General features: G+C 62.1%; 56 protein-coding genes and 1 riboswitch (1 of these 57 running past the window's edge). Of the genes, 30 read left to right on the top strand and 26 right to left on the bottom strand.

From position 1 onward, the window contains the following. Window positions 1–854 precede the first annotated feature (854 nt). From NKH01_RS05715 to NKH01_RS05685, 7 genes are all read left to right on the top strand, one after another. Window positions 855–2,399, top strand: coding sequence for a Fic family protein (locus NKH01_RS05715; protein WP_353019404.1), 1,545 nt, complete (start codon window positions 855–857; stop codon window positions 2,397–2,399). Window positions 2,400–2,581: 182 nt separating this feature from the next. Next, window positions 2,582–2,698: riboswitch (TPP riboswitch) on the top strand. Between the two features lie 104 nt (window positions 2,699–2,802). Beyond that, window positions 2,803–4,638 carry a phosphomethylpyrimidine synthase ThiC gene (gene thiC, locus NKH01_RS05710; RefSeq protein WP_353019403.1) on the top strand — a complete coding sequence of 612 codons (1,836 nt, stop codon included), beginning with the start codon at window positions 2,803–2,805 and terminating at the stop codon, window positions 4,636–4,638. Continuing rightward, a complete protein-coding gene (thiO, locus tag NKH01_RS05705) occupies window positions 4,635–5,636 on the top strand; it encodes a glycine oxidase ThiO (RefSeq protein WP_353019402.1) in 1,002 nt (333 codons plus the stop codon). Before thiC ends, thiO begins: the two co-directional genes overlap by 4 nt. Then, a complete protein-coding gene (gene thiS / locus NKH01_RS05700) occupies window positions 5,605–5,802 on the top strand; it encodes a sulfur carrier protein ThiS (RefSeq protein WP_126104944.1) in 198 nt (65 codons plus the stop codon). The genes thiO and thiS overlap by 32 nt, the downstream gene beginning before the upstream one ends. Window positions 5,803–5,805: 3 nt before the next feature. Beyond that, window positions 5,806–6,579: a thiazole synthase gene (locus tag NKH01_RS05695; RefSeq protein ID WP_352547675.1), complete on the top strand. Its 774-nt coding sequence runs from the start codon at window positions 5,806–5,808 to the stop codon at window positions 6,577–6,579. Further along, the gene (locus tag NKH01_RS05690; RefSeq protein ID WP_352547674.1) at window positions 6,576–7,181 is read left to right on the top strand and encodes a thiamine phosphate synthase; all 606 of its coding nucleotides are present in this window, start codon (window positions 6,576–6,578) and stop codon (window positions 7,179–7,181) included. The genes NKH01_RS05695 and NKH01_RS05690 overlap by 4 nt, the downstream gene beginning before the upstream one ends. Then, window positions 7,172–7,933, top strand: a complete 762-nt coding sequence (locus NKH01_RS05685) for a hydroxymethylpyrimidine/phosphomethylpyrimidine kinase (protein ID WP_353019821.1) — start codon at window positions 7,172–7,174, stop codon at window positions 7,931–7,933. Before NKH01_RS05690 ends, NKH01_RS05685 begins: the two co-directional genes overlap by 10 nt. Window positions 7,934–8,250: 317 nt before the next feature. Here NKH01_RS05685 and NKH01_RS05675 read toward each other — a convergent pair whose 3' ends face one another. Both NKH01_RS05675 and NKH01_RS05670 read right to left on the bottom strand, forming a co-directional pair. Next, a complete protein-coding gene (locus tag NKH01_RS05675) occupies window positions 8,251–8,505 on the bottom strand; it encodes a hypothetical protein (RefSeq protein WP_352547670.1) in 255 nt (84 codons plus the stop codon). A 1,084-nt stretch (window positions 8,506–9,589) separates the two neighbouring features. Next, window positions 9,590–10,861, bottom strand: coding sequence for a tyrosine-type recombinase/integrase (locus tag NKH01_RS05670; RefSeq protein WP_353019400.1), 1,272 nt, complete (start codon window positions 10,859–10,861; stop codon window positions 9,590–9,592). Window positions 10,862–11,823: 962 nt separating this feature from the next. Here NKH01_RS05670 and NKH01_RS05665 point away from each other — a divergent pair. The 4 genes from NKH01_RS05665 (at window position 11,824) to NKH01_RS05650 (ending at window position 15,613) form a co-directional block, all read left to right on the top strand. Further along, window positions 11,824–12,141 carry a hypothetical protein gene (locus tag NKH01_RS05665; RefSeq protein ID WP_353019398.1) on the top strand — a complete coding sequence of 106 codons (318 nt, stop codon included), beginning with the start codon at window positions 11,824–11,826 and terminating at the stop codon, window positions 12,139–12,141. Next, window positions 12,141–13,187 (top strand): DUF7146 domain-containing protein, encoded by a 1,047-nt coding sequence (locus NKH01_RS05660; RefSeq protein ID WP_352639240.1) that lies wholly within the window; start codon window positions 12,141–12,143, stop codon window positions 13,185–13,187. Before NKH01_RS05665 ends, NKH01_RS05660 begins: the two co-directional genes overlap by 1 nt. Window positions 13,188–13,497: 310 nt before the next feature. After that, complete coding sequence (locus tag NKH01_RS05655; RefSeq protein WP_353019396.1) at window positions 13,498–14,433, top strand: DUF2493 domain-containing protein; 936 nt, start codon at window positions 13,498–13,500, stop codon at window positions 14,431–14,433. An 850-nt stretch (window positions 14,434–15,283) separates the two neighbouring features. Continuing rightward, the gene (locus tag NKH01_RS05650) at window positions 15,284–15,613 is read left to right on the top strand and encodes a DUF736 domain-containing protein (RefSeq protein WP_353019394.1); all 330 of its coding nucleotides are present in this window, start codon (window positions 15,284–15,286) and stop codon (window positions 15,611–15,613) included. Window positions 15,614–15,732: 119 nt separating this feature from the next. On the opposite strand, the gene NKH01_RS05645 is transcribed toward NKH01_RS05650, so the two are convergent. Then, a complete protein-coding gene (locus NKH01_RS05645; RefSeq protein WP_352547663.1) occupies window positions 15,733–15,960 on the bottom strand; it encodes a helix-turn-helix domain-containing protein in 228 nt (75 codons plus the stop codon). A gap of 78 nt (window positions 15,961–16,038) precedes the next feature. Here NKH01_RS05645 and NKH01_RS05640 point away from each other — a divergent pair, with 78 nt between their 5' ends. From NKH01_RS05640 to NKH01_RS05605, 8 genes are all read left to right on the top strand, one after another. Beyond that, complete coding sequence (locus NKH01_RS05640) at window positions 16,039–16,317, top strand: DNA -binding domain-containing protein (protein WP_352547661.1); 279 nt, start codon at window positions 16,039–16,041, stop codon at window positions 16,315–16,317. A 124-nt stretch (window positions 16,318–16,441) separates the two neighbouring features. Then, window positions 16,442–16,666 carry a transcriptional regulator domain-containing protein gene (locus NKH01_RS05635; RefSeq protein ID WP_352547659.1) on the top strand — a complete coding sequence of 75 codons (225 nt, stop codon included), beginning with the start codon at window positions 16,442–16,444 and terminating at the stop codon, window positions 16,664–16,666. After that, window positions 16,623–17,249, top strand: coding sequence for a DUF2285 domain-containing protein (locus NKH01_RS05630; RefSeq protein WP_352547657.1), 627 nt, complete (start codon window positions 16,623–16,625; stop codon window positions 17,247–17,249). The genes NKH01_RS05635 and NKH01_RS05630 overlap by 44 nt, the downstream gene beginning before the upstream one ends. 114 nt (window positions 17,250–17,363) lie before the next feature. Next, window positions 17,364–17,654, top strand: a complete 291-nt coding sequence (locus NKH01_RS05625; RefSeq protein WP_352639202.1) for a helix-turn-helix transcriptional regulator — start codon at window positions 17,364–17,366, stop codon at window positions 17,652–17,654. 442 nt (window positions 17,655–18,096) lie between these two features. Further along, window positions 18,097–18,690: a S26 family signal peptidase gene (locus NKH01_RS05620; RefSeq protein WP_353005948.1), complete on the top strand. Its 594-nt coding sequence runs from the start codon at window positions 18,097–18,099 to the stop codon at window positions 18,688–18,690. Window positions 18,691–18,703: 13 nt separating this feature from the next. Beyond that, window positions 18,704–19,030 (top strand): DUF736 domain-containing protein, encoded by a 327-nt coding sequence (locus NKH01_RS05615; protein ID WP_352547652.1) that lies wholly within the window; start codon window positions 18,704–18,706, stop codon window positions 19,028–19,030. A 274-nt stretch (window positions 19,031–19,304) separates the two neighbouring features. Next, entirely contained in the window at window positions 19,305–20,081 is a 777-nt protein-coding gene (locus tag NKH01_RS05610; RefSeq protein ID WP_352547650.1) for a lytic transglycosylase domain-containing protein, read from the top strand. Window positions 20,082–20,324: 243 nt separating this feature from the next. After that, window positions 20,325–22,064 carry a relaxase/mobilization nuclease domain-containing protein gene (locus tag NKH01_RS05605; RefSeq protein WP_353019392.1) on the top strand — a complete coding sequence of 580 codons (1,740 nt, stop codon included), beginning with the start codon at window positions 20,325–20,327 and terminating at the stop codon, window positions 22,062–22,064. A 125-nt stretch (window positions 22,065–22,189) separates the two neighbouring features. On the opposite strand, the gene NKH01_RS05600 is transcribed toward NKH01_RS05605, so the two are convergent. The 10 genes from NKH01_RS05600 to NKH01_RS05555 all read right to left on the bottom strand — a co-directional run bounded on the left by NKH01_RS05600 (window position 22,190) and on the right by NKH01_RS05555 (window position 34,190). Beyond that, window positions 22,190–23,239: an L-idonate 5-dehydrogenase gene (locus NKH01_RS05600; protein WP_353019390.1), complete on the bottom strand. Its 1,050-nt coding sequence runs from the start codon at window positions 23,237–23,239 to the stop codon at window positions 22,190–22,192. After that, window positions 23,236–24,642 carry a TRAP transporter large permease gene (locus tag NKH01_RS05595; protein WP_353019388.1) on the bottom strand — a complete coding sequence of 469 codons (1,407 nt, stop codon included), beginning with the start codon at window positions 24,640–24,642 and terminating at the stop codon, window positions 23,236–23,238. The genes NKH01_RS05600 and NKH01_RS05595 overlap by 4 nt, the downstream gene beginning before the upstream one ends. Before the next feature lie 3 nt (window positions 24,643–24,645). Further along, on the bottom strand, window positions 24,646–25,218 hold the full coding sequence (locus NKH01_RS05590; protein WP_353019386.1) for a TRAP transporter small permease: 573 nt from the start codon (window positions 25,216–25,218) through the stop codon (window positions 24,646–24,648). 145 nt (window positions 25,219–25,363) lie between these two features. Next, the gene (locus NKH01_RS05585; protein ID WP_473553546.1) at window positions 25,364–26,338 is read right to left on the bottom strand and encodes a sialic acid TRAP transporter substrate-binding protein SiaP; all 975 of its coding nucleotides are present in this window, start codon (window positions 26,336–26,338) and stop codon (window positions 25,364–25,366) included. A gap of 51 nt (window positions 26,339–26,389) precedes the next feature. Continuing rightward, window positions 26,390–27,109, bottom strand: coding sequence for a FadR/GntR family transcriptional regulator (locus NKH01_RS05580; RefSeq protein WP_353019384.1), 720 nt, complete (start codon window positions 27,107–27,109; stop codon window positions 26,390–26,392). A 148-nt stretch (window positions 27,110–27,257) separates the two neighbouring features. Continuing rightward, window positions 27,258–28,220, bottom strand: coding sequence for a DMT family transporter (locus NKH01_RS05575; RefSeq protein WP_352918589.1), 963 nt, complete (start codon window positions 28,218–28,220; stop codon window positions 27,258–27,260). A 31-nt stretch (window positions 28,221–28,251) separates the two neighbouring features. Then, window positions 28,252–30,852: a TRAP transporter permease gene (locus tag NKH01_RS05570; protein ID WP_353019382.1), complete on the bottom strand. Its 2,601-nt coding sequence runs from the start codon at window positions 30,850–30,852 to the stop codon at window positions 28,252–28,254. A 56-nt stretch (window positions 30,853–30,908) separates the two neighbouring features. Then, entirely contained in the window at window positions 30,909–31,862 is a 954-nt protein-coding gene (locus tag NKH01_RS05565; protein ID WP_051409598.1) for a TAXI family TRAP transporter solute-binding subunit, read from the bottom strand. Between the two features lie 94 nt (window positions 31,863–31,956). Beyond that, the gene (locus tag NKH01_RS05560) at window positions 31,957–33,288 is read right to left on the bottom strand and encodes an aspartate aminotransferase family protein (RefSeq protein ID WP_023717035.1); all 1,332 of its coding nucleotides are present in this window, start codon (window positions 33,286–33,288) and stop codon (window positions 31,957–31,959) included. Then, window positions 33,285–34,190, bottom strand: a complete 906-nt coding sequence (locus tag NKH01_RS05555) for a MurR/RpiR family transcriptional regulator (protein ID WP_352589091.1) — start codon at window positions 34,188–34,190, stop codon at window positions 33,285–33,287. Before NKH01_RS05555 ends, NKH01_RS05560 begins: the two co-directional genes overlap by 4 nt. Window positions 34,191–34,286: 96 nt before the next feature. Between NKH01_RS05555 and NKH01_RS05550 the strand changes: the two genes are divergently transcribed. Then, window positions 34,287–35,135 (top strand): beta-keto acid cleavage family enzyme, encoded by an 849-nt coding sequence (locus NKH01_RS05550; protein ID WP_353019378.1) that lies wholly within the window; start codon window positions 34,287–34,289, stop codon window positions 35,133–35,135. 162 nt (window positions 35,136–35,297) lie between these two features. Next, window positions 35,298–35,690 (top strand): GFA family protein, encoded by a 393-nt coding sequence (locus NKH01_RS05545; RefSeq protein WP_353019376.1) that lies wholly within the window; start codon window positions 35,298–35,300, stop codon window positions 35,688–35,690. A gap of 31 nt (window positions 35,691–35,721) precedes the next feature. Here the strand turns inward: NKH01_RS05545 and NKH01_RS05540 are convergent, their stop codons facing one another. Then, window positions 35,722–37,230, bottom strand: coding sequence for a winged helix-turn-helix domain-containing tetratricopeptide repeat protein (locus NKH01_RS05540; protein ID WP_353019820.1), 1,509 nt, complete (start codon window positions 37,228–37,230; stop codon window positions 35,722–35,724). A gap of 148 nt (window positions 37,231–37,378) precedes the next feature. Between NKH01_RS05540 and NKH01_RS05535 the strand changes: the two genes are divergently transcribed. After that, window positions 37,379–37,621 carry a DUF1127 domain-containing protein gene (locus NKH01_RS05535; protein ID WP_023717030.1) on the top strand — a complete coding sequence of 81 codons (243 nt, stop codon included), beginning with the start codon at window positions 37,379–37,381 and terminating at the stop codon, window positions 37,619–37,621. 81 nt (window positions 37,622–37,702) lie between these two features. Here the strand turns inward: NKH01_RS05535 and NKH01_RS05530 are convergent, their stop codons facing one another. Together NKH01_RS05530 and NKH01_RS05525 are read right to left on the bottom strand one after the other, a co-directional pair. Next, window positions 37,703–38,035 (bottom strand): DoxX family protein, encoded by a 333-nt coding sequence (locus NKH01_RS05530; protein ID WP_023717029.1) that lies wholly within the window; start codon window positions 38,033–38,035, stop codon window positions 37,703–37,705. A gap of 29 nt (window positions 38,036–38,064) precedes the next feature. Beyond that, entirely contained in the window at window positions 38,065–38,427 is a 363-nt protein-coding gene (locus tag NKH01_RS05525) for a VOC family protein (protein ID WP_353019818.1), read from the bottom strand. A gap of 210 nt (window positions 38,428–38,637) precedes the next feature. Here NKH01_RS05525 and NKH01_RS05520 point away from each other — a divergent pair, with 210 nt between their 5' ends. Further along, window positions 38,638–39,489 carry an AraC family transcriptional regulator gene (locus NKH01_RS05520; RefSeq protein ID WP_352958680.1) on the top strand — a complete coding sequence of 284 codons (852 nt, stop codon included), beginning with the start codon at window positions 38,638–38,640 and terminating at the stop codon, window positions 39,487–39,489. 108 nt (window positions 39,490–39,597) lie between these two features. Continuing rightward, the gene (locus NKH01_RS05515; RefSeq protein WP_023717026.1) at window positions 39,598–40,029 is read left to right on the top strand and encodes a VOC family protein; all 432 of its coding nucleotides are present in this window, start codon (window positions 39,598–39,600) and stop codon (window positions 40,027–40,029) included. A gap of 127 nt (window positions 40,030–40,156) precedes the next feature. Here the strand turns inward: NKH01_RS05515 and NKH01_RS05510 are convergent, their stop codons facing one another. The 5 genes from NKH01_RS05510 to ehuB are packed head-to-tail and all read right to left on the bottom strand — an operon-like array spanning window position 40,157 to window position 43,981. Beyond that, on the bottom strand, window positions 40,157–40,900 hold the full coding sequence (locus NKH01_RS05510; protein ID WP_023717025.1) for a GntR family transcriptional regulator: 744 nt from the start codon (window positions 40,898–40,900) through the stop codon (window positions 40,157–40,159). After that, window positions 40,897–41,676 carry an ectoine/hydroxyectoine ABC transporter ATP-binding protein EhuA gene (ehuA, locus tag NKH01_RS05505; RefSeq protein ID WP_023717024.1) on the bottom strand — a complete coding sequence of 260 codons (780 nt, stop codon included), beginning with the start codon at window positions 41,674–41,676 and terminating at the stop codon, window positions 40,897–40,899. Before ehuA ends, NKH01_RS05510 begins: the two co-directional genes overlap by 4 nt. Further along, the gene (ehuD, locus tag NKH01_RS05500) at window positions 41,673–42,332 is read right to left on the bottom strand and encodes an ectoine/hydroxyectoine ABC transporter permease subunit EhuD (protein WP_352547624.1); all 660 of its coding nucleotides are present in this window, start codon (window positions 42,330–42,332) and stop codon (window positions 41,673–41,675) included. The genes ehuA and ehuD overlap by 4 nt, the downstream gene beginning before the upstream one ends. Further along, window positions 42,329–43,057 carry an ectoine/hydroxyectoine ABC transporter permease subunit EhuC gene (gene ehuC / locus NKH01_RS05495; protein ID WP_352788277.1) on the bottom strand — a complete coding sequence of 243 codons (729 nt, stop codon included), beginning with the start codon at window positions 43,055–43,057 and terminating at the stop codon, window positions 42,329–42,331. The genes ehuD and ehuC overlap by 4 nt, the downstream gene beginning before the upstream one ends. A 54-nt stretch (window positions 43,058–43,111) precedes the next feature. Continuing rightward, window positions 43,112–43,981 (bottom strand): ectoine/hydroxyectoine ABC transporter substrate-binding protein EhuB, encoded by an 870-nt coding sequence (ehuB, locus tag NKH01_RS05490; protein ID WP_352813447.1) that lies wholly within the window; start codon window positions 43,979–43,981, stop codon window positions 43,112–43,114. Between the two features lie 240 nt (window positions 43,982–44,221). Between ehuB and NKH01_RS05485 the strand changes: the two genes are divergently transcribed. The 6 genes from NKH01_RS05485 (at window position 44,222) to NKH01_RS05460 (ending at window position 51,644) form a co-directional block, all read left to right on the top strand. Further along, complete coding sequence (locus NKH01_RS05485; protein WP_023717020.1) at window positions 44,222–45,412, top strand: M24 family metallopeptidase; 1,191 nt, start codon at window positions 44,222–44,224, stop codon at window positions 45,410–45,412. 74 nt (window positions 45,413–45,486) lie between these two features. Beyond that, window positions 45,487–46,635 (top strand): M24 family metallopeptidase, encoded by a 1,149-nt coding sequence (locus tag NKH01_RS05480; RefSeq protein ID WP_353019371.1) that lies wholly within the window; start codon window positions 45,487–45,489, stop codon window positions 46,633–46,635. A 10-nt stretch (window positions 46,636–46,645) separates the two neighbouring features. Then, window positions 46,646–47,902 (top strand): sarcosine oxidase subunit beta family protein, encoded by a 1,257-nt coding sequence (locus NKH01_RS05475; protein ID WP_353019369.1) that lies wholly within the window; start codon window positions 46,646–46,648, stop codon window positions 47,900–47,902. Between the two features lie 13 nt (window positions 47,903–47,915). Then, window positions 47,916–48,197 carry a sarcosine oxidase subunit delta gene (locus tag NKH01_RS05470; RefSeq protein ID WP_023717017.1) on the top strand — a complete coding sequence of 94 codons (282 nt, stop codon included), beginning with the start codon at window positions 47,916–47,918 and terminating at the stop codon, window positions 48,195–48,197. Then, window positions 48,194–51,148 (top strand): sarcosine oxidase subunit alpha family protein, encoded by a 2,955-nt coding sequence (locus NKH01_RS05465; protein ID WP_353019366.1) that lies wholly within the window; start codon window positions 48,194–48,196, stop codon window positions 51,146–51,148. Before NKH01_RS05470 ends, NKH01_RS05465 begins: the two co-directional genes overlap by 4 nt. Continuing rightward, a complete protein-coding gene (locus NKH01_RS05460; RefSeq protein WP_353019364.1) occupies window positions 51,141–51,644 on the top strand; it encodes a sarcosine oxidase subunit gamma family protein in 504 nt (167 codons plus the stop codon). Before NKH01_RS05465 ends, NKH01_RS05460 begins: the two co-directional genes overlap by 8 nt. 66 nt (window positions 51,645–51,710) lie before the next feature. Here the strand turns inward: NKH01_RS05460 and NKH01_RS05455 are convergent, their stop codons facing one another. From NKH01_RS05455 to NKH01_RS05435, 5 genes are all read right to left on the bottom strand, one after another. Continuing rightward, window positions 51,711–52,175: a cupin domain-containing protein gene (locus NKH01_RS05455; protein WP_353019361.1), complete on the bottom strand. Its 465-nt coding sequence runs from the start codon at window positions 52,173–52,175 to the stop codon at window positions 51,711–51,713. 214 nt (window positions 52,176–52,389) lie between these two features. Continuing rightward, window positions 52,390–53,265 carry an aldose 1-epimerase gene (locus tag NKH01_RS05450; protein WP_353019359.1) on the bottom strand — a complete coding sequence of 292 codons (876 nt, stop codon included), beginning with the start codon at window positions 53,263–53,265 and terminating at the stop codon, window positions 52,390–52,392. A 5-nt stretch (window positions 53,266–53,270) separates the two neighbouring features. Then, window positions 53,271–54,059: a FadR/GntR family transcriptional regulator gene (locus NKH01_RS05445; RefSeq protein ID WP_353019357.1), complete on the bottom strand. Its 789-nt coding sequence runs from the start codon at window positions 54,057–54,059 to the stop codon at window positions 53,271–53,273. 2 nt (window positions 54,060–54,061) lie between these two features. Next, window positions 54,062–54,913, bottom strand: a complete 852-nt coding sequence (locus NKH01_RS05440; protein ID WP_352828106.1) for an ABC transporter permease — start codon at window positions 54,911–54,913, stop codon at window positions 54,062–54,064. Between the two features lie 146 nt (window positions 54,914–55,059). After that, window positions 55,060–56,046, bottom strand: partial view of a sugar ABC transporter ATP-binding protein gene (locus tag NKH01_RS05435; RefSeq protein WP_353019354.1) — the 3' portion only. 534 nt of this gene lie beyond the right edge of the window; the window shows 987 of its 1,521 coding nt (coding positions 535–1,521); the start codon falls outside the window, past its right edge; the stop codon is at window positions 55,060–55,062.

Here is a 56,046-nt window from a genome sequence, read left to right as displayed (position 1 = left end):
CTCGCTGGTCGTCAAGGCCCAGCGGCCACTAGCTGACAGTCCCCCGCAGCCAAGCCGCTGGGCCCTCGACGTGGGGAACGAGCATTGGAGACGATGTCGCGCTTTCCGTTACAGCCCGAAGGCGGGTGACAGATGACCGTGTCAGCCTCTCCACCCCGAGCTACGATTTCACGCATTCGATCAGGCACAGCTCTCTCGGGCTAGCGCGCCAAGCATGAGTTAGCTCCCGAATGAGCAGGTGCCACCCAGTTCAGCTTCGGCCCTTGCGCGCGCAAAGTATTGGGCGAGATCGATCGGCAGTCCGGTCGGCAAATTGGGGCAGCGATGGCGAGAATGAATGCCAGGAACTTCCCTTCGGTGCCGCTTCGTCGATCTGTTTGCCGAGAAGGCGCGCGCGCTGCGTGCCGTCCCCCATACCGCAGAGAACTCACTTCAGGTCACACACACACGACGCCACCGAGATCCTGCATCAGTTTTCTACTCCGACGCCGCCACGTCACCAAGATCAGTCGCGAGCGTGATCGCGGCTATCAAATCGGGATCGCGCGCCGGAGCGCTCTATGAGTGAGCCCCGAACGGCGCGGTTCTCTTCGAGCAATCCGGCTCGACGTAAGGCGGGCCATCCGTGCCGGCCTCGTGACTAAGAGACGGGCGAATGGCGGTTCCTGGACTCACCTTTTTGTCTGAAGTCGCTTCCTTTAGCCGGTGGCGGAGTTCTTGCTTCATGACTCCAGCACCGTTTAGAATCGGTTTTCGGAAAATTTGTCTTGTGGCATCAATTTTCATGGAATAGGATCATTTTTCATAGGTGTTGGCCCAACTGAACCAAAATTCGATGAAAGGATTCGCTTTTCATGCCTACGGTGCAAGAGCACCAATTTTCAGGTCCTGTTACCGTTTTTCAGGAAATCCGCCTTCCTGAAACGGCGACCCCGGCCGGGTACAGCGCCCTGATCGGAGCCTACAGGCTCGCCGTGCCCTTGCCCCGTAGGTTGTTCGCCACGGGCGAGCATCATCGCATTACCGAACGGGATGGCTGGCGGATCATGACCCCCCGCCACGCCCCAAATCCTACCCTCGAAGGCCACCTGACCTTTGCGCTCAAGTACGAGGGACTGGACCTTGCCGTCCTCAAGCGGCTGTTCCAAGTGACCGGTCCCGCGCCGATCGAGGCGCTGGTCCGTGAAAGCCCGACCGGCAGTTATGCCCGCCGCATCTGGTTTTTATATGAATGGCTGAGGGGCGCGCGTATCGATCTGCCGGACGCGGCGGCCGGACGATACATTCCGGTTGTCGATCCCGAGCTGCAGTGGCCCGGACCCGACAAGACCGCTTCGCGCTACCGCGTAAGGGACAATCTCCCCGGCACGCGTGAGTTCTGCCCTCTGGTGTTCCGCACCAAGATTCTCGAAAAATTCATCGGCCTTGAACTACCGCGGCGCGCGGAGGCAATCGTAGCGGACGTGCCGCGCGACCTTCTTGCTCGGACCGCCGCCTTTCTTTTGCTCAAAGACTCGCGATCAAGCTATGCGATCGAGGGCGAGCACCCGCCGCAAGATCGCATCCAGCGCTGGGGCCGCGCCATCGGCGAAGCCGGCCGCTGGCCGATCGATCGCGATGAGCTGCTGCGTCTGCAAAGAATTGTACTTGGCGACGCCCGTTTCGTAAGACTTGGCTTCCGAAAAGAAGGAGGTTTCGTCGGTGAGCATGACCGAGACAACGGCACGCCCTTGCCCGATCACATCAGCGCTCGGCCCGAGGACCTGCCGCGGCTAATCGATGGAATGGCGGCGTTCGATCAGGGCCCCGCGCAAAACCTTGATGCAGTCGTAGCCGCCGCAATCCTCGCCTTCGGCTTTGTCTACATTCACCCGTTCGAGGACGGAAACGGCCGCATTCACCGCTACCTAATCCACCACGTCCTTGCCATGCGCGGCTTCAATCCGCCGGGAGTGGTCTTTCCCGTCTCGGCCGCGATCCTGGACCAGATCAACGAGTACAGGGGCGTGCTCGAGAGCTATTCGCAGCGCCTTCTGCCGTTGGTGGAATGGGAACCGACGCCGCAATTCAACGTCCGGGTGCTGAATGACACCGGTGATTTCTACCGGTTCTTCGATGCAACCCCGCACGCCGAATTCCTCTATGCCTGCGTTCAGCGGACGATCGAACGGGACCTTCCCGAGGAAACCGCATTTCTGCAGCGCTACGATCAGTTCCGGCAGCAGGTGGACGCCTTTATTGACATGCCCGAGCGGTTGACCGATCTGCTCTTCCGTTTTCTTCACCAGAATGATGGACATCTATCGAACCGCGCGCGCGAAAAGGAATTCGCCACGCTGACCAGTGACGAGGCAGGAAGAATCGAGGCGATCTACGCGCAAACCTTTGGTGCCCATTGAAGGTGTGATCATCAGGATCGATTTTTAGTCCGACGGTTTGGGATTCCCTTGTCCCTGCCTTCATCTCCGAGGCTTGACTTGTCGCCGAGACATGCACGATTTTTTCCGCACGGTCTGACCGGCCGCCGATCAGCCGCGGCCAGAACGCGCTTGACAAACCGGAGCCGTCCCGTCCAACCTCACGCATTCACCAGGGGAGTCCCGGCAAGGGGCTGAGATACTGCTGGCATTCGCGGCGCAGTGACCCGTTGAACCTGATCCAGTTCATACTGGCGTAGGGACGGTGCAAGCGCTTTGCGGGAGTTTACGCCCGAGGTCCTGTTTCGGCAGGTCGACAGAAGCGTCTTTTCATCCTCCCGGCACAGAACTGGGTCTCCAATGCAACGAGCAAAGGAGCCTCAAGATGAATGCCCTCACCCCCGCCGTCTCGACGGGACCGCTGCCCGCCTCACGAAAAATCCACAAGCCCGGTGCCATCCACCCGCAGATCAGGGTGCCGATGCGCGAAATCTCCGTCCATCCGACGGCCGGCGAACCGCCCGTCACCGTCTACGATCCGTCCGGCCCCTATACGGACCCGACTGTCGAAACCAGCATCGAAAAAGGCCTAGCCCGGCTTCGCCATGAATGGATTGCAGCACGCGGCGACGTTGAAGCCTATGACGGCCGCCATGTCCGGCCGGAAGACAATGGAGTTGCGGCGGGCGAGCGCCTGACACCGGAATTTCCCATTCGCAACCGGCCACTCAGGGCCAAGGCACGCAAGGCGGTGACCCAGCTTGGCTATGCGCGCGCCGGCATCATCACCCCCGAGATGGAGTTCGTCGCCATCCGCGAGAACCTCGGCCGTCAGATGTCGCGCGGCAAGCTGCAGCGCGACGGCGAAGCCTTCGGCGCGGCCATCCCCGATTTCGTAACGCCGGAGTTCGTGCGGGACGAGGTGGCGCGCGGACGGGCAATCATTCCCGCCAACATTAATCATCCCGAGAGCGAGCCGATGATCATCGGCCGCAATTTCCTGGTCAAGATCAACGCCAATATCGGCAATTCAGCGGTCACCTCCTCGATGGCCGAGGAAGTGGAAAAGATGGTGTGGGCGATCCGCTGGGGCGCCGACACGGTGATGGACCTGTCGACCGGTCGCAACATCCACAACATCCGCGAATGGATCGTGCGCAATGCGCCGGTGCCGATCGGCACGGTGCCGCTCTATCAGGCGCTGGAGAAGGTGGGCGGCATCGCCGAGGATCTGAGCTGGGAGGTCTATCGAGACACGCTGATCGAACAGGCCGAACAAGGCGTCGACTATTTCACCATCCACGCCGGCGTGCGGCTCCACTATATTCCGATGACTGTTGACCGGGTCACGGGCATCGTCTCGCGCGGTGGCTCGATCATGGCCAAATGGTGCCTGCACCATCACAGGGAGAGCTTTCTTTACGAGCATTTCGCGGAGATATGCGACATCTGCCGGGCCTATGACGTGTCCTTCTCGCTCGGTGACGGCCTTCGTCCCGGCTCCATCGCCGATGCCAATGATGCGGCGCAATTCGCCGAACTGGAAACGCTGGGCGAGCTGACGCAGATCGCCTGGGCGAAGGATTGCCAGGTGATGATCGAGGGGCCCGGCCACGTGCCGATGCACAAGATCAAGCAGAACATGGACAAGCAGCTCGCCGTTTGCGGCGAGGCGCCGTTCTATACGCTTGGACCGCTGACGACCGACATCGCGCCGGGCTACGACCACATCACCTCCGGCATCGGTGCTGCCATAATCGGTTGGTTCGGCACCGCCATGCTCTGCTATGTCACGCCGAAGGAACATCTCGGCCTTCCCGATCGCAACGACGTCAAGACCGGCGTGATCACCTACAAGATCGCGGCGCATGCCGCCGACCTGGCGAAGGGCCATCCGGCAGCGAAAGCCAGAGATGATGCCCTTTCCCGCGCGCGCTTCGAGTTCCGCTGGGAGGACCAGTTCAATCTGTCGCTCGACCCGGAAACCGCGCGGTCCTTCCACGACCAGACCTTGCCCAAGGAAGCGCATAAGGTGGCGCATTTCTGCTCGATGTGCGGGCCGAAATTCTGCTCCATGCGTATCTCCCACGACATCCGCGCCGAGGCACAGAAAGAAGGCATGGCGGCGATGGCGGCGAAATACCGTGAAGGCGGCGATCTCTACATGCCAGCTGACGAGACCGGCGCACCGCTCGTGCCGGAGGCGCACGAGCGACCATGAGGATGCTGGTAAAAGGGGCCGGCGTCGCCGGCCTCACCGCGGCCTTCGAACTCGCCGTCCGCGGCGCGACGGTCACAGTCGCCGAGACAAGACATGCCCTCGGCGGCAATGCGTCGTGGTTCGCCGGCGGCATGCTGGCGCCATGGTGCGAGTGTGAAAGCGCGGAGCAGCCGGTGCTGGATCTCGGACGTGACGCCGCCGACTGGTGGGATGCGGTACTGCCGGGTCAGGTGACACGGGCCGGAACACTGGTCGTGGCCGCGCCGCGTGATGCCGGTGAGCTTGACCGGTTCGCCAGTCGCACGTCAGGGCATCGGCGTGTCGATGAAGACGAAATTGCGCTCCTGGAACCCGACCTCGTCGGCCGCTTCCGGCGCGGATTGCTCTTCCCCGATGAGGCTCATCTCGACCCGCGTCAGGCGATGGCAGCACTTCATGACAAGCTTGCAGCCATGGGTGTCGAATTCCGCTTCGGCGCCGATGCCCGGCACATTTCCGGCTTCGATCGTCAGATCGATTGCACGGGGATGGCGGCAGAAGACGACGGGCTGCGCGGCGTTCGCGGCGAGATGCTGATCCTGCGCACGCCGGACATTTCGCTGTCACGCCCGGTCCGGCTGCTTCATCCGCGCTTTCCGCTCTACGTGGTACCGCGTACCGATCACCGTTTCATGGTTGGCGCGACGATGATCGAAAGCCAGTCCACAGAACCGGTCACGGCGCGTTCGATGATGGAGTTGCTCAGCGCCGCCTGCGCGCTCCATCCGGCATTCGGCGAGGCCGAGATCGTTGAGGCTGGTGTCGGCGTTCGTCCGGCCTTTCTAGACAACCTGCCGCGCATCGAAACAAGCGGAAACACCGTCGCGATCAACGGCCTCTATCGCCATGGCTTTCTGCTCGCCCCAGCCATGGCCCGCCAGGCGGCCGAACTGTTTTTTAATCAGGACAGAACCAAGGAGCTTGCTCATGAAACTGATGGTCAACGGCGAGGCGCATGAGGTTGCCGCCACCACGCTGGCTGAGCTGCTTGCCGCGCTCGACTATGAGGGCGACTGGCTCGCCACCGCCGTCAACAGCGACCTCGTGCACAAAGCCAACCGGGCAGAATTCCGTTTAAGCGACGGCGACCGAATCGAAATCTTGTCGCCTATGCAGGGAGGTTAGAGCATGTTCGACTTTCTCGGGACGACGCTTCCTTCCCGCCTGCTTCTCGGCACGGCACAATATCCTTCGCCCGCCATCCTTGCCGATGCGGTCCAGGCATCGGGCACGTCGGTGGTGACCGTGTCCCTGCGGCGTGAGATGGCGGGCGGCAGGGCTGGCGAAAAATTCTGGTCGCTGATCCGCTCGCATGGCACAAGAATCCTGCCCAACACGGCCGGCTGCCACTCGGTCAAGGAAGCGGTCACAACCGCGAAAATGGCGCGTGAGGTGTTCGGGACGACCTGGATCAAACTCGAGGTGATCGGCAACGACGACACTCTGCAACCTGATGTGTTCGGCCTGGTCGAAGCCGCCCGCATCCTGTGCGAGGACGGCTTTTCGGTGTTCCCCTATACGACCGACGACCTTGTCGTCGCCGAGCGGCTGCTGGAGGCGGGCTGCAAGGTCCTAATGCCGTGGTGCGCACCGATCGGTTCCGCCCTCGGACCGATCAACATAACGGCGCTGTGCTCGATGCGCAGTCATTTCCCCGAAGTCCCACTGATTGTGGATGCAGGCCTCGGGCGCCCATCGCACGCGGCAACGGTCATGGAACTCGGCTTTGACGCCGTGCTCCTGAATACCGCAGTCGCCAAGGCGGGCGATCCGGTCGGCATGGCGCGCGCATTCGGCAAGGCGGTCGAAGCCGGCCGTGAAGCCTTTCGTTCCGGAATGCTCGAACCGCGCGAGGTCGCGGTGCCGTCGACGCCGACATTCGGCAGGGCGGTTTTTTCATGAAGCTCGATCCCTTCTACCTGATCGTCGACAGCGCCGCCTGGATCGAAAGGTTGGCGCCGCTCGGCGTCAAGCTGGTTCAGCTTCGCATCAAAAGCATGAATGAGACCGGGTTGCGCGCCGAGATCCGGAAGTCGAAGGCCTTGTGTGCCCAACACAAAAGCCAGCTCATCGTCAACGATCATTGGCGCCTGGCAATCGAGGAGGGTTGCGACTTCGTGCATCTCGGCCAGGAGGATCTGCAAACCGCCGACCTCTCCAGGATACGGTCAGCCGGTGTCAGGCTCGGGTTGAGCACGCATGATCATGTCGAGCTGGAAACGGCCATGTTTGCCGAGCCCGACTATGTTGCGCTCGGTCCGATCTATCCCACCATCTTGAAGAAGATGAAGTGGGCGCCGCAAGGACTAGAGCGGATCGGCGAGTGGAACCGTCGGGTGGCGCCGATCCCATTAGTCACTATCGGCGGCCTCAACCTTGACCGCCTCGACGGCGTCTTTGAAGCCGGCGCCAACAGCGCCGCAGTGGTCACCGACATCACGTTGAGCTCCGATCCCGAAGCACGCACGCGAGAATGGATCGAAAAGACGGACCGATGGCGATGAGACGAGAACCGCATGTGCTTGTCGTTGGCGGATCAGATTCCAGCGGGGGTGCTGGAATAGCACGCGATATCGAAACGATCGCTTCCATTGGCGTACGCACCTGTCTGGCCGTGACAGCGCTAACGGTGCAAACGCACGACGCCGTGATGGAAATTCATCGTTCGCCACCAAGCCTGGTGGCCGATCAGATGCGCGTCGCGCTGCAGGCCAACGAAGTGGCGGCAATCAAGATCGGCATGTTGGCGAGTGCCGATATCATTGTTGCCGTTGCCACTGTGCTGCGCAAATGCCCGCAAGTGCCGGCAGTATTCGACCCTGTGCTGGCCTCCACCTCAGGCCGGGCGCTCCTAGAAGCAGACGCTATCGCTGTCATGAAGCGCGATCTGATGCCGCTTTGCTGCCTTGTCACGCCTAACCTTCCTGAATTGGCGCTCCTTATTGGCTCAGAACTGGCAATGGATGAGGACGGTGCGCTCCTACAGGGACAAAGACTGCTGGCCGCCGGCCCTCAGGCCTTGCTGATCAAGGGAGGCCACGCATCAGGACCTCGATCAACCGATATTCTGTTGCATTCCGATCAAGAACCAATCCGCTTCGACGCACCGCGCCTTGCCGGATCAATGCGCGGGACGGGTTGCATTCTGGCCAGCGCGATTGCGGCCCATCTGGCGAAGGCGAAGTCGCTCGAAGACAGCGTGCGCGAAGGCAAGCGGCTTGTCTTCGATACGTTTCAGAAGAATGGAGCAGAATGAACCCGGTTAAGCGGTACAAGCAGCTTTGGCTGCTGTTACGCTGCATCCTGAGCGTCTTGCTCGCTGGCGCAAACTATCCGATGAAACATCGCAACAACACGACAGGTCAACCCGAGCTCGTGGCAGTAATTTCACCAGGGATCGCGCCAAAATGCGTTAAACGACAAGGCTTGAGCTCTAAATCGGCTGGCCGTGCTCTTCGCTCCTCCCGGAAGGTGATGATCTCGCCGCCTTAATAGAGTCGGGACGGAACCGAGTAGACGGCCATATTGGAACAGTCGTCTGGCCCTCTGCATAACCTTCAGATGCGTCTTTGATCATTGCTTGAGGAACGCGCCCGTGTAGGTCTGGCCGGCAAGCGTAACGGTTCCGGCCAGTGCTCCGTCGGGGGCCATGACAAAACTGACGTCCGCGCCATTCGGTAGGCGCTCAAGCTTCAACGTGCTCCCTACAATTCTTCCAGCGCCGGCGGCCTCTCCCGGATAGTTGTCGCCCAGATTTCCCCACGCATAGGTGACCGTCACCTTCCCATTGGAAGAAACCGTTTGAACAGCGAGTTTGGCGTCATACATCCCCTCCAATCGACCGGCCCATAGTCCGGAAAAAGCAGCGTACTTCGGTGGAACGCCCTTGCCAGGTGGAGTGACCGCTCCGGATTGGTCATTGATTGCCGAGCCAGAAGGAACAGCGGCAGGAACCAAGGCAGGTTCTGGAGGAATGATACCAGGTTCTGACGCACGTTCGCGAGTGGCGGGTTGCGGCGTTTCAGGAGCCGATTGGCACGCGCTTAAGGCAAGCGCCGCGAAGCCAAGCACTGCGTTGCGCGTTCGGCGTGCCATCTTCTGGTGCCCTGCCATTTTTGAGTCTAGCGCAGGCCGACCTTATCACGCGTTTTCACAATATGTGTCCATGAAAGGTATGGCGTTCACGCCAGCGGCTCGTCGAAGAACCCGCCGCGGCGGTCGTGAGTGAATGCCTCCCTTGGTCGCCCAAGTAGCCGCCTGGAGCGCCAGTCGCCCGCACCCGATGATTCTTCCAGTGGGTCGAACGGGAGGATCAGCAGTTGACCTTGTTGGAGGCTCCAGATCAGATTGTGAGCCAGTTGCGACTGTATCCTGAACCTTCGAACAAACGAGTACACGCTGGACGACGGATCGAACAAGCTGCTGAATGAACCGCTCTAAATGAAATCGACAGGCCTTGACCGACGACAGCTTGAGCTTTGGCGAGGATAGACGGTTCAGCGAATTCTCACGCCTCGGCGATGCGCGCGCATCCCGGCAGGAACCGAAGCGTGATGGTCTCACCGAAGCGGGGCACCTCACGCCGTTCAGCGCTCAGCAGCAAGGCGAAATCACTCGCCGTGATGCCCTCTCTGATGGACGGCAGGTCAAACGCGCTCGGATAACATCGGGGATCCGCATGCCACCGTCAAGCCAAGCATCACGACCTTTGCCTCTAATCCTCCGACACTCAATGTCGCTTTCGGGACCCGGCAAACCGATCCACGGCACGGCTGGGAGCACGCGCCCCGGGAGCCGGAGTAGACCTTTTAGCGGGTGCGGATGGCAGTTTTGAACGTGCGATCCCATCGTCCCGAACGATGTGGATTTACCAGCAAGCCGCTATGTTTTTGGGCTCCTTCGCCACGTTCGCTCACGACTGGTCACGTTTCCTTTCGCCGTCTCTGTGGGAAACCTGTGGGATGAGCACACCGCGTTCGTGTCTTGCGATTTGAGTTATACTGGGAACGGTTTGCGGCGACTTGGAGAAAACCGGCTTCTTCGTGATCTTCTCGGCGGCGTCTGCCAAGAAATTAGGATGATGATGACCGTAAGTTTCGATCAGGACATCCACCGTAATGCCAAGAAAGCCCGCAGCCTGCCACATATCGGTGCCGGCCTGCATCAACCAAGTCGCCGCGGTGTGGCGGAACACGTGCGGAGTGACGTCGGGCCTCAGGCCGGCGATTTCGCGCGCCGTCTTGAAGCTCTTGTCTATCGACTGCACCGGCTTTCCATTCCATTCCACGACAAAATCCTGCGATATCTTGCGACCGATGTTCGCACTTTTGCCGCGCGATTTGGTCTCGATGTGGAGATCAGTGCGCGCCCAGCGCCGGAGGTGCGCCAGCAGCCGCTCCGGCAAGGGTACGGGGGGTTGCCGCTTCTTGGTCTTCCTAGCGCCGGTGGCACCGCGATAGAAGATACCGCGGTCTAGGTCCACATGACCGCGCCCTTTGGTTGGACGCATGGCGGCACCGCAGATTGCGGCCGAGCGCGTTCCTGTATAAAGCGCGACGAGGATGAAGCGCGCGAGATGTCGTCCAGTTCGCCGGCCACTCTCTTGGCCCTTCCATGTCTGCTTCATACGCCAAGCGGCCCAGATCAGTGCGGCCGCCTCACTGCGGGTCAACCAGCGTTCGCGTGCGGCGGCCTTGTCAGGCAGGATGATGGTCGGTGCGGCGGTTGTATAACCCTCCTTGCGGTAGTAGTTGATGGCGGCACGAAGATCCTCGAGTTGGCGGCGCGCCGCGGCTTCGGTGGGGCGCGACGCAACGTATTCGCGGCAGAGTTTGCCATTGATGGCGGCGAGAGTCTTTTCCCCGAAGAAATCAAGGACCTTGTCCAGCCGAGCCGCCGTCTCTTCTGGTGTGGCGTGCTTCGGTGCAACCTCTTTAAGGTAGAGGTTGACCACATCGGCAATTAAGACGTCCTCGGCTCCCCGCGCTCGGTGGTATTTGCTTCCGATGTAGGCGGCGAGCGCCTTTTCAGCTTCAGTTCCCGGACGGCCTTTTTCGCCGCCGCCAGCGCTGATGAAGCTGGTTCCATCGCGGATAAACCATCCAGCTTTGTTTCGGCGCGTTCCATCTTTTTTCCAGCTTTCGTCACGCCATACCAGGCGTGGCCCTTTCGACGTCCGCGGCATAGTTCCCTCATCCTCGCGATTGCCATCAAGCTCACGTATTCCTTTCCGGCGATTAGCTCCGTTTCAAGTCGACCGGCGTCACGTTCCTTGCGTAGGCCTGCTGCGCTCATCGAGCCGTCGGGAAAGGCAATTCGCGCAGCGATTTCGACGCGCAGTGGCGTGGTCTCGTCGAATTGGTCGGGGATTTTCAATAGGAAGTCCTCAGCAGTTCTTAGGTCCGAGCTGTTCGCGGACCTCGTTGAGCACTCCGTCCTGTCTCGCCGTTCTGGACATGGTCCTGCCGGAGAACTCTTCTCCAAAAAACCGGCTGCGAAAACCGCCCGCCGGAGGTGCTGCGGCGAAGGGGCGCCTTCGACCTGTCAATCGGAGTGGTTGCGCCAACAAGTCTTTGGCTGGCCTCTGCTTCCAGTCCGGCCAGACACACTCCTAAGGGGATTCGACCATCGTTTCAGTATCGATACTGCCGGCAGGGCCTATTGCGTCGCAACGCCCGCGCGCCCCGCGCCGCCTTTCAGGCGAGCAGGGCAGCGGAGTATCTCCTTCGCTTCTTGGCTGGCAACGTCATTGCTGGCGACGATTAGCGGTAGGCCGCGCGTGATGACTACCCACGTCCAAATCGATTACCCGTCGCAAAAAGCGCTCTGTTCGCCATCGAACTCAGCCGCATGCCCTCGGTGTCGCACGCCACAGCGCCGAAGGCGTGATGAAGAACGGAGATGCTTCCAATGGGGGCGACCGGCCGCGCTCGTCGTTCATCGCCGCGCTGTGGTCCTTAATTGCCACTGCTGCACGTTTGTATGTTGCAGCCGCGTTTGTAAACAGGAACGCCGTGACTGAGTTGCTATCCCGCGACAACCTCGGTTGGCTGGCAAGCACAAGAGGACGAGGAGTGCCGGAATCTCCATGACGGGTTTGAAAATCGAGAGAGAGGCTCTCGACTGCCCGTCTCGGAGTACATCCCCATGGCGACTACCGTTCAGAAAATTACCCTTCTGTCCTCGCGAGACTTCGCCTTCAAGAAGGTGGCGTTCTCCACGTCCCAGGCCCGCGTCAAAGCTGACATCTGGATCGAGGACCGACCTGACCTCATAGCTGAAGTGACGACCCACTCGCACCTCATCGTGCGCGAGACCACCAGTGGACGCATCGCGCGCCTTGCCGTCGAGATTCGCGCAGGGTCGGCCACTCCCACTGAGCCGCAGGCGCTCGGACCCGCAATTCTGGGCAAGCTGCTGGAGCGCTATCCCGTGCGCCGCATCGAGACGCGGGAGGATGCATGATGCCCCGGCACGACGCGTCCAACCTGGCGCAACGCTTGGGCCGGCAGGCCGAGGCGGTTTGTCGCCACTATCTATCTAACGGACATCGCGAGGGCCGCTACTGGTTTGTCGGCGATGTCCGAAACACGCCGGGCCGCTCGATGTTCGTGCGGCTCGTCGGCTCGCAGAGCGGAAAGGGCGCAGCCGGCAAGTGGACTGACGCGGCGACCGGGGAGCATGGCGATCTTCTCGATATCATCCGCGAAAGCCGCGGCTTGAGCGACTTCAGGGACGTTGCCCATGAGGCAATAGCGTTTCTCGGGTTACCGCATCCCGAACCAGAGCAGACATCAACCCGGTCGAAGTTGGTGGCCGCGCCGTCGGAAACGTCGGAGAAAGCGCGTCGGCTGTTTGCGGTGTCGCGGCCGATTGCGGGCACGGTCGTAGAGACGTATCTGCGCAACCGCAGTATTACTGCTTTGCATGGGACTGAATGCCTGCGTTTTCACCCCCACTGCTATTATCGGTCCGACCAACACTCGCCGACTGAGACCTGGCCGGCGATGATCGCTTCCGTCACCGATGTCTGCGGTCATTTGACCGGCGCACATCGCACCTGGATTGACCCTTCCGGCAAGGGCAAGGCACCAGTAGATACCCCGAGGCGCGCTATGGGCGACCTTCTCGGGCATGCGGTTCGCTTTGGTCGGCCCGGCGAAGTCATGGCGGCCGGCGAGGGCATCGAGACGGTCCTGTCGCTTCGGTGTATCTTGCCCGACATGGCCATGGCCGCAGCACTCTCGGCCGCGCATCTTGCTGCCATCCTGTTCCCCGTCACCCTCAGACGGCTCTACATTGTCCATGACCCCGATCCAGCCGGTGACGGCGCGCGTGATGTCTTGATCGAAAGAGCAAATGCTGCCGGGATCGAGGCGATCGTGCTCTCGCCGGCATTTGGCGATTTCAACGAAGATCTCTGTAAGTTCGGCATTACTGATCTTCGAGCGCGCGCCCGGGTCCAACTCGCCCCGCAGGACATCGCCCGATTTATGCCAGTGGCGGCATAGCCCGGAACCGGCAGCTCCCCGCGTCGTGGCATTGCTCGGGTGCTCCTGAGATCGGAGAGAAACCGCGCCTCCGGCCTTCAAGAGGGCGATCGGCCAGCAAACGACCCGGCCTCGCAATGTCTTCGGCCGACTATTTTCCGGCGCGCTCCCAAGGGAGCGCTTTCCATCGCGAAGCAAAATAGCCGGCCTGCGCCCTCCTCCGCTGACGCTCCGGCCCTCCGCTTCGCTGCGGGTGCAGGACCGTCCCGCCCGCCGGCTTTCGTCGCCATGAAGGCCGCGAGGGTCGCGGTCCAACCGACGGAGCATCCAAATGAGCGAGCATGACGACTACGAACCGCAGCATGCGTCTTCACCGATCGACCACGCTCTCACCGAACTCCAGCTCTATGGCTACCGGCCCTTCGCGGATGAGCCGGATCCCCGACCGCTTCCGGAGGGCCACCGCGTCGCCGGCGCGATTGCAGACATCTTCGACGCGTTTGTCGCCACCCTGCAAGATACCCGCCTCGAGCCCGACCTCGACGATCTCCTTTGGTCGACCGTCAACGTCTTTCACCGCGCCGCAGATCGGATCGAGCGTGAACTTGACCATAACCAGCAGGCGCAGCGCCGCAGCCAGCGTGAGCAGGACGGCAGCGAAGTGAAATCGGTCGAGCTGGAACGCCTGACGGCCGAAGGACAGACTCTCATCGAACGCCAGAACGCCTTGGAACTGATGCGCGATCAGGCCGCCGAGCACTATGAGCGCCACACCGGATCGAGCTGGCGACCGCGCAGCGGATCAATGGTCAACCACCGCAACCTGACCTCTGCGGTGGTCGACAGCCGCGATTTTCTCAGCGCCAAGAAACGCGCCTCGCAGGAAGTCCTTTTGCCACCAGGCCCGAAAATCGCCTTCACCGCCGGTCTCGACTTCAATGATCACCAGTTGATCTGGGCCAAGCTCGACCAGGTCCACGCCAGGCATCCTGATATGGTCTTGATGCACGGGAAATCGCCGAAAGGTGGCGAAAAGATCGCCTCCTGCTGGGCCGACCATCGTAAGGTACCGCAAATCGGCTTTGCCCCCGATTGGACAAAGCATGGGAAGGCCGCCCCGTTCAAGCGCAATGACGCAATGCTGGACGTGCTGCCGATCGGCGTCATCGTCTTTCCCGGGACTGGAATTCAGGACAATCTTGCCGACAAGGCCAAGAAGCTCGGCATCCCAGTCCTCGACTTCCGCCCCAAGGGAGGCGGCGCATAGCGCCGCTCTCCTATCTTTTTGTCCGTTGCACGACACGGCCGCGGTCGGGCCGGGCGGCTTCTTTCCAATTCGGTGGATTGCGTGGGTTCGGGATGCCGGATTTTCCGCTCCCGGCGCCCCCCGTCTGTTGGGGTATTCAAATCCACGTCCATGCGCAGGTGCGCGACGCTATCTCGCTTACCTTCCGCGTTTCAGCTGCTTCGCAGCCGGCATCCCAGGCGAGATGGTGACGTCCGTTCAACCGGACGGGGCGTGGATCGGGGCGAACGCACCGAAGGACCGAGGCGGATCCGATGCTGTTTCTGACCAGCCTGTGCATTGCTTCCGTTGTCGCTGACGCGACATCGCGCGACGCACGCTTCGGGTTCGCCACGACTGCCGTCCCGTTCCAAAGATGGCGAATATCCGGCGATGCACGTCAGCTGGAGCTGAGCCACGGCATGCACGTGTCAAGCGCGGAGCTAGCACCAGCTTGCTGTTCCCTGAAGCCTGCTCAGGGGAAGCATCGACAGCGGTGATCGTGGTAACCGGGCTCTCGCCAGTGCGATGGTTTCGCCTGAAATCCTCCGTTGATCCCTCTATCTGGTCGGCCGCTCCAAACGACCTCTTCGATGGGCTGATCTGGCCGAAGGTCGGCTTCGCCTCAATCGCCTAAGCCGCAATGGCGCCGATCGACTTTCTTCCCCTTTCGGCTTCGCCGTCATTCCTCGCGAAACAACAAAGTCGCTTGGCTGCCATCCTCCGCTGACGCTGCGGTCGCAAGCGATGCGGCGTCGATCGCCTCCGGCCCGCAGATCGCCGTCGAGGCCGCAATGGTGCGGGCTCGAAACAGAGTTCAAGGAGAAAGCTCATGGCGACCATCGGAACGTTCAAAAAGACCGGCAACAACGAGTTCAGCGGCGAAATCGTCACCCTCTCGCTTCGGGCCAAAAACGTCCGCATCGTGCCCGAGGCAAACCGCTCCGGCGACAGCGCCCCCAGCCATCGCGTCTTCGTAGCGCAGGTCGAGATCGGCGCCGCCTGGGCCAAGCGCTCCAGTGACGGCCGCGACTATCTTGGCCTGAAGTTGGACGATCCAAGCTTCACCGCTCCGATCTACGCCAACCTCTTCGACGATGAGGACGGAGAAGGCCACAGCCTCATCTGGTCCCGGCCCAACGGCCGCCGCAACGGCGATTGAGAAGCCGCGAGCTCCCGCCCGCGAACCGGGCGGGAGCCGTCTTTTGCTTGTGAAGCTGCAGCGGAGTGCAGTCGCAGTTCACAGCGGCCATCAAGATCGCAATCCGAGAATCGTCCTCATCATCTTTGAACAATCGGTGCAGGACGTCTGAGCAGATCTGCGGCCTCGATGCCGAGAACGTTTGCCAACTTGTCGACAACGTCTATCGTCGCGCCGTAGACGCTGCGTTCCAATGCACTGATATAGGTGCGATCAACGTCCGCGCGATGGGCAAGTTCTTCTTGCGAAAGCCCCGCCGCCTTTCGGTACCGCCTCAGATTGCGCGCAAATACCTCGCGTATTTCCATGTCCGCGAGTGCAATGCCTTGTCGAGTATTCAGCCACGGAGTATTCTCGACAAACTGACTTCGACGATTGGAAATCGCTTGCTCAAGCCACTGCTCGATCCTGATGTCGCCGACACTGCGCCGAATGACCCGATCCTGACCGGCTATGATGAGGAGCGGCTACTTACCTACATTCGCCTGCTTGACGCGGCGGCGGAAGATGCCGACTGGCGAGAGGTAGCCAGGATCGTCCTGCACATTGACCCAGAACAGGAGCCGGAGCGGGCGTTCCGGTCTTGGGAAACCCATCTTGCACGCGCGCGATGGATGACGACCAGCGGCTACCAGTATCTTCTCGCAGGCGGCGCTCCCCATTGAGCGCCTTGTCATGCTTTGCTGAATCTGCGCAACGATTTGCCGACTCTCCAACTATTCACATTTCTCTTCACCCTGAATGTTGATGCCGGGCCTCAGATGCAGTTATGCGGAGAGGACAGGAACCGTGCAGGACGATTGGACCGAACCGGCGGCCTACGTGCACATGTGCAGCTACCAAGCTGAGGAGTTCGCCGCCGAGTATCTGATCCGGAACGATAAATTCATCGCCGAGTGCCGCCAGATCGCCTCGCGGCTCTCAGGTTCCGGAGATCCTGTCGATCAGCGCGACTTCGCTGCCCGTTGGGGTGCGCGATTTCAAAACTGCCGGTGCCGGATTTCCGCAGGCTGAGAATATCATCTGGACAGAACAGGCCTCGCCGCGCGTGCTGCGGGCCACGCGGATGTCTGCCTCGATCAGCCCCTCTCATCAGAGAATTCGGCCTTCCAGACTTATCGGAGCCAGCGTTTGGCAGCAGAAGGAAGGACTTCACATTCTTTGGTCTGCTTCAACCGGGAAGAGCCATGTGGTCTGCGAAGACCACTCCGGCGAATTCGATGCTATCCTTCTGCCCCTAGACGCTGCATTTGAGACGCGGCTCGATGCGGCGCGCCGGCTCTGGCGCGCGCTGAACGGCCGAGCGGCCGGTCCATCCTACGGCGCGCTACCGCAACAGACCAAGACCAGGCATATCCTCAATTTGCGCGCGCATGATGGTCACTACATGGGTGCAACCTATCGTCAGATCGCGGAGGTGTTATTGTCGCGCGAGCCGATTGTGCCGCGAGATTGGCGTGATCATCACCTCCGGCACAAGGTCCGGGCTATCTTGCGCCGTGCGGCTTTTTTGGTCGCAGGCGGCTATCGCGATCTTCTCTTCTACCCCCACAGTCGCAGCGGGAAGTCCGGCCGCCGAAGTCGTTCTTCGGGGTAGCAATAACACGCCCCCCGATCTTTGCCCTCCCTCCCCTTTCCCCATTTCGAGCATGGTCCGCTTTGCGCGTCCCGGCAGGCCAGGATGACAGCACAACCGAATGGAGATCGAGCAATGTCGAAGGGTCCCGCGGACGCGCCCCGAAAATACCTGCGCACGAAGGAGGCAGCACCGATCGTAGGACTCTGCGCCCGTACACTCGAAAAGCACCGGACCTACGGCACCGGGCCAAAATACCGAAAGATTGGCGGACGCGTCCTCTATGACATCGACGACTTGCATGCCTGGATAGAGCTCGGCGCACGCACCTCCACCAGCGATGCGAACGCGACCAAAGTTCCGCCGGCAAAACCACATGCAGCCCGCGCGCCGGCTTATGTCGGCAAGCGCGACCGCAGCTTCTGATCTGTGGTGCAACAACAATGCAGTGCCGTGAGACCGTTCAGCAGCAGCTTGCGCTGCCTCATGCCCACTCATCCGGCTTCGCCCCATACCGCACGCGGGACCTCGTGGCGTGGTTGCCGGCCTTATTGGTGAAATCCCGCGGCCTGACAACGATCCACTCTGATGCGGAGAAGGAAACGTTCCGCGTTGAGGCGGCGAATGTGCATGGCACGGCAACGATTTGGAACGCTGACTTCCTGGCCTGGGCTGCGTCGCAAAGCATCCACGCCCATGCCAGGAGATTGCGACCGCGCGTGCCAGCGGCGAAACAGCACCTAACGCCGACCTTCATTTGGCCTGGTCAACGGCGGCACATCCACAGCCGGATGGCCGTATGCGAGCAGCCGAGTCCATACAGGCGCAAGCGTCGTAACGTTTGCCTGCTGCGCCCCAGGATCGAGTCATGAGCAAGCGCACAAAGGTCATCGCGGCGATGATTGGCGGCTCAGTGCTCGCCGCCGCGCCGGCATGGATTAGCCACCCGCCGCTGGCCATCTGGAACGCATCCGCAAGCGTCCCCATCGGCCTCTATCGCATTCTGCCGGCCGACAAAATCCGTGCTGGGAGCATCGCCGTCGTGATGCCGCCCGAGCCATTGGTGGCGTTCATGGCAAGACGCGGATATCTGCCGAAAAACGTGCCGCTCCTGAAGCATGTTTTGGCACTCGGGGGCGCAACCGTGTGCCGCGAAGGTACAGCGATCATCGTCAACGGCAGGACCTATGGACATGCTCGCGAGCGTGACAGCCGCGGTCGATCCCTGCCCAGCTGGCGGGGCTGTCGCGAGATCGCCGACGACGACGTCTTCCTCATGAACCCGAACGCAGCCGAAAGTTTTGACGGCCGCTATTTCGGCCCCCTGCCGCTCGCATCGATTGTTGGCTGCGCGGTGCCCGTCTGGACCACGGAGCGCGCGGCTCCGGTGCTGGATGTCACCAACGACGTTTCCCGGCGAATACCGTCACGGCTCGTCTCAACGCTCACTAAACGCTCATGAAAGGAGCACTGCAATGCCCCAGATCGGCACCTTCACGCGCAATGATGACGGCTTCTTCGGCAATCTCTCAACGCTCACAATCGAGGCGAAGATTGCCATCCTGCCTGCCGAGAAATCCAAGACCGAAAACGCGCCCGACCACCTCGTCTATTGCGAGGGAATGGCGGTCGGCGCGGCGTGGGACCACACCGGAGACAAGGCTGGGGACTATGTCTCGGTCTCAATTGACGACCCATCCTTTACGCAGCCGATCCGCGCGAAGCTGTTCCAGTCCGACGCCGAGAACAGCATCTGGAGCCTGCACTGGAACCGGTCATCGAAGCGCGACGGACGAGGCTGAACAGATGCTGTTTGAGCCCTTCGACGAATCTCTTTCGTCAACGCCCTTGATCGATCGGGCGGTCAAACCCTTGGACAGGATCGCCAGTCCGACAGCCGCGCGCGACGAACATCAGGGGCGGCCGGACGCTTGCTTGTCGCTCCAGAGGCCCATTTCATCACAGTTTTGGCAAGGCTTGTCCGGCCGACGAGGCGTTGCGCTTAACGGAGGTGAACACCGTGGCGGACTGGCGGCGCATCGGTTCCGGGGTCCGCGGGATGCCGTCCATCGAGGTATGACAAGGATTGCCACATGCGTCGTGCTCGCCTTCGCGACGCCCGAAGCTCGTGCAGACGCATGCTCTCATGGTGAACTGTCGGCGCACTCCTTGTCGGCTGGCCCGTGGACGCGACATATCCAGGAAGCGGCTAAACGGTTCGCCATTCCAGACCGTTTGCTTAGCGGCGTCATGCATGTCGAGAGCGTCGGCGATGTTCGAGCGCTTTCAAGCAAAGGCGCAATGGGGCTGATGCAGATAATGCCGGCGACGTGGGAAGAATTGCGCATCAAGCATCGACTCGGCGACGATCCCTATCAGCCGCGTGACAATATTCTTGCAGGCGCTGCGTATCTTCGCGAAATGCTCGACAGCTTCGGGCGCAGCGGCTTTCTTGCCGCTTACAATGCCGGCCCTGGACGGTACAAGGAACATTTGTCCACCGGCCGTCCGCTGCCACGCGAGACGGTCGACTACGTCAGGAAACTCGCGCCGCTGATCAATGACGCAGTTCCCAGTCCGAGGTGTGCACGGCAAGGAAGAGACAGAGCCAGCTCACGCAGTACCGCGCTTTTTGCGCATACCAATGACATTCGGAAGGCCGCTGCATTGAATGGCAATGGTTATGCAGACACGACCTTTGCGGCGATTCATTCGTCCGCAATGCAGTCGCTAATGGGCAATTCTGTTGCTGACCTGACCGCGATCGAGCCATGGCCAGGTGAGACCCGTTTCTGGCCGAACCCCGCTGTTCCCGGTCTATTCGCTCAGCCGTCTTTGACTATATCGCGATGACCGGGAGCTTCCTCCTCGATTGCGTTCCGGCCTGTTCCGTCGCGGACATTGCCGCGGAAGGGTTGGCCACGGATAAGGGCGCAAAGAGTGGCAGGATAAAGAGCCGCGAGGTGCGGCTCGGTCGGCCGATTGTTTTCCTTATGAGTTTCAGCTCAATTCGCGATGTGCTGGCACAAACGGCGATGTGCGCTATTCCCATTTTTCGGTTTTTCCAACGGAAACCGCACCTCGTGGCCGCCTAGCATGAAACGTGACGATAGCTTTCGCGTCCGCCCTGGTCACATCCGCTCCCGCGCCGGGCAGCGCGCGCGACCCTTCATCTTCCAGGCGCTTGCGGCTACACAGCGCGCTGGCGGCCATCTTACAAGCAAGGGCCGGATCACCTCCCCACGAGCTTCAACATTTGGCCGCGGCAGGTCGGCGGCCATCCGCGCCAGTCACCTCATGTCTGAGTGCTCACGAGGCGCCGTCGTCAAGACCCGTGTGGTGCGGCAGTTCAGAGGGTCTCCACCACTCGCCACCTATCTCAAGTACCTTCGCCGCGAAGGTGTAACACGTGATGGCGAGAAGGCGAGGATGTTCGGTCCCGACACCGAAGAGGCAGATGATGATGCCTTCTCCGACCGCTGCAAGGACGATCGGCATCACTTCCGTCTCATCGTTTCACCGGACGATGCAATGGAACTCGGTGACCTCAAGAACTTCGCTCGTGAACTGATGGTCGACATGGAACGCGACCTCGGCACGAGGCTCGACTGGATTGCCGTCGATCACTGGAACACCGAACATCCACACGTTCACATCCTCGTTCGCGGCGTTGCCGACAATGGCGAGAATCTTGTCATCTCTCGCGACTATATCCGCCAGGGCATGCGCGATCGGGCGAGCGACATTCTCACCCAGACGCTGGGGCTCCGCACCGACCTCGACATCCGCCAGGCCATCGAGCGGCAGGTCGACACTGAGCGCTGGACGCAGCTCGATCGCCAGCTTGCTCGCGACATCGACCGTCATGGCATCATTGCAGTGGCACCACATCCTGGTGACCAGCCAGACGAGTTCATAGGACTCAAGGTCGGCCGGCTCCGGCAGTTGGAACGGCTAGGCCTCGCGTATGAGATCCATCGGGGCCAATGGATGGTGGCCGAAGAAGCCGAGGCGACTTTGCGCGCCCTCGGCGAACGCGGCGACATCATCAAGCGCATGCACCGCAGCCTCACCGCGCGGGGGCCGGAAAGAGGGACAACCGAGTATGTGCTCGCGGCCGAAAAGATTGATGCGCCGGTGATCGGCCGACTGCTCGAACGCGGCCTGGACGAACTGCGCGGCTCGGCCTACGCCATCGTCGACGGCATCGACGGTCGCCCGCACCATATTCGCTTCTATGACCCTGACGCGGCCGGGGACTCTGCCCCAGGCTCGGTCGTGGAGCTGTGCCGCGATGCGGGTGCAAATGGCTCTTGCAGGGTCAGTCTCGCCGTCCGCTCTGACCTTTCGATCGAACAGCAGGTCCATGCTTCCGGAGCGACTTGGCTCGATCGGCAACTTGTTGCGTGCAAGCCAGCCGAACTCCGCGACGGCGGCTTTGGCAGGGAGGTAAGACAGGCACTCGAAGATCGGGTCGACGAGCTTGCCAGGCGCGATCTGGCCAGGCGCGAGGGACAGCGCGTAATTCTAGCGCGCAATCTGATCGATACGCTACACGTTCATGAGGTGGAATCGCTCGGTATCCGCCTCGCCGCCGAGACCGGCATGTCATTCAGAAACGCTGCCAACGGCGATCATGTGGCTGGGATTTACCGGCAGCGTTTCTCGCTGGCTTCCGGCCGGTTCGCGATGATCGACAATGGGCTGGACTTCAGGCTCGTGCCCTGGTCGTCATCGCTCGAAAAGCGCTTTGGCAATCAGGTTTCCGGAGTCGTGTGTCCGGATACAGGGGGCATGGATTGGAGCTTTGGAAAGAAGCGCGGCATCGGGTTGTGACACGACACGCGCAGATTCTGTCTGATGCTAGTCTCAGGAAGCCAGCACCGGGCGTCTCACATTCTGTATGTACCTCCCCAACCGACCGCCATGGCCTCTTTCAAAACAGGCCTGCAAATTCTCAATCAGTCCGCAATCAGCACGACCTTGACACTCTGAGTGCGGTCGGCGGCAAGTCGGAACGCATCGGGGGCCGAAGAAAGCGTGCGCTCCGCTGTCACCAGCTTCAGGACGTCCACCTCCCGCGACACGATGAGGTCGACTGCGCGACCGAACTCTGTACCGAAGCGGAAGGTGCCTTTGAGGTCGATCTCCTTGGCCATCACCGCATTGGCCGGCAGCGGGACCTGGCCACCGGGAAGATTGCCGACCTGGACCACCGTACCGCCGCGCCGAACGCTGGCGATCGCAGCGGCAAGGCCGGCCGCGCTGCCCGAAATCTCGAACGCCACATCGAGCGAACCGCCGGCCGAGAGCGCGTGAAGCTCGGCGCTACCGCCGGAAAGGTCGGTCGTGCTGTCAGCGCCAAGCCGGCGAGCGAAGGCGAGCGGCGCGGCGGCGATGTCGGCGACGGTCAGTTCAGCGCAGCCGGCAAGCCTGGCCGCGAGCATGGTCAAGAGACCGATGGGACCGGCACCGAACAGGACGACGTTGCGGCCTCTGATGTCGCCGGCCCGCGCGACGGCGTGCAGGCTGACCGCCAACGGCTCGGCAAGTGCGGCCGCCTGGTAGGCCACGTCAGATGGAACCTTGAAACATTGCGCGGGCGTGGCGTCGAACAGACTGGCAAAGCCGCCCTGCATATGCGGTGTCTTCGATGCCGAGCCCATGAAGTAGATGTTCTCGCAGAGATTGGCGCGGCCTTCCAGACATCGCGCGCAATGCCCGCACCAGCGCGACGGATTGACCGCGACGTGGTCGCCGATGCCAAGGCCGGGCGCGGCGCCATTGATCTCGACGATTTCGCCGGCGATTTCATGGCCGAGGACAAGTGGCGAGGTGACAACGAAGTCGCCGGTGCGGGCATGGCGGAAATAATGCAGGTCGGAGCCGCAGATGCCCCCTGCCCCGAAGCGCACCCGCACCATGCCTGATGCCAGCGGTTCGAGCGGACGCTCCACGACGCGCAGGTCCTGCGGGCCGAACAGCGTCGCGGCAATCACCTGGCCACTCACCGGATCAAGCCCATCTCGGTCGGCAGCCAGAGTGTGATGGCGGGTATGAAGGTGATCAGAAGCAGCGCCACGATAAGCGGCACCAACCACGGCAGGATCGCCATGGTGGTGCGCTCGACCGAAAGCTTGGCGACACGTGACAGCACGAACAGCACCATGCCGAGCGGTGGGTGCAAAAGCCCGATCATCAGGTTGAGCGTCATGATCAGCCCGAAATGCACCGGGTTGATGCCGTAGACGGCGGCGACCGGCAACAGGATCGGCACCAGAATGGTGATCGCGGCGATCGTATCGAGGAAGCAGCCGACCACCAGCATCAGGATGTTGACCAGGATCAGGAAGACCCACTTGTTTTCGGTGAGCGCGAAGATGAAGGTCGAAAACAACTGTGCCGCCTGGCTGACGGTGAGCAGCCAGGCGAAGATCGATGCGGCGGTGACGATGAACAGCACCGAGGCGGTTGTTTCGATCGTGTCGAAGCTGGCCCTGGCAAGCAAACGCAGCGTCATCGTGCGGTAGCGCACCAGCCCGAGGAAAAGCGACCAGATGACAGCCGCCATCGCCGCTTCGGTCGGCGTGAACCAGCCCATCGTCATGCCGCCGATCAGGATGACCGGCGTCATCAGCGCCATGACCGCGGAGAAGTCGAAATACCAGTCCGTCGCGATCAGCACCAGCAGCGCGATGCCGACCGCGATGTTGATCGACAGGCCAAGCTGCACAAGCACGTAACAGCCAATCGGAAAGGCAGCCACCACCAGCACCTCGCCCGCCGCTTCGGCGAGCCGCCGAAGCTCGAAAGGTGTGTCGGAGCCCCAGCCGCGACTGTAGGCAAAGATGGCAACCGTAATCATCATCAGCACGGTCATGACCACGCCGGGCAGGATGCCGGCCATGAACAGCGCGCCAATCGAGACATTGGCCATCATGCCGTAGATGACGAAGGGCAGCGAGGGCGGGAAGATCGGCCCGAGCGTGGCGGAAGCGGCGGTGACGCCGACCGCAGCGTCGATCGGATAGCCGTGGTCCTTCATCGCCTTGATCTCGATGGTGCCGATGCCGGCGGCGTCGGCGAGCGCGGTGCCCGACATGCCGGAAAAGATCACCGATCCGATGATGTTGACCTGCGCCAGGCCGCCCTTCATCCAGCCGACCAGGGCAAGGGCGAAAGAATAGATGCGCCCGGTGACGCCGGCAATGTTCATGAGGTTGCCGGCCAGGATGAAGAAGGGAACGGCGAGCAGCGGAAAGCTCTCGACCCCGGCGATCATGCGCTGGGCCGCGATGATATCGGGCGCGACGCCGTAGATGACGAGGTAAAGGATCGAGGCGGCCGCCATCGAAACAGCGACCGGCACGCCGATGAGCATCAGGACAAGAAAGCCCCCTACCAGAAGCAGCATCGCTCAGACCCCCGCCGTCTCGAACGCACCGGGACGCTCGAGCACCGAATAGCCGCGCCTGTAATTGCCGACGAAGACCTGGATCGAGCGCAGAAGCATCAGCACGAAGCCAGCCAAGACGGCGTAGAAGAACCAGCGCCGCGGCAGGTTGACTGTGACCATGCGCTCATGCGCCACGATCATGACGTAGCGCCACATCAGCCATGTTCCGTAGGCGAAGAATGCGATGCGGATAATATCAACGGCGAGCGCCAGCCAACGGCCAACGCGCTCCGGCAGATAGTGGTAAAGCACGTCGACATGGATGTGGCGCGAAAGGCGCACGCACATGGCGGCGCCGAGAAAAACGACGACGACGAGCGCGTTGATGGCGATCTCCTCGGTCCAGGCAAAGCTGTTGTTCAGCGCATAACGGGTGAAGAACTGCAGGAAGACACACACGACCATGCCCCAGAACACGGCAAGCGTAATCCAGTCCTCGATGCCGTGGTCCGACAGGTCGACGTGTACCGGCACCTCCTCGAAGGCGTGGGCAATTTCTTCGACGGTGATCTCGGTGTGGTGTTCCTTGGCCATTGGCGCGGGCTCCCGAAGCTGGTGGGTCGTCAAGGATTGGAAAGGCCGTCCGGCGTAATTTTGAAGCCGGACGGATGGGCAGGTTAAAGCGGCGAATCCGATTGCCGCCCTATCCTCTTGATTGAGCATTCGATTTCCCGATGCCCTACTTGATGGCGCGGATCGCTTCCCAATCGGCCTTGTTGTAGCCGAATTCCTCGAAGGTGACCTTCTCCAGCACATTCTTCTCGAAGTCGGCACGGTCGACATCGGTTACGGTGATGCCGCGGTCCTTGAATACCTGCACCAGTTCCTTTTCGCGGGCGACGATCTTCGCCGTGGCGCGGGCGGCAGCCTCCTGCATCACCTCGGTGAAGATCTTCTTGTCCTCGTCGGAAAGCGAGGCCCAGCGCGACGCCGATATGATGGTGTTGAGATGATCGACGATATGGCCGGTGAGCACAATGTTCTTCTGCACCTCGTAGAATTTCTTCGCCTCGATGGTGGTCAGCGGGTTCTCCTGGGCCTCGACCGTGCCGTTCTGCAGGGCGAGATAGACCTCGGCGAAGGCAATCGGCGCGGTGTTGGCGCCGCAGGCACGCGGCATGGCTAGATAGGCGGGCACGTCGGGGACGCGCATCTTCAAGCCCTGCATGTCGGAGCACTTGGCGATCGGCCGGTTCGAGGTGGTCTGCCGCGTTCCATAATAGGTGGTGGCGGCGATGTGATTGCCGGTCTTGTCCTCGTAGCCCTTGGTCAGGGCCTTGTAGACGTCGCTCTTGGTGTATTTCAGCAGATGGTCGGCATCGCGGAAAGTATATGGGAAATAGGTGACGCCGATCGGTGGATATTCGCGCGCTGCGAAGCTCGATCCGGAAATGATGATATCGACGGTGCCAAGCATCAGGCCCTGGTTGATGTCTGCTTCCTTGCCAAGCTGCGAGGCCGGATAGACGTCGATGGCGTAGCGGCCCTGGGTGCGCTTCTTGATCTCGTCGGCCGCCCACACGGATTCGGTGTGGAAGGGCTCCGTCGTCTCGTAGACATGTGCCCATTTCAGGACCGTTTCCGCCGAGGCCGACGCCATGGGTATGGCAATTGCGGCGATCGCACCGAGCAGAACTGCGTATTTTCTCAACATCTAATTCCTCCCTGGTTGGATTTGACGGCCGGATCTCCCCCCGGCCAACTGCTATTCCGCAACCTCCTTGGCTGCGGCTCTCTCATCGAAATTGCGTGAGAATCTGATTTGCGACTGGCGCAGATGCTGCTGCATGGCGGCCTTGGCCCGCTCGGGGTCGCGCGCGGCAATCGCATCGTGCACGGCACGATGCTCCTTTGCCGCGATCTGCCAGGAATCGTTGGTCTCGAAATAGATCGACAGGCGTTCGAAGTACGGGTTCATGCGCTGGTCGAAAAGCTCGCCGATGAAGCGCACCAGCACCGCGTTCTCGAGAATGCCGGCGACTGCAGTATGGAATTCCCGGTCGAGCGTAATGGTCATCTTGTTGGGGTGACGCATGGCCTCCATCCGGCGCAGCACGTCGTCGAGCCGTTCGATATCTGCAGGCCGGACATGGAGGGCCGCTTCGGCGGCGATCGCGCCTTCGACGAATTCGCGCGCGCGCAACAGCTCGAACGGGCCTTCCTCGATTTCGGGTTCGGAGGCGGCGGTGCTCGGCGGATCGGTGACGTAGATGCCCGAGCCGACGCGGATGCGTATGCGGCCTTCGACCTCCAGCGCTATCAGCGCTTCACGGACCGTCGGGCGGGAAATTCCGAGCTGGTCGGCCAGATCCCGCTCGGTCGGCAGACGGTCGCCGACGGAAAACTCGCCGGCATCGATCAGCTGCCTGAGCTGATCGGCGACCTGTCGGTATAGCCGGCGTGGTTCAACGGCCTGGATCGGCATGCGCGTCTAATTCCCTCCCCGGCTCGCCCCTGGTACATTGGTCTGACCCATTGACCGCAAGCTTAGACGGACGATGCAGAGAGTCAAGCTCGACAGAACCGCGGCCCGCGCAGCGGAAGGCGGCGGCATTGCGCAGGCATTCCATGCGTCAGCGCCGTCCTCCGCGAATGACCAGGACGTTCCCGGCGGCGACGAGGACGAGCCCGATGATCGCGTAAGCGGTCCAGGCATAGCCTTCCAGCGCCGTGGAGATCAAAAGCGCAAAGACGGGAAATATGACGGTCGCATAACCGGCGCGGGCGCCGCCAATGCGTCCGAGCAGCGTCAGGTAGGCGGCGAAAGCCATGACCGTCGATATGACGGCGAGGAAGACCAGCGAGCCGATATAAGAGGCGGTCGTCGCGAACACGAACGGCTCACCGAGCAGGAAGGCCAGGAACGCCGACCACAGAGTGCCATAGAGCATGCCCCAGGCGCTGGTTGAAACGAGCGGCAGGCCGCGGCGCTGGTTTGCGACGGAGACGAGATTACCGGCGCAGAAGCTCAGCGTGCCACAGAGGCACAGCAGAAGGCCCACCAACGTCCCGCCTGAAAGCCCGTTCGCGGCAATTTCGGGAAAGAACATCAGCGCTATGCCGGCGAAGCCAATGACGCCGCCGGCGAGAATGCGCGGCGCCGGGCGCTCGCCGATGACCAAGGCACCGAGCAGCATGTTGATGACCGAGGCGAGCGAGAAGACAACCGAGAGCAATCCGCTGACGAGATAGCCGGCGCCGTAATAGAAAAACAGGAAGTTCGATGAGAAGATGAGGATGCCGAGCACAGCAAAGCGCAGATGATCGGTGATCGGAAAGCGGAGCCGCCCGCCGGAAAAACCCGCCCAGGCAAACATCAGCAGCGTGGCGATGGCGAAGCGCCAGACCAGATTGACCTCGTTCGATACGCCGCTGCCGACCTGAAGTTCGATCGCGAACCACGATGCGCTCCAGGCGATGACCGTCAGCGCGTAAAGCCCGTAGTCGACGGGTTCGAAGGGGCGGTCGCGCGTCGTCGTGCGCTTTTCCGCGGTAGCCGGCTCCGGGGCGCCGTTTGATTCTCTTGTTACCGACATGCTGGCCAAGACTCTTCCGCTCATAAGGCGCTTATAGACCAACTGTCCGCCTTCGCCGCTTCTGACCCCAGACGACGAGACCGAGCAACAGCAGAGCCGGGATGGCGAACCAATAGCGCGACGGCCGTTCCGCAGGCACTAGCACCTGATTGATTTCGTCGCCGGGCTGCAGGCCGAATTTGGCCGCCTGGCTGCCCAGTCGCACCACGCCGACCGTCACGTTATCGCCAAGCGCACTGACGTCCAAGCCCGCGGCCTTCAGGCGTTCGGCCGATGAATTTGCAGGCCCGAGTTGTAGCCGCACCAGCTTCGATATCTCATCGCCGTTGAGGTTCAGTGTCGTCAGGCGCAAGCGAACTGCGCTCCCCTCGGCTGTCTCGTCGACGATACGGCCGAGTTCGGAGGCAGGCACTGCCTGATAGGGTTCGCTCACCTGATCGAGCAAGAGTCCCGGCCTGAACAAGATGAAACAGGCCAGCAGCAACGCAATCGTCTCGTACCAGCGGTTGCGCACGAGCATCCAATTCTGCGTCGCTGCTACAAACGAGACCATGGCCAGCGTCGACGTCACCACCATCGCGACGAAGTCGAACGGACCTTCGAGATCGATCATCAGCAGTCCGGTGTTGAAGATGAAGATGAATGGCAGCAGGCCGGTACGGATCTCGTATTTGAAACCCTGAATCCCGGTCTTCACCGGATCGGCGCCGGAAATTGCCGCAGCAGCATAAGCCGCCAGCCCCACTGGCGGCGTCACGTCCGCCATCAGCCCGAAATAGAAAACGAACATGTGGACAGCGACCAGCGGCACGGCAAGATCGTTCTGCGCCGCCAAATCGACGATGACCGGCGCCATCAAGGTGGCGACGACGACATAGCTTGCAGTGGTCGGCATGCCCATGCCGAGTATGATGCAGATCACCGCGGTGAACAAAAGCATGACGATGAAGCTGCCGCCCGAGATGAATTCGACCAGCTCGGTCATCACCAGCCCGATGCCCGTGAGCAGAACCGTACCGACGATGATGCCGGCGGTCGCAGTGGCAATGCCGACCGTCGTCATGTTCCGTGCAGCGGCGGACAGGCCACCGACCAGATCGTCGAAACCGCGAAGCCAATGCCGTGCCAGCGCACGGTCCTTGCGGAAAAAGGCGGTGAGCGGCCGTTGCGTCACGATCAGCGCCATCAGGGCGACAGCGCCCCAGAATGCCGACAGGCCGGGCGACAGCTCCTCCACCATCAGGCACCAGATCAGCAGGATCACCGGCAGCAGAAAATGCAGGCCGGTGCGCGCCGTCTCGCCGAAATGCGGAATCCTTACGATCTCGCCCTCCAGATCCTCCAGCGGCAGGTCGGGATAGCGCGCACGGTAGGCGACAAGGCCGATGTAGACGGCGATCAGCGCGGCAGTGATCATCCAGGTCGCGGCCGCGCCGAAAACGATCTTCGTCCAGCCAATGCCGTAATAGACAAGCCCTGCGAGGACGATGAAGCCGCATATGCCCATCAGCCCACGCAGCGCACCCTGAAATGCGGAGTGCGTGCTGCGTGACGGCAGGCCCTTCATCCCCGTCTTCATCGCCTCGATATCGACGATGTAGAACAACGAGCCGTAGGTCAGCAGCGCTGGGTAGAAGGCGTGCTTGACCACCTCGGCATAGGAGATGCCGACATATTCGGCGATCAGGAACGCGGCGGCGCCCATCACCGGAGGCATCAGCTGACCATTGACGCCGGCCGCACATTCGATGGCGCCCGCCTTGACCGCAGAATATCCGACCCGGCGCATCAGCGGGATGGTGAAGGTTCCGGTGGTCACGACATTGGCGATCGACGACCCAGAAATCATGCCGGTCAGGCCGGAAGCGACGACGCCGGCCTTGGCCGGACCGCCGCGATATTTGCCGAGCAGCGAGAAGGCAAGCTGGATGAAAAAGCCGCCGGCGCCGGCGCGCTCCAGCAATGTTCCGAACAGAACGAACATGAAGACGACATTGGTGGACACACCGAGGGCAACACCGAAGACCCCCTCCGACGTCAGCCACATCTGCGAGGCTGCGCGCGATAACGTCGCGCCCTTGTGGCCGAGCAGGCCAGGTAGGTGAGGCCCGGCGAAGATATAGATCAGCATGATCGCCGCGATGACGGTGATAGCAGGCCCGACGGCGCGACGCGCGGCCTCGAGCAGGATGAGGACGCCGGCGATCGAGACGACCAGGTCAGCCGTAGTCGGAAGACCCGGCCGATGGGCGATATCGCTGTAAAAGACCAACAGATAGAGGGCGGACGCCGCCCCGGCGATGCCTAGCACCCAGTCGGGCGGCGGCACCCGGCTGCGCGACGAGGTCTTGAAGGCCGGAAACGTCAGCATCGCCAGAAACAGGGCGAAGGCCAGATGGATGGAGCGGGCGATGCCGTCGCTGACAACTCCAAAATTGAGCATGAACGGAAGGGGCGAGGCATACCAGAGCTGGAACACCGACCATGCCAGCGATACGCCGAGGATCAGCTTCGCGGTGCGGCCGGTCGGCTTGCGCCCACCGGTGTCGGCCTCGGCGACGATCTCGCTGAGCTTGTCAATGTCGATAACGGGTTGGTCAGGCGCTGCCGCCCGCTGGCTTTGATCTGTCATCGTTCCCCACAATTATTTGCGATGCGAGGTGCCCGTTGCGCCTCGCATCGGAGGCCTCAGAGCCAGCCCTTTTCCTTGTAGTAGCGCTCCGCGCCCGGATGTACCGGCGCCGACAGACCGGTCTTGATCATCTCCTTGGGATCGAGATTGGCGAAGGCCGGATGCAGTTTCTTGAAGTCGTCGAAATTTTCGAAGACCGACTTCACCAGTTCGTAGACCACCTCATCGGGCGTGCTGGCGTTCGCCACGACAGTGGCGCGGACGCCGAATGTCTTCACGTCGTCCGGATTGTTGGCGTACATGCCGCCCTTGATGGTGGCGACTGAAAAGTAGGGATGGGCTGCTAACAGCGCGTCCACTGCCGGACCGGTCAGTGGGATGAGTTTGGCGCCACAGGCCGTGGTCGGATCCTGGATCGCGGCGGAAGGATGACCGACGCCATAGAAGAAACCATCGATCTTGTTGTCGCACAGCGCGCTGCCCTGCTCGTCCGCCTTCAGCTCAGCGGCAAGCGAGAAATCGCCGAGCGTCCAGCCAATCTGCTTGAGCAATTCCTCCATCGACGAGCGAGTGCCTGATCCGGGATTGCCGACGTTGAAGCGTTTGCCTTTGAAGTCCTCGAATTTGGTGACGCGGGCGTCCGGCCGCGCCAGCACGGTAAACGGCTCGGGATGGACGGAGAACACGGCCCGCAGATCCTTGAACGGCTTGCCGTCGAAATTTCCAGTCCCCTCATAGGCCTGGTACTGGACGTCCGATTGGGTCAAGCCGAAATCGAGGTCGCCGGTCTGGATGGAGTTGACGTTGAAGACGGAACCGCCAGTCGACTCGGTCGAGCATCGGATGCCGGTTTTCTGCCGGTCCTTGTTCATCAGTCGGCAAATGGCGCCGCCCACAGCGTAGTAGACGCCGGTGACCCCGCCGGTGCCGACCGTGACGAAGCGCTGCTCGGCTCCGACGGATGGCAGCGCCAGCAGCATGCAGGCCGCCGCGCCGATCAGGGTTTTCATCGAACTATACATGGTTGCTACCTCTCTGGTGGTTGTCCCGGCCCGTCGCCGATGACGCGTTGGAATTGGGTTGAGGCGATCCGCGTCGTGCGGGTCAGGCCGCTGAAGCGATCGCAGCGTCGATCGCCTCACCGAGCCGTTCGACGATCCGATCGATATCCTGTTTGGAGATGATGAAAGGCGGCGCCACAAGCACATGAACGCCGCGCACACCGTCAATCGTCCCGGCCATCGGGTAAATCATCAGGCCGCGGGCCATTGCTTCGCGCTTGATGCGGGCGTTGAGTTCAAGCCTCTGGTCGAACGGCTCCTTGGTGGCGCGATCAACCACCAGCTCGATTCCCCTAAACAGACCCCGCCCGCGAATGTTGCCGACGTGATGGTGGTTATCGAAGCGTTGGTGCAGGCGTTCGTCCAGCTGCGCGCCCATTGCGCTGACGTTGTCGAGCAGACGGTCACGTCGGATGACCTCCTGCACGGCAAGGCCGGCCGCGGCCGCCATTGGATGCCCCATATAGGTATGCCCATGCTGGAAGAAGCCCGAGCCTTGGGCAAAGGCGTCGAAGATATGCCTGCCAAGCAGCACCGCGCCAATCGGCTGGTAGCCGCCGCCGAGCCCCTTGGCGACGGTCAGCAGGTCGGGAGTGATGCCGTCCTGTTCGCATGCATGCAGCGTGCCGGTACGGCCCATGCCGCACATCACTTCGTCGAGGATGAGCAGCACGCCGTAGCGGTCGCAGATCGCGCGAATGTGCTTGAAATAAGCGGCAACCGGCGGCACGGCGCCGAGTGTGGCACCCACCACCGGCTCGGCGACAAAGGCGATGACCTCGTCCGGGCCGAGTTCGAGGATCTTGTCTTCGAGCTGCTGGGCGGCGCGCACCGCATAGGCTTCGTCGCTTTCGCCATGCTTTTGATAGCGATAGGCATAACAGGGGTCGATGTGATGGGTCTCGATCAGCAACGGCCTGAATTGGGCGCGCCGCCATTCATTGCCGCCGGTGGCGAGAGCACCGAGCGTATTGCCGTGATAACTCTGCCGGCGTGCGATGAGATGGCGCCGTTGCGGTTCGCCTTTCTCGACAAAATATTGCCTGGCCATCTTGAGCGCGGCCTCGACCGCCTCCGAGCCGCCGCTGACCAGATAGACATGGTCCAACCCTTCCGGCGCGTCCTCGACCAGCCGATCTGCCAAGCGCTCCGCCACCTCGGTGGTGAAGAAGCTGGTGTGGGCGTAGGCGATACGGTCAAGCTGGGTGTGCAGTGCAGCGATCACGTCGGGATGACCGTGGCCGAGACAGGACACGGCGGCGCCGCCCGACGCGTCGATATAGGACTTGCCCTCGGCATCGAACAGTTCGATGCCTTGGCCGCGAATGGCGACCGGCAGCGTCGAGTGGATGGTTCGATGAAGAATGTGTGTCATCGACGGTCCCTCATGGGCATTTTCTTCGGCGGACGTTGGTTGAGATGGGTCTTGAGGGCGGCGCCCTGCTCATCGAAACGTCGCAGCGACTCAACGGCGCCCTCGCCTGCCTGCCCTGCGACAAGAGCGCCGAGGACCTCCGCAACGATGAAAGCTGGCGTCATGGTGTGGAAAAAGGACGGGCTGCCCGTCGGCACGATGACCAGGTGATCGGCAAGCAGCGCCAAGGGCGCTACCCCGCTGTCGGTGATCGCAATGACCGGTACGCCGCGGCCGGCAGCATACTCGACAAGCTCGATGGTGAAGCGCGTGTAGGGCAGGACGCTGGCGGCGACAAGCACGTCGTCCTTGGTCGCGTGGGCCAGAGCGTCGCCGTCGGTTCCGCCGATGCCGTGCAGCAGCACCGACTTCTCGCCGATCAGCGACAGGATGTAATGCAGATGCCAGGCCACTGCGTGGCTCGAGCGCAGGCCGAGGCAATAGACGCGCCTTGCCGCACTCAGCGCCCTGGCCGTGCCGACCAGACGGTCGATCGACCTGCTTTCGGCGAGATGGGCAAGCTGGCTGGAAATTGAATCCAGAATATCGGCCGCCAGCGCGTGGTCGCCCTTGAGCTTTTGGCTGGCCACCTGGAGGCCCGCCTTGCCGGCAAAACCGATTTCGCCGTCCCGGATCGCGGCGGCGTAGATATCGCGTACGGTCTCGTAGCCATCAAGGCCGAGATGCTGGGCCAGCCGCGTCATCGTGGCCGGCTGCACTCCCGCGTGCCGGGCCTGCTCGCGCATGGACAACAACGCGACATCATACGGCTTATCAAGGACATAGCGCGCGGCGGACCGAAGCTGCGCCGACATGCCGTCGAAGGCACTGACGATCTGTCCAGCAAGCTCTCCCTGGTCCATGGATATTGCTAGCTCGCCAGACCAGCGATTGCAACGTCTGTTTCAGTGTGGTCAAAGATTGATTCATATGAATCTTGTCACTCACAGAGCGTCTCCATGAAGCCGGCCCATGGTCTCGATCGCGTCGCCATAGCTGTCGCGCCGAACGGGGGACGTCGCAGCAAGGCCGACCATCCGGCGATTCCGCTGACACCAGCCGAACTTGCGCGGACGGCCGCGGAATGCGCCGATGCCGGTGCGGCTATGATCCACGTCCATGTCCGCGACAGAAGCGGCAATCATCTGCTCGACGCCGACGCCTACCGCCAGGCGATCGCCGCCATCCGCGGTGCCGCCGGCGACCGCTTGGTAGTTCAGATCACTTCCGAAGCACTCGGTATCTATTCGCCGGCCCAGCAGATGGCCGTCGTACAAGATGTGAAGCCGCAAGCTGTCTCCCTGGCGCTTCGCGAAATCGTTCCTGATGCCGGATCGGAGCTCGCATTCGCGCGCTTCATGGCCTGGCTGCGCACCGAGGGAGTAGCGCCGCAGATCATCCTCTATTCGCCCGAGGAGGCCGTCAGGCTTTCGGACATGCAGCAGCGCGGACTGATCCCCTGGGCAAGCATACCGGTTCTCTACGTGCTGGGCCGCTACACGCCGGGACAGACGTCCGTTCCTGCCGATCTCCTGCCATTCCTCGCGGCGAACACGCCGCGCTTCGACCATTGGAGCGTCTGCGCCTTCGGCCGCAACGAAGCGGCGTGCGTGACCGCCGCCGCGTTGCTTGGCGGCCATATCCGGGTCGGCTTCGAAAACAATCTCTTCCTTCCGGACGGCAGAATAGCTTCGTCCAACGCCGAACCGGTAGCGACGGTCGCACGCATACTCGCCGACTGCGGCGTCAAGATCGCCTCGGCCGCCGAGTTGGCGGCTCAATGGAACGCGCCGTTTCGTTCCATATGACAAACCAAAGCCTATTTTCGGCGGCAAGCTCGCGTAAGGCATAGAGAGGCGGCTGCAATGTCATCGCCACGGAAGAACGACGTGTCCCCGCCCGCGGCGATTGCAACAACAGTGCCGGTCGTTGTAACCATTCCGGCCGCTTGATTTTGGAGGAGACGCAGCATGGACCGATTCACCGGCGGGTGCCTGTGTGGCAACGTCCGAATTGTCGCGTCGGGGCGCCCATACCGGGTCGGCGTTTGCCACTGTCTCGACTGCCGCAAGCATCATGGCGCCCTTTTTCACGCTTCCGCGATATTTCCTGAGGATGCGGTGACGATCGACGGCGAAACACGCGACTATGCCGGGCGGTTTTTCTGTCCGCGCTGCGGCTCGTCGATTTTCGGACGCACCGCCGACGAAATCGAAGTGAACCTGGGATCCCTGGATGCGCCTGACCAACTGATGCCGACCTACGAAAGCTGGATCGTCCGACGCGAGTCCTGGTTGCCGCCGTTTCCGCTCACCAGACGATACGAGCGCGATCGTGACGCCACGGGTCGCTTTGAGGAATAGGTCGCACGAACGGTGCGACGGCGCCGGCGCGTCACTCCGGAAGGCCGGCCTTGCGGAAGCCATCGACGAAATGCTCAAGCGTCCCAGCGTCGCGGAATGGCTCCGTCGTCGCCCAGTGCCGGGTTGTGAAATGCGGGTTGCCGACGAGGAACAGTTCGACCTCTGCACGCGCCTCGTCGAGCCGGCCGAGTTGGGCAAGGCTTGCCGCCAGGAAACGGCGTGAGCTTGTACGATAAGTCTCGTCCCTGCGCAGTGTCTCGACAGCAGCTTCGTATTCGCGGGCCGCGTATTGCGCCTGCCCGAGCGTCAGATAATACCAACTTGCCGGAAACGGGTTCAGCCGGAAGGCCTTGCGGATGTGCTCAAGGCCCTCCTCGACCTGCCCCGCCAAGATCGCGATGTCGGACAGTGCCGCCCAGGCATCGGCCTCGTTCGGGTCGAGCTCGATGGCCTTGGCGAATTCCGCATCCGCCTCGGCGAAGCTGCGCTCGTAGGCAAGCAGGTAAGCCAAGACCCAGCGGCAGCCGGCATCGTTGGGATCGATCGCCACGGCTTTGCGCGCCAGCTCCAAAGCAACGCTACGGGACGTTTCGGTTGGTCCGCCGGAATGCACCCATCCCATCCAGTGGTTCATGGCAAGCCAGCGATAGGCCTCGGCATATTCCGGATCGAGCGAAACCGCGCGGGTGAGCATCAGATGCGCTTCCCGCGCCGTCTGCGGCGAATCATCCATCAGCTTGCGCGCGCGCACACAGAGATCGTAGGCCTCGAGATTTTTGGGCCGATTGCGCGGCGGTGGTGCGCGTAGCCGGCCGAGCAGCGCCTCGACGATCTTGCCGGTGACCTCGTCCTGAACGGCAAAAATATCTTCCAGGCTGCGATCGAAGCGTTCCGCCCATAGATGATCGCCACTCGCCGCGTCGACCAGTTGTGCATTGATGCGCACCTGCCCAGCGGCGCGTCTTGCGCTTCCCTCCAGCAGGTAGCGCACGCCAAGTTCCCCAGCGATCCCGCGCACGTCCATCGCCTTTCCTTTGTAGGCAAAGGCCGAGTTGCGTGCGATGACGAACAGGCCGGAGATCCTCGACAGGTCCGTGATCAGGTCTTCGGTCAACCCATCGGCGAAGGATTCCTGCTCGGGATCGTTGCTGACATTAACGAAGGGCAGCACGGCTATCGATGGTTTGCCGGGCAGTGGCAAAGGTTTTCGCTTGGCGCCGCCGAGCTGTTCGACGGCGCCCGTGAAGCGGTAGCCGATGCGCGGAACCGTGACGATCCATTCACCGCCGTCGGCGGCCGGACCAAGCAGCTTCCGCAGCAGCGCTATCTGGACGGTAAGGTTGCCCTCCTCGACGGCGGTGCCCGGCCACGTCGCGTCCATCAACTCAGCCTTGCTCAGGATTTCGCCGGACCGTCCGACGAGCGCCGCAAGCAGCTTTAGCCCGCGGTAGCCAACGGCAACGGGGACACCGTTCCGGAGGAGCGTTCCCGCGCCCGGATCAAGCGCGAACGGTCCAAAGGCAAAGCGCGATCCCTGCATACGGCGCATCTATAACCCGTTTGGAAGTTTTGAGAACTATTTGGGAGAGCTTAATTACGGCGCTGTTCGTATCCTGCAGAATTCCTCCTCTTTCAGGTCGAGGGTCCTCCCAAATCGTATTGGACCTCAAACCATATGGAGGTTTGCCATGAACGATATTCCTACCTTTGCCTCGGGCCAGCATAAGGCAGCTCGGCTGGCGGAAGTGTCGCGTCGGCACCACAGCCTGGCGACGCTGCGAAACATTATCGCGGCCTGGCGCGAGCCGACACGCTTTCGCTGGGACCTCAAGCGATTGGCGGAGACCAATCCCCATCTGATCGACGATATCGGTCTGACGAGACGACAGGCCGAGGAAGAGATCGCCAAGCTGCCCTTCTGGCAGCGATAGGCGAATGCTGCAAAGACACGGATCGCCAACGACCGGCGGCTGATGGCAGATGAAGACGAAGCCGCCGCCTCGAAACGATGATCACAGGCTAGTGGTCGCGGCGACAATCAACCCGCCCAAGACGGCAACATTGATGGTGAAGCCGGTACGAAGGGCTTCGCGTTCATAGCCGCTGTAGCGCCAGAAATTGAGCGCCATGAAAGACGCCGCGATGGTGAAGACTGCCAAAGCTGCGGCGGGAAAGGGTCCACCAAGGCCCGTTGCGAGGCAAAAGCCGCCGCCGATCTCAAGCACCGATCCGGCCGCGAGAAGAGGCTTGGGAGCAGGAAAGCCCCGTTCGGCCAGGGACGCTGCAATCGCCCGGAATCTGAGGAAATGCTCGGCGCCTGCCCAGATAAAGACGCCGCCGAGCAAAACCAGTCCGAGGTGGTGGAGGACCGCGATCATTCCTTGGTGCCGTCTTCGGTGTAAACCGCTAGCTCGTAACCGTCCGGGTCCGCAAAATGAAAGCGCCGGCCGCCGGGGAACCCATAAATCGGCCTGACGATCTTGCCTCCCGCTTGCTCGACACGCTTGACCGTTGCCGGCAAATCATCGGCATAGAGAATGACGAGCGGGCCTCCTCCGGACCTCGCTGGGCCAGCCGCAAAGCCGCCTGACAAGCGCCCGTCGTTGAACTCGCAATATTGCGGGCCGTAGTCAGTGAAGGTCCAGCCGAAGGCCTTTCCGTAGAAGTCGCGTGACCACTGAATGTCTTTCACGTTGAATTCGACGTAGTCGATCCGTTGGTCGTTGTTGTTGCTCATGACGCATACCTCTCGTGTGATGTACGACACCGAAAGATAAGCACGCATCTCGCTTGCCGGATTGAACAAAACGGCCATCGACGTATGAGCAGCAAACGGCGCTGCCGATGGCGATGCACGTGACATCACCCCTCATCTGCCCTCTTCGTTCCGGCCGGAAGAAAACAACCGATTCTTGCAACCGTTCTCGATTGGCAGACGTTGTCGGTCGTGCAGATTGTTGTCTCGAGCGACGGCCGGGCGCAGCCGCTGCGCCGTAGGTTCACCGCCGCTAATCCGAAGGGGAGCGAGATGAGCGATCCCGTCCCAGCGCAGGCAACGGGCACATTTCAGCAACGTCCAGTGTCGGCGCGGCTTCGCGGGACCTTCGCTTCGGTGTGGGTGCATCGAATGGACCCGGCGGGCTCACCGCCAATCGTCGTCATGCCCGACGCAACGATCGATCTGCAATGGATCGGAGGCAGCTTCCGAATTGCCGGACCTGACAAGGAGCCGCAGACCGAGGTTCTAGCGGCGGACGAGGTCGTGATCGGCTTGCGCTTCCATCCTGCCACGGCGGCGGCATGGCTCGGCGTGCCGCAAATCGAGCTGGTCGGTCAGCGGCTGTCGCTCGACGATTTGTGGGGAGCGCGAGCTCGGCGCCTCGCCAGCCGCGTGCGCGCCAGCGACAATCTCGAAGATCTGGCCTGCTCGCTCCAACAGGTCGTCGCCGAGGAGATGGCCTCCGACGCCCCAGACGTTCCCATGCAGGCGGCATATCGCTTGATCGAGCGCGCTCCGCCACCCGACGCGCCTCTCGTCCCTTGGTTGATGCGCGCCCTCGAGATGAGCGAAAGGACGTTGCGCCGGCGCTTCGACGAGAGCTTCGGCTATGGCCCCAAGACGCTTGAACGTATCCTCCGCTACCAGCGCTTTCTGCGGCTTTCGAACCAATCGAACAGCACTACGGCCATCCTGGCAGCCGAGGCGGGCTATTCCGACCAGGCGCATCTTGTTCGCGAGAGCCGACGCCTGACAGGAAGCACCCCGCGACAGATTCATCACCTGCTGCACGGCGAGTGAAACCTCGGCGCGTTCTTCGACTTGGCGGCACGCTTTTGGCCGTTTTGTTCAAGTCTTCACTGTCGCCCGACTTTATCCTGGTGTCTCCGACAACCAGAGGAGACTGCCATGAAACCGCGCATTTCGGTTTTGACGATCGCTGTCGCCAACCTCGAGAGTTGCCTCGTGTTCTACCGCGACGGCCTCGGCTTGCCGACGGAAGGGATCATCGGCCGCGAATTCGAGCATGGCGCCGTCGCGTTCTTCACGCTGTCCGGCGGGTTGAAGCTCGCGATCTGGGCTCAGGACGACCTCGCCTACGACACCGGCCTGCCCAAAGCGCCGATCAGTTCGACCTCGTTCACAATCGGCCACAACGTTGTGCGCCGCGAGGAAGTCGATCAAGTGATGGATGAGGCCGCCCGTGCCGGAGCCGAGATCATCAGGCCTGCCCGGGACACGTTCTTTGGCGGGTATGCCGGATACTTCCGCGACCCGAACGGACACCTGTGGGAGGTCGTCTGGAACCCCGCCAACATACCGAGTGAGGATCCTCTTTAGGGCGGCGCGGACCTGCAGTATCGAACGGCGTTAGTCATCCCCAGTGCTGGCAAATTCTGTCGGCATCGGGGCGGGCGGCCATGCTTTCCCTGGCAAACGAAGCCAGCTCGACGGCAGTCCACCAGTCTTAAGGGGCTGATTGTGTAGCTTTATCCAGATTCGCCTCGCCTGCATGGCGCATCATGCGGCGGAAGCTCATTGAGATATGCGCCCGCCTTATGTGCCCTATGGACTCCCAGTCGCCGATCTCGGCGGCGGCAAGGACCTCTTCCATTTCGCGGCGGAACGCGGTGAATTCCTCGACAAGGCCCAATTGCGGCATCAGCTTCAGGACGACGCGCGCAACCTGAAAATACAGGCGCTCGCTGATCTCGCGCAGTGGCTGGTTGCCGGTCATCGCCGTGAGCTCGTAAAAAAAGTCCATGTTGAGGCGCAGGAAAGCGCGCTGGTCGGGATTGAGTATATCGGCATCGCAGCGCGCGATGAGCGCCCGTATCCGGTCGAGGTCGTCCGCCGTGCGCGGGATCGGTGAAAGCTTGCCGACGAGGAGCGCCAGCTCCAGGCGCAAATGATAGACCTGCTGCAATTCCTCGATATCGACGTCGGTGACGATCGTGCCGACGCCGTGGACGGATTGAACCAGACCCTCGGATTCAAGGCGCGCCAGGACACGCCGGACCGGCGTGCGGCTGATCTCGAATTCCTGGGCAAGTTCTTCCTCGGACAGACGGCTTCCCGGCGCATAGACGAGCAGACAGATGCGGTCGCGCAATATCCGGTAGATGCGCTCGAACCGCTCTCGCGCGGAGAGCGGGCGCGGCGGCGCGGCGGTCACCGTCGTGGGCGGCTTGGCCTTTGTCTCGATCGTCACCCGGCCTCCAGGACAGCGTGCAGGAATTGCCGTGTCCGCTCGTTCTTGGGAGCACCAAACAGTTCGCTTGGCGGCCCCTGCTCGCAGATCTTGCCTTGATAGAAGAAGCAAACGCGGTCGGAAAACTCCTTGGCGAAGCCCATCTGGTGGGTGACCATCAGCATGGTTAGATCATGCTCGCGGCCGATCTGCCTTATCACCTGCAGCACTTCGCCGACAAGCTCCGGGTCGAGCGCAGACGTCACCTCGTCGAACAGCATGATCTTGGGCCGCATGGCAAGCGCCCTGGCGATGGCGACACGCTGCTGCTGGCCGCCGGAAAGCTGTGACGGATAGTGGTCCTTCTTCTGGGCCAGACCGACCAGCTCCAGCAGCTCCGCCGCTCTTGCCTCGGCGTCCGCCCGCTTCATGCCGAGCACCGTTATCGGCGCCTCGATGCAGTTCTGCATCGCCGTCATATGCGGAAACAGGTTGAACGACTGGAACACCATGCCGATCTTGGCGCGGATTTTACGGATATGGGCGAGATCGGCGGGAACAAGCTTGCCGTTCCTCTCCATATGGGTCAGCGGCTCGCCTTCGACCCAGATGACGCCGTCATTGATCGTTTCCAGCGTCATCAGCATGCGCAACACCGTCGTCTTGCCCGAACCCGACGGACCGATGACGGAGACTTTTTCGCCGCGCGCTATTTCGAGATTGAGCCCGTCGAGAACGGTTAACGTGCCGTAGCGTTTCGATACATTGTCGAAGCGGACCATCGGTTGTTCCGTCATCGCGTGGTCCTCCGGTTGAGCAGCCCTTCGAGGGAGCGGATGAGCGCCGCCGAAACCAGGCTCATGGCAAGGAAAAACAGGCCGACCAGCGTGATCGGCTCGGTGTAGCGGAACGTTTCGGAGCCGATGATCTTGGCAGTCTGCATCAGTTCCATCACGGCGATTGCGGAAAGCAACGGCGTCTCCTTGAACAAGGCCACCAGATAATTGCCGAGCGCCGGAACGATCGGCGGGATCGCCTGCGGGATGATGATGTCGCGAAACGTCGTCCAGGACGAGAGATTGAGCGCGATCGAGGCTTCCCACTGGCCGCGATGGATGTTGTCGAAACCGGCGCGATAAACCTCGGAGCAATAGGCGGCGTAGTGGATACCGATGGCCAGCACCCCGGCGGTGAAGGCGTCGAGCACGACACCGAATTTCGGAAAGACGAAATAGAGAAAGAATATCTGGATGAGCAGCGGGGTCGAGCGGATCAGCTCGACCAGCACCGAAATCGTCCAGCTGGTCCATGGCACGGCGATGCGGACGACCGCCAGCACCAGGCCGAGCGAGGCCGCAAGCGCAAAACCGATCAGCGTCGCCTCGATGGAAATGATGGCGGCGCGGGCGAGCACCGGCAGGATTTCCAGGGCAAATCCCCAATCCCAGATCATGCCGCCTTCCCCCGCGCCAGTCCGAGCGACGCCCGCCTTTCGAGAAGCCGCATGCCGATGGTCACAACCAGCGACATTGCCAGGTACATCAAAAGGACGAGGGTGAAGATCGGAATGGTCTTGAACGTGTTCTGGTTCATTTGCTGCGCCTTGAAGGCGAGGTCCGAAAGCGTGATCAGCGAAACCAGCGCTGTCGATTTCAGAAGCTCGATGAACAGATTGCCCCAGGGCGGGATCATCGCGACAAAGGCCTGCGGCAGGATGATCCGGCGCAACATCTGTGGGCGGCTCATGTTCAATGCCGTACATGCTTCCCACTGCCCGCGGGCGACGGACAGGATCGCGCCGCGCACGCACTCCGATCCGTAGGCGCCGACATTCAGGCCGAGTGCGAGCACCGCCACAACGAACGCGTTGATCGTGACGCCGAATTGCGGGAGCACGAAAAACAGCCAGAACAATTGCACCAGTGCCGACGTTCCGCGGAAGATCTCGACGTAAACCGTGGCCAGCCATCTGAGCGGCGTCGGGCCGTACATCCTTGCAAGTGCTGCAAGCACGCCCATGATAATTGCGAGCAGGCTGCCGAGGACGGCGATCTCGACTGTCAGGACCGCGCCTTGCAGCAGCCCCGGCATGAACACTCGGTAGCTTTCCTGTGTTGCCAAGGCGCCGATCACGACGAGCGCGATGACCAGCATGGCAACGAGCGTACGGATACCCATGCGATTCCCCCGGGGAAAAAGGGCGGCGCTTTCGCGCCGCCAGCAGTTGGGAACCTATTTGCCAACGCAGAGCTCTGCGGTGGTCTTGTTGGGGAGATAGTCCTTGCCGAAGCCGAGTGGCTCGACCAGCGCGATATGCTCCGGCGAACCGAGGAACTTCTTCAGCTCGGCGTTGAACGCCTCCTGCAGGTCGGTGTCTTCCTTGCGGAAGCCGAAGCCGCCATGACCTTTCACCGACTTGCCGGCGACCTCGCCGAAGGGCTTGGTCGATTCGACGCCGTCGGCCTTCTTGGCCATGTCGGCGATCGAAAGAGCGGTCAGTGCGGCAGCGTCGGCGCGGCCCGACTGGACGGCGGCGACCAGGCTGGACTGGTCGGGCAAGGAGACGATCTGCCCACCGGCAACGCCCGCTTCCTTGGCGAAGCCGCCTTCGACGGCGCCGGCCATCACGGCAAGCTTGAGATCCGGATTGTCCTTGATGCTGGAAAAATCCTTGATGCCTTTCGGATTGCCTTTTGCCACCAGCATAGCCTCGCCGATGCCGTAGGACGGCTCGGAGTAGTTGATCTCAGCGCAGCGCTTCGGAGTGATGAACATGCCGGCGGCGATGATGTCGAAGCGGCCGGCCTTGAGACCCGGAATGAGCGAGCCGAATTCGGTCAAAACACCGTCGACCTGCGGTATGCCCATCTTGGCGAGCACCGCCTTGGCGACTTCCGGCGCTTCGCCGGTCAGCTTGCCGTCTGGCGTGGCGTAACCGAACGGCGCCTCGTTGGCGAAACCGACGCGGATGTAGCCGTCCTTCTTGGCCCGTTCGAGGGTGGTTTCCGCGTGAGCGGACAGCGACGTCAATGACGTCGCGGCGAGCGCGATGCAGGCAGCCGCTTTCACGACCATGCGGCGCGATATCGATGATTTGAGCATGCTTTTCTCCCATTGAACAACTGTGGATGGTTCCCAGGGCGCGGCCTTCTTCGAGGTCGACGCCTGCTTGATCAGACGTATACAACTGCCCTAGACATTTCGCAAGCAGAGATATAGAAACCGTGTAAATTCGGCGCCAATTCGTAGTTGTCCAACAAACTTGACGTCGAGTTGTGCACAATTTCGCCTGGTTTGCCCATTTACAAGAGGGCAACAGCGTACCCAGAAGGCAGGACTTCGGTGGCGACCGCGAACGAGTTCGGGACATTCACGCAAGCGGAGTATGGGCAGCGCCTGGCCGGCGTGAAGACACGCATGCAAAAAGCCGGCTTCGATCTCGTCGTCTGTCAGGATCCAGCCAACATGTGCTGGCTGACCGGCTATGACGGATGGTCGTTCTACGTTCCGCAGTGCGTGCTCGTCCATCTGGAGGAGGACCGGCCGATCTGGTTCGGCAGGGCGCAGGATGCCAAGAGCGCACGCCTAACCACCGGCCTGCCCGAGACAAACATCGTGCCGTTCTCGGAACGGCTGGTGCAGCAGCCGGTCGAACACCCATATGACGAACTCGCGCAACTGATCCGGTCGCGCGGCTGGGGAAAGGCCCGCATCGGCGTCGAGATGGACGCGCATTATTACACTGCGCGCTGCCACGCCCACCTTGTCGAGGGGCTCCCCGACGCGCACTTCGCCAACAACCACGATCTCGTCAATTGGGCGCGGCTGGTGAAATCCGAAGCCGAGCTGGTGCTGATCCGCGAGGCGGGTGCGATCTGCACGCATGCAATGAACCGCGCCATCGAGAAAATGCGACCCGGTGTGCCTCAGAACCATGTCATTGCGGAAATCTATCACGCACAGATCATGGGCGTGCCCGGAGCGGGCGGCGACTATGCCGCGATCTGTCCGCTGATGCCCGTTGGCGAAGGCACCAGCACGCCGCATCTGACGTGGTCCGACGCGCCGCTGCCGGACAGCGGCCTCGCCATTCTGGAGATCGCCGGCGTGCGCCGCCGCTATCATGCAGCCCTGACCCGGACGGTACATTTCGGCAAGCCGCGGCAAGCCATCCTCGACATGGCCAAGGCGATCGTCGAGGGCGTCGACGCTGGCCTCGAGAAGGCGCGCCCCGGCAACACCGCCGAAGAGGTGGAAGCCGTCTGGCAGGCAGTCCTGCGGAGGAACGGACTGAAGAAGGAAAGCCGCGTCGGCTATCCGGTCGGGCTCGCATACCCGCCCGATTGGGGTGAACGCACCGCAAGCCTTCGTCCCGGCGACACCACCGAGATGCAGCCTGGGATGTGCTTCCATTTCATGGCCGGCGTTTGGCTCGACGATTTCGGCATCGCCATCTCGGAATCGTTCGTCGTCACGGAACGCGGCGGCGAACGCCTCTGCGATGTGGCGCGCGAACTCATCGTTATCGATTGACATGGCGGCCGGGAAGCCGGCTGCCGAAAAGACCATGCCTGCCACCAAGCCGGCAACAAGCACGAGGACGCCCGATGGACCGTAATCCCTTTTCCGAAGCCGAAATCGCCGGCCGCCTGGCCAAGGTCCGTACTACACTGGCCGAGCGTGAGCTCGACGCGGCGGTCTTCGCCTCGCCGGAGAACGTCTTCTATCTCATCGGGCTCGATCACTGGGGGTATTTTGCCCCTCACCTGCTGATCGTCCCGCTCCAGGGAAAACCTGTCCTGGTCACCCGCTCGATGGAAAAGGTAACGATCGAGAAGCAGGTGAAGGCAGCGGAATTCCGTGGCCACTCCGACAGCGAAACCGCGGCCGACCTTGCGGCGCGGGTGCTTGCGGAGCTCGGCCTGTCCAGCAAGCGGATCGGCCTCGAATACTGGACGGCCGGCCTTAGCCATGGACTTGCCGTAGCACTCCAGATGCAAGCGGATGCCAAGTGGAGCGACGTCTCCGGTCTGATCGACAAGATGCGGCGGGTGAAGAGCGCCGAGGAACAGGTGCTGATGCGGCGCGCCGCAAAGGTGACGGACGCCGCCGCCGGTGCCGCGATCGCCGCGATCTCGGATGGCGCTTCCGAACAGGAGGTCGCCGCCCAATGTGTTGCGGCAATGATCCGCGCCGGCGGTCATGCGCCGGGCTTCGGACCGTTCATCCGCCCGGCCGCGCGCCTCGGTGAAGAGCACACGACCTGGGGCGACGGTATCTACCGCAAGGGCGAGCCGGTCTTCGTCGAACTGTCCGGCTGCATCTCACGCTACCACGCGCCGCTCGGCCGGCTCGTTCGCATCGGCCACATCAGCGACGAAGACGCCACAATGGCGACGCTGACCGCCAAGGCGTTCAACGCTGTCGTCGAGGCGCTGCGGCCGGGCGCCAAGGCGCGCGATGTCTACGCCGCCTGGCAGGCCGTCGCCGACGAGGCCGGTCTTTCCCACTATCGCCGCCATCACTGCGGTTACCTAGTTGGCGCTGGCCAGCCGCCATCATGGACCGGCGGCAATTCGGTGACCGGCTTGAGGCACGATTCCGACCTTGAGATCGAGACCGGGATGAGCTTCCACATCCTGTCGTGGCTGATGGGAACCAGTCGCGGCGATGACTTCGTCTCCAACACGGTGCTTTTGACCGACGCGGGTGCTGAAGTGCTCACCCGCACGCCGGCCGGCCCGATCGTTCGATAGGCCCGCACGTATGGCGCGCTACTCGGCACTCTCGATTTTCCGCAACGCGCTGTCTGGCCAGAAGAATTGGCAGCGCGCCTGGCGGGCGGCGGAGCCAAAACCGTCCTATGACGTGATCGTCATCGGCGGCGGTGGACACGGCCTCGCCACCGCCTTCTACCTTGCCGATAACCACGGTATCCGCAACGTCGCGGTGCTCGAAAAGGGCTATGTCGGCGGCGGCAATGTCGGCCGCAACACCACCGTCATCCGCTCCAACTACCTGCTCGACGGCAACACCCAGTTCTACGAATTCTCGATGAAGCTCTGGGAGACCATGTCGCGGGTGCTGAATTTCAACGTCATGTTCTCCCAGCGCGGCCAGCTCGTCACAGCGCATTCGGCCGATCAGCTCGACGGTTTCAGCCACCGCGCCAACGTCATGCGGCTGAACGGCATCGATGCCGATATCCTCAACCGCGAAGAGGTGCGCCGGCTGGTGCCCTATCTCGATTTTTCCGACACTGCCCGCTTCCCGATCCATGGCGCCATCTTCCAGGGCCGGGCGGGCACGGCACGCCACGACGCCGTCGCCTGGGGCTATGCGCGCGCCGCCGATAGCCATGGCGTCGACATCATCCAGAACTGCGAGGTGACAGGCTTCCTCCGCGACGGCGACAGTATCGTCGGCGTCGAAACGACGAAAGGCCGGATCGGCGCCGGCAAGGTCGGCCTCGCTGTTGCCGGGCATACATCCGTGCTCGGTGCCAAGGCCGGCCTTGAACTGCCGATCGAAAGCCACGTCCTGCAAGCCTTTGTCACCGAACCGCTGAAGCCGCTGGTAGATCACGTCGTCGCCTATGGCGCCGACCACTTCTATGTCAGCCAGTCCGACAAGGGCGGGTTGGTCTTCGGCGGCAATCTCGACGGCTACAATTCCTACGCCCAGCGCGGCAATCTCGGCGTCGTGCGCGAGGTGGCGGAGGCGGCGATTGCATTGATGCCGTGCATTTCGCGCGTCCGCCTGCTGCGCCACTGGGGCGGCGTCATGGACATGACCCCCGATGCCAGCCCGATCATCTGCCCGACGCCGATCGACGGCGTCTATCTCAACGGCGGCTGGTGCTATGGCGGCTTCAAGGCAACGCCAGCTTCCGGCTGGTGCTTCGCCCACACGATCGCCACCGGCAAGCCGCATCCCTTGATCGCGGCCTACGGGCTCGATCGTTTCCGCACCGGCCACACGCTCGATGAGGCCGGCGTCGGCCCTTCCGCTTGGCTGCAATAGGAGGCGGAACAAAATGCTGCGCATCGAATGCCCCTGCTGCGGCCCGCGCGACCATGACGAGTTCCGCTACGGCGGCGATGCCTCGGTCACGCGTCCGGCCCATGACGATCCCGATCCGGAGGCCTGGTACCGTTACGTCTATATCAGGACAAACCCGGCCGGCCCGCACCGTGAATACTGGCAGCACGTGACCGGTTGCCGGCAATGGCTGGTGGTCGAACGCGACACCCGCAACCATGCCGTCGCATCAGTCGACTTCGCCAGGAAATCAACTCTCAGGAAATCACCGGCATGAGTTCGAACCGCAAACGCCTGCCGGTGGGTGGCCGTATCAGTCGCGAGGTGCCGCTCGATTTCACCTTCGACGGCCGCAAGCTGATTGGATATCGCGGCGACACCCTTGCCTCCGCGCTGCTCGCCAACGGCGTCACTCTCGTCGGGCGCAGCTTCAAATATCATCGCCCGCGCGGCATCTTTTCCGCCGGGCCGGAGGAACCGAATGCGCTGGTTACGCTCGGGATCGCAGGCAGGCGCGAGCCGAACCTGCCGGCGACGACACTGGAACTCGCCAACAGCATGGACGTGGAAAGCCAGAATCGCTGGCCATCGCTGGCCTTCGACGTACAAAGCGTCAACGGGCTGTTGGCGCCGTTTCTGTCCGCCGGCTTCTACTACAAGACCTTCATGGGCCCGACGCGCCGCGCCTGGATGTTCTACGAGCACTTTATCCGCAAGGCGGCCGGTCTGGGCAGAGCCGGCACCGGCCCGGATCCCGACCGCTACGAGGTTCGTCATGCTTTCGCCGATGTCGCAATTGTCGGCGGCGGCCCGGCGGGATTGTCAGCAGCGCGGGCAGCCGCCGCGGCCGGGGCGCGGGTCGCGCTGATCGAGCAGGATTTCCTGCTTGGCGGCCAGCTTCTGGCGGAACCGTCCGACAGCGCAGCGGCCGCATGGTTGAGGCAGGCCGAGGCCGAGTTGAAGGGCTTCGAAACCGTCGTGCTGATGAAGCGGACAACCGCTTTCGGCAGCTATGACGGCAATGTCATCGGGCTGGTCGAACAGCGCGATCCAACCGGTCCGAAGCCGAACGGCGAGGCGCGGCAAACGGTCACCATGCTGCGCGCCCGCTCGATCGTTTTCGCCACTGGCGCCATCGAGCGACCGATGGTGTTCTCGAACAATGACCGGCCCGGCGTCCTGCTTGCCTCAGCCGCCCGGACCTATCTCAACCGTTTCGCTGTCCTGCCGGGCAAGAAAATCATTGTCGCCACCACCAATGACGGTGCCTGGCGCACCGCCTTCGACTATGCCGCAGCCGGCGCGGAGGTGACGGTTGCGGATCTGCGCGCAGTCCCGCCCGCAGCACTTGCCGCGGAAGCCGCACGGCTCGGCGTAATGATACGGGCCGGGACGCGGATCGTCGACCTGCGCGGCGGCCATGCCGTCAGGCACGTAACGCTCAACGGGCCGGAGGGCCAGTCCTCGGCCGCCTGCGACCTCGTCTGCGTGTCCGGCGGCTGGTCGCCAACCGTGCATCTCACCTCGCACCTCGGTGTCAAACCTGTCTATCGCGACGATATCGGCGGCTTCGTGCCGGGCGCGTTTCCGGCCGGCCGGCTAGGTGCCGGCGCGATGATTGGGGCCTATGCAACTGCCGATGCCATCGAGGACGGTCATCGCGCCGGCATCGACGCGGCAGCCTCCGGCGGCAAGTCGGCGCCGGTTCCCGCTCCGGCCAAACTCGATCTCGGCGACACCGCCACGACGCTACTTCGCGAAGCGCCTTCCGTCGCACATGGAAAAGCCTTCGTCGATTTTCAGATGGATGTGACGACGAGGGATATCGAACTCGCCCATCGCGAGGGCTATGAATCGGTCGAGCATCTGAAGCGCTACACCACGCTCGGCATGGGTACCGATCAAGGCAAGACCAGCAATTTTCCGGCGCTTGCCGCGATGGCGGCGCTGCGCAACGCAACGATTCCCGAGACCGGCGTCACGACCTTCCGCCCGCCCTATACGCCGGTTGCCATCGGGGCGCTTGCCGGGCGCGCCATCGGCCATCATTTCAAGTCGATCCGCCGCACGCCAATGCACGACTGGCACATGGCCAACGGCGCCGAGATGCTCGAGGTGGGGCTCTGGATGCGGCCCTATTTCTACCGGCAGTCCGGACATGACGTGAATGAAGCCTATGTCGCCGAAATGCGGAATGTACGTCAGGCCGCGGGGCTGATGGACATCTCCACGCTCGGCAAGATCGACGTCCAAGGCCCGGATGCGGCAATCTTCCTCGACCGCGTCTACGCCAACGGCTTTGCCAAGCTGGCGGTCGGCCGCGCCCGCTACGGCGTCATGCTGCGCGACGACGGCATCGTCTTCGACGACGGCACCACGACGCGGCTGGCGGAAAACCGGTTCTTCATGACCACTTCGACCGCCAAGGCCGCCGATGTGCTGTCGCGTCTCGAATTCCTGCTCGACACGGCCTGGCCGGATTTGCGCGTGGCCGTCACTTCGGTCAGCGACGAATGGGCGGCGATGTCGGTTGCCGGGCCTAACAGCCGCGCGATCCTGAATGCAGCGTTTCCCGCTCTCGACGTTTCCGACGCGGCGCTTTCGCATATGGGACTACTCGAAAGCGAATGGGGGGGCCGTGCGCTCCGCATCCTACGTCTCAGTTATTCCGGCGAGCGCGCTTACGAAGTCTATATCGGCGCCACTGCCGGTGAACAGCTCTGGAGCCGTCTGCTCGAAGCCGGCAGACCATTCGACCTGAAGCCTTACGGCGTCGAGGCGCTAGGTGCGCTGCGCGTCGAAAAGAGCCATGTCGCCGGACCTGAAATCGATGGACGCACGACGCTCGACGATCTCGGCCTCGGCCGCATGGCCGGCAAGCGCAGCGGCTTCGTCGGCGACGTCCTGCGACGGCGCCCTGCCCTCCACGCGCCCAACCGGCAGCGCCTGGTCGGACTGGAATGCATCGAGGACGGAAAACGCCTGCGCGGCGGCGCCATCCTGTTCCTGCCGGATGAGAAACCCTATGGCCATGGGCGCGGTCGCATCACCTCCGTCACTTTCAGCCCCGAGCGCGGCCATTATGTCGGGCTGGCCCTGCTTGCCGGCGATGTCGCGGCAGAAGGAAGCGAGGTCGTGGCGGTCTATCCGATGAAGGCCGAAACAGTTCGCGCCCGCATTGTCTCGCCAGTATTCCTCGATCCACAGGGAGAACGGCTGCATGGCTAGCTTGACCTCTTCTCGGGATTTCAGCCTATCCGTGGCCGATTGTCCGCTTATCCAGATCGAGGGCTGGGACGGGACACTGAGACAATTCGAAAAGAGCGTCTCGGCGTCGCTCGGCACGAAACTTCCCCCTTCGGTCGGAGAGACCGTTCGCCACAAGGGGCTTCTAATCATCCGCATTGCACCTCGCCGCCTCTGGCTGGTTCTCGACGAAGGCACGCAAGCGCCCGCGCTTTCCGTCGACCCCGATCTCGGCTGTTCTGATCCCCTCGGCGAGGGTCGTGTTCGTTTGAAAATGGCCGGCCCTGACATCGCAAGGCTTCTGTCCGGCTGCATTACCGTCGACTGGCACGCGCCGGCCGCCGCTCCGGGCCGCGCCGTGCAGACATCCTTCCATCATGTCTCCGTGCTCTTCCTGCGCACCGGCGAGGCCGCGTGCGAACTCATCGTGCCGCGAAGTTTTGCCCGCAGCCTCTCGGATTGGATTGCGGATGGCTAGCCAATGGTGGTTTCTCGGGCAAGGATCGGCTTTAGCGGCCGATCCAAGCCGCTATCACGAAACCGTTTACTCTCTTGCTGGCCAGTCTTGCAGAAGCGTAATCCCAAATTTCGGCGCGGCTGCTTTGAGCCGCTCGATATCGGCAGGCGTCGGCGGCCCGACCACCTCTCCCTTGCCGAGTTCATGGCCACCTTCGGCGAGGAACTGCTCGAACACACTTGGCGTGTCTATCAGGATGTAGCGAACGGGCTGGTTGCCGGGATTCACGAGCTGGTGCGGGATGCCGCGCTTCAAAAACATGCTCTCACCGGGCGAGAGCGTTCGGACCTCGCCGGCCACAATTGCGGTCAACTGCCCTTCGATGACGTAGACTGTCTCGTCGTCATTCGCGTGAACATGGATTGGTGTTTTCGCCTGCCCGTCGCTTCGGTTTTCGAAGAGACTCAACAAGCCTCCCGTCTGTTCGCCGAAGACCAGTCGCTTCATGACGATGCCTGCGAGCACGAATTCCTTTGGGTCAACATCTGTCATTGATCCAATCTGCCAGGTACATTCGGAGTAGGCCCGTACCGTGCCGTCAAGCAGACAAACTGCGCAGCGACATCCGGCAAACGTCGAACGGGCTCACGGGTTCCCGGTCGCCGGAGTTCCCTCTTCCCAAGCTCACTTTGGACGAAAAGCCGGCTAACCGGACATGCTGGCCGACACCGACATACGCCAACTCGAGGGCGCCGCAGAGGTCCGTCTAATTGACGGCGAAGCTGCAACGGGCTGCCAGGCTCTCGCCAGGCCCAAGCACCGACAGTCCATTCCATTTGTCGATCGAACCACGATTGTGAGCATCGACCGCATGACTGACCGGTTCAAAACAGAAGAAGTCGCTCTTGTCCGATGGCGAATAGACCAGGTAGAAGTTCAAGGGCGATGAAGCTTCAATCCGCAGGCTGCAACTGTGCTCCGGCCACGATATGGTAGCGACGCCGTCCCAGCCGGCAAACAGATTGTTTATCCATCCGCTCGGCAATACGGCCGGGGCGCCGAAATCCCAATCGGGACGGGTTTTGACATCCACAAACCGTTCGGGGAGATGGCTGGGCAGTTCGAGACAAACCTGCGAGGCCGGCGCATGAAGCGCGGTTCGTGCCGTTCTCGTGAACCATGGATGGATGCCAAGCCCGAACGGCAATCTGATCGATGCCCGACTGACGATGCGAAGCTTCAGCTCGAGCCCCTGTCCGGTCAGAGCGTAACTCACCTCCGCGCGATATCGATATGGGCCGGGTCCGTTGCTGATGAGCGACAGCTTTGCGTTGTCTTGCGCTACGCTGTCGATGTCCCACTCGCTCGAAAATCCATTGCCGTGAATGGGAAATGGCTCGCCTGCAACATCGGCAGGCAGTTCGTGGAATTTGGAGTCGAATGTGAATCCGCCGCCCGAGATCCGATTCGACCACGGCAAAAGTAGGTTGCAGGCAAGGTCGAACGGGTTGCTGCTCCCGCCGTTTGGCCAAGGCCTGAAGATCGGCACGCGCCCATAGTCGAGTCTCGCAAGACCTGCCCCCAGCGACGGGACGATTTCAGCGGACAGGTCTCCGCTTCTGATCTTGATCGTCCCGACCATCAGCTTCAGACGGTGTCGACCTTGGCAGCGGAATGGCGGCCTTTGCGAGCCACTGCAAGAAGGTCGTTCGACGCGATCCCGATGAGCGCCTTCATCTGATCGTGAGCGTCGTCGGCCCTGCGCATCCGGATTGCCTCCAGCACGTCGCCATGCGCGCTCAGCGTCTGCTGGTAGTTAGCGGTGGCCGATGTGGTCAATCGGAAGGAGAAGCTGAGGGCGGCAGCAAGCATATTGCCGAGATTGGCGAACACCGGGTTGCGGCTGGCACGAAGGATGGCGGTATGAAACCTGACGTCGGCATCGAGACACGCAGCGAGGTCGTCCTGCGGAGCAATGCGCATGGCCTCATAGGCGGCTTCGATGACTGCGAGATCGCCTGACGTCGCCATCTTGGCCGCAAGGTGGGCGGCCGCGGGTTCAATGATCAGCCGCGCCTCGATCAATCCGCGGACGAAATCGAGATCGGGCTCGATATCGCGCATCCATTCCAGAACCTGTGCATCCAGCCTGTTCCAGTCGCTCGACACGCGCACACGCGTCCCGGCCCGCTTGCGTGCCTCGATCAATCCTTTCGCCGAAAGCGTCAGAAGCGCATCGCGAAGCGCGGTGCGGCTCGCCCCGTAGATAACGCAAAGTTCAGCTTCCGTCGGCAAGACGGAGTGCTGCGCGTAGGAGCCGGCGAGGATTCGCTGTCCGAGATCGCGTGCGATGCGATCCTTGAGCGATGACGTGGCGCCATCTGCGGCAGGAATGTCCTGCTTGCCTTGGCCAGTCGAAGCGATCGCCGTGTCCATCGTCATGTCCTGTTCAAGTGGTACTCGGCAATTACCACAGCAAGTATCAGCAGCGAGCCCTTGGCAAGCAACTGATAGAAGGTTGGCACGGACGTCAGTATCATTCCGTTGTTGAGGACACCAATGATGGCGACGCCCAGTAGTGCGCCGACGATCGTGCCCTTACCGCCCTGCAAGGCGCAGCCACCCAGAACGGCCGCTGTGATGGCCTCGAGTTCCAGGCCTTGGGATCCGGATACGGGCTGCCCCGAGCCGGTACGGGCAGCCAACAGAATCCCGGCCAATCCGGCCGCCACTCCACTCATGATGTAGATGCCGACACGGTAGCGGTTGATGTTGATGCCGGAGAAGCGTGCAACAACGGGATTGCCGCCCAGGGCATAGATGTTGCGGCCAACGATCGAGCGGGCAAGGAAGAGATGGAACACGATCGCGGTCAGCAAAAGAATCCAGATCAGCAGAGGCAGGCCGAGGATTCGTCCGATCCCAATGAAGCGGAAAGTGTCGCTGAAAATCGCGATCGATTGCCCATCGGACATGATGAACGCGATGCCGCGGAAGATCGCCATCGTACCGAGAGTCGCGATGACAGCGTTGACCCGCCCGTAGGTGATGATGATGCCGTTCACGAGGCCGGCAAGGCCGCCCAGGACAAGGCCGGCAAGAATGCCCGCCGCCGGCGATCCGGTCGCCTGGATGGCCATTGCCGTCGATACTGTGGTCAGACCGACGATTGCGCCGACGGCAATATCAAGCCCGCCGGCGACGATGACCACGGTCTGGCTCATCGCCAGGACGCCCAGGATGGTAATGCCCAGACCGATGTTCAGCAGGTTTCGGCTCGAGAAGAACACGTCGCCTCTCAGAGTGCCGAAAATGAGCACGAGAATGGCGAGAGCAACCAGGAGGCTTATGTTGTGAATGCCGATGCGCTCTGCGATGCGCAAGGAAGGGCGTCTTTTGCCGGTTTGTGTTGTTGCTGTCCTGAGCTCAAGGCTGTTCACTGAATTTGTCCTCCGAGCGATGCTACAGATTGCGGCATGGCGTGCTTCAGGATCGTGGCCTCATCGATGTCTGGGCGGGAAAGTTCGGCCGTGATCCGGCCTCCAGCCATGACAAGCACCCTGTCGGCGAGCCCGATCAGTTCCGGCATTTCCGAGGAAATCAGGATTATGCCGATGCCGCTCGCGGCGAGTTCGTCGATCAGGCGATAGATTTCCGCCTTGGCGCCGATGTCGATGCCGCGGGTCGGCTCGTCGAGGATGAGAAGCATCGGCTGCCGCGCAAGCCAGCGCGCGAGAACAACCTTCTGTTGATTGCCACCCGACAATTTCGAAACCTGTTCGTCGAGATTAGGTGTCTTGATCGACATCTTTGCTGCAAGCGGTGAGACGATCTCCAGTGCCTTGCGCCGGTTGAAGAAGCCGAAGCTCGACGTCTTGTCGGGCACGCAAAGCGAGGCATTGTCAAGAATGCTTCGGAACAGCAGCAGGGCCTCGTGCTTGCGGTCCTCGGGGGCGAAGCCGATGCCTGCCACGATCGCTGCATGCGGACTGTTGGGGCCAACAGGCACGCCACTCATCGTTATGGTTCCGTCGAGGCGCCGATCATAGCCGACAATCGCCTTTGCCAGCTCGGATCGACCCGCACCCATAAGGCCGGCAATGCCGAGCACCTCGCCGCAGCGGACCTTGAGGCTCACATCGGTGACGTGGTCGGTGGTCAAGCCCGCCACCTCCAGCAACGGTAGCCCCGATTGCCACGTCTCGCGCGTAAACAGATCGGCGATGTCACGGCCGACCATGAGTTTGGCTATGGTCTGCTCGCTGGCACCGTCCGCGCGGGAATCGTCGACCAGCCGGCCGTCCCGCAAAACGACAATGCGATCCGCAAGGTCGATGACCTCGTTCAGCCTATGAGAGATGTAGACGATCGAAGTGCCCTCTTCGCGCAGCCGCCGAATTACTGAAAACAGACGGCGCGCTTC

The sequence above is a fragment of the Mesorhizobium sp. M1403 genome, from assembly GCF_040317695.1.
In the GTDB taxonomy this organism is placed as follows: domain Bacteria; phylum Pseudomonadota; class Alphaproteobacteria; order Rhizobiales; family Rhizobiaceae; genus Mesorhizobium.
This window is presented reverse-complemented; position numbering and strand designations above follow the sequence as displayed.

Bases quoted from the DNA above. Each gene is read 5' to 3' on its own strand.
- NKH01_RS05715 (WP_353019404.1), top strand. From the start codon at position 855: ATGCCTACGGTGCAAGAGCACCAATTTTCAGGTCCTGTTACCGTTTTT.
- thiC (WP_353019403.1), top strand. From the start codon at position 2,803: ATGAATGCCCTCACCCCCGCCGTCTCGACGGGACCGCTGCCCGCCTCA.
- thiO (WP_353019402.1), top strand. From the start codon at position 4,635: ATGAGGATGCTGGTAAAAGGGGCCGGCGTCGCCGGCCTCACCGCGGCC.
- thiS (WP_126104944.1), top strand. From the start codon at position 5,605: ATGAAACTGATGGTCAACGGCGAGGCGCATGAGGTTGCCGCCACCACG.
- NKH01_RS05695 (WP_352547675.1), top strand. From the start codon at position 5,806: ATGTTCGACTTTCTCGGGACGACGCTTCCTTCCCGCCTGCTTCTCGGC.
- NKH01_RS05690 (WP_352547674.1), top strand. From the start codon at position 6,576: ATGAAGCTCGATCCCTTCTACCTGATCGTCGACAGCGCCGCCTGGATC.
- NKH01_RS05685 (WP_353019821.1), top strand. From the start codon at position 7,172: ATGGCGATGAGACGAGAACCGCATGTGCTTGTCGTTGGCGGATCAGAT.
- NKH01_RS05675 (WP_352547670.1), bottom strand. From the start codon at position 8,505: ATGTATGACGCCAAACTCGCTGTTCAAACGGTTTCTTCCAATGGGAAG.
- NKH01_RS05670 (WP_353019400.1), bottom strand. From the start codon at position 10,861: ATGCCGCGGACGTCGAAAGGGCCACGCCTGGTATGGCGTGACGAAAGC.
- NKH01_RS05665 (WP_353019398.1), top strand. From the start codon at position 11,824: ATGGCGACTACCGTTCAGAAAATTACCCTTCTGTCCTCGCGAGACTTC.
- NKH01_RS05660 (WP_352639240.1), top strand. From the start codon at position 12,141: ATGCCCCGGCACGACGCGTCCAACCTGGCGCAACGCTTGGGCCGGCAG.
- NKH01_RS05655 (WP_353019396.1), top strand. From the start codon at position 13,498: ATGAGCGAGCATGACGACTACGAACCGCAGCATGCGTCTTCACCGATC.
- NKH01_RS05650 (WP_353019394.1), top strand. From the start codon at position 15,284: ATGGCGACCATCGGAACGTTCAAAAAGACCGGCAACAACGAGTTCAGC.
- NKH01_RS05645 (WP_352547663.1), bottom strand. From the start codon at position 15,960: ATGGAAATACGCGAGGTATTTGCGCGCAATCTGAGGCGGTACCGAAAG.
- NKH01_RS05625 (WP_352639202.1), top strand. From the start codon at position 17,364: ATGTCGAAGGGTCCCGCGGACGCGCCCCGAAAATACCTGCGCACGAAG.
- NKH01_RS05620 (WP_353005948.1), top strand. From the start codon at position 18,097: ATGAGCAAGCGCACAAAGGTCATCGCGGCGATGATTGGCGGCTCAGTG.
- NKH01_RS05615 (WP_352547652.1), top strand. From the start codon at position 18,704: ATGCCCCAGATCGGCACCTTCACGCGCAATGATGACGGCTTCTTCGGC.
- NKH01_RS05610 (WP_352547650.1), top strand. From the start codon at position 19,305: ATGACAAGGATTGCCACATGCGTCGTGCTCGCCTTCGCGACGCCCGAA.
- NKH01_RS05605 (WP_353019392.1), top strand. From the start codon at position 20,325: ATGAAACGTGACGATAGCTTTCGCGTCCGCCCTGGTCACATCCGCTCC.
- NKH01_RS05595 (WP_353019388.1), bottom strand. From the start codon at position 24,642: ATGCTGCTTCTGGTAGGGGGCTTTCTTGTCCTGATGCTCATCGGCGTG.
- NKH01_RS05590 (WP_353019386.1), bottom strand. From the start codon at position 25,218: ATGGCCAAGGAACACCACACCGAGATCACCGTCGAAGAAATTGCCCAC.
- NKH01_RS05585 (WP_473553546.1), bottom strand. From the start codon at position 26,338: ATGTTGAGAAAATACGCAGTTCTGCTCGGTGCGATCGCCGCAATTGCC.
- NKH01_RS05580 (WP_353019384.1), bottom strand. From the start codon at position 27,109: ATGCCGATCCAGGCCGTTGAACCACGCCGGCTATACCGACAGGTCGCC.
- NKH01_RS05575 (WP_352918589.1), bottom strand. From the start codon at position 28,220: ATGTCGGTAACAAGAGAATCAAACGGCGCCCCGGAGCCGGCTACCGCG.
- NKH01_RS05570 (WP_353019382.1), bottom strand. From the start codon at position 30,852: ATGACAGATCAAAGCCAGCGGGCGGCAGCGCCTGACCAACCCGTTATC.
- NKH01_RS05565 (WP_051409598.1), bottom strand. From the start codon at position 31,862: ATGAAAACCCTGATCGGCGCGGCGGCCTGCATGCTGCTGGCGCTGCCA.
- NKH01_RS05560 (WP_023717035.1), bottom strand. From the start codon at position 33,288: ATGACACACATTCTTCATCGAACCATCCACTCGACGCTGCCGGTCGCC.
- NKH01_RS05555 (WP_352589091.1), bottom strand. From the start codon at position 34,190: ATGGACCAGGGAGAGCTTGCTGGACAGATCGTCAGTGCCTTCGACGGC.
- NKH01_RS05550 (WP_353019378.1), top strand. From the start codon at position 34,287: ATGAAGCCGGCCCATGGTCTCGATCGCGTCGCCATAGCTGTCGCGCCG.
- NKH01_RS05545 (WP_353019376.1), top strand. From the start codon at position 35,298: ATGGACCGATTCACCGGCGGGTGCCTGTGTGGCAACGTCCGAATTGTC.
- NKH01_RS05540 (WP_353019820.1), bottom strand. From the start codon at position 37,230: ATGCAGGGATCGCGCTTTGCCTTTGGACCGTTCGCGCTTGATCCGGGC.
- NKH01_RS05535 (WP_023717030.1), top strand. From the start codon at position 37,379: ATGAACGATATTCCTACCTTTGCCTCGGGCCAGCATAAGGCAGCTCGG.
- NKH01_RS05525 (WP_353019818.1), bottom strand. From the start codon at position 38,427: ATGAGCAACAACAACGACCAACGGATCGACTACGTCGAATTCAACGTG.
- NKH01_RS05515 (WP_023717026.1), top strand. From the start codon at position 39,598: ATGAAACCGCGCATTTCGGTTTTGACGATCGCTGTCGCCAACCTCGAG.
- ehuA (WP_023717024.1), bottom strand. From the start codon at position 41,676: ATGACGGAACAACCGATGGTCCGCTTCGACAATGTATCGAAACGCTAC.
- ehuD (WP_352547624.1), bottom strand. From the start codon at position 42,332: ATGATCTGGGATTGGGGATTTGCCCTGGAAATCCTGCCGGTGCTCGCC.
- ehuC (WP_352788277.1), bottom strand. From the start codon at position 43,057: ATGGGTATCCGTACGCTCGTTGCCATGCTGGTCATCGCGCTCGTCGTG.
- ehuB (WP_352813447.1), bottom strand. From the start codon at position 43,981: ATGCTCAAATCATCGATATCGCGCCGCATGGTCGTGAAAGCGGCTGCC.
- NKH01_RS05480 (WP_353019371.1), top strand. From the start codon at position 45,487: ATGGACCGTAATCCCTTTTCCGAAGCCGAAATCGCCGGCCGCCTGGCC.
- NKH01_RS05475 (WP_353019369.1), top strand. From the start codon at position 46,646: ATGGCGCGCTACTCGGCACTCTCGATTTTCCGCAACGCGCTGTCTGGC.
- NKH01_RS05470 (WP_023717017.1), top strand. From the start codon at position 47,916: ATGCTGCGCATCGAATGCCCCTGCTGCGGCCCGCGCGACCATGACGAG.
- NKH01_RS05465 (WP_353019366.1), top strand. From the start codon at position 48,194: ATGAGTTCGAACCGCAAACGCCTGCCGGTGGGTGGCCGTATCAGTCGC.
- NKH01_RS05460 (WP_353019364.1), top strand. From the start codon at position 51,141: ATGGCTAGCTTGACCTCTTCTCGGGATTTCAGCCTATCCGTGGCCGAT.
- NKH01_RS05455 (WP_353019361.1), bottom strand. From the start codon at position 52,175: ATGACAGATGTTGACCCAAAGGAATTCGTGCTCGCAGGCATCGTCATG.
- NKH01_RS05450 (WP_353019359.1), bottom strand. From the start codon at position 53,265: ATGGTCGGGACGATCAAGATCAGAAGCGGAGACCTGTCCGCTGAAATC.
- NKH01_RS05445 (WP_353019357.1), bottom strand. From the start codon at position 54,059: ATGGACACGGCGATCGCTTCGACTGGCCAAGGCAAGCAGGACATTCCT.